Genomic DNA, 54,592 nt, shown 5'->3' with positions numbered 1-54,592 from the left:
GGTGGCGGGGCGCAGCGTCGCGGACCGGCCGGGCGCCATGTGGTCGACGACGGCGTCCAGCGCGCGGGCGCGCTCGGCGTCGTCCGTGACGAGGCGGGCCGTGCCGATCACGACCGCCGACCGGTAGTTCATCGAGTGGTGGAAGCCGGACCGCGCCAGCACCAGGCCGTCGAGCTCGGTGACCGTGACGCAGACGGTCGCGTCCGTGGCCCCGACCAGCCAGCGCGCCGCCACCGAGCCGTGCACGTACAGCGTGCCGCCGTCGTCGGGACCGTCGAGGTCGACGGCGTACGCACAGGGCAGCACGACCGGGTGCCGGTCGGCGCCCTCGCCGACGTCGACGCCGAGGTGGGCGACGAGCCCGTCGGCGAGCAGGGCGTGCAGCGCGTCCCGGTCGCCGACCGCGCGGTTCCGGCCGCGCCGCACGGTGGACCGAGAGGTGGGGGAGAGGGCGTCCATGCCACTACCGTGGACCCTGGTTGGCCTGTCGTCACGAGCCATTTCGCGGGAGGTCCGGCAGGCCACTCAGGTCGTGCCACCCCGACCGTCAAGGAGTCCCGATGCCCGCGCTCCCCGTCCGCCTCGACCGCGGCGCCCGCGACCCGCTCGGCGCGCAGCTGTCCGGCCAGGTCCGCGACCTGGTGTCCCGCGGCACGCTGCGCCGCGGCGACCGGCTCCCCAGCACGCGCGCGCTCGCCGCGGACCTCGGCGTCGCGCGCTCCGTGGCCGAGCAGGCGTACGACCAGCTCGTGGCCGAGGGGTGGCTGACCGCGCGTCGCGGGGCGGGCACGTACGTCGCGGCCGACGCCGTACCCCGCCCCGCGCCCGGGCCGCGCCGGGCCGCAGGCCCGGGCAGCGGCCTCGTACGGCTGAGCACCGGCGAGCCGTGGATCGACCCGCGCCACCGCGCGGGGTGGCGGCGGGCGTGGCGCGAGGTGTCGGCGACGACGCCCCCGCGGGGCTACGACGACCCGTGCGGCCTGCCCGCGCTGCGGGCGGCGCTCGCGGAGCGTCTCGCTCGCACGCGGGGCCTCGTCGTCGACGCCGACGAGGTGGTGGTCACCGCCGGGACGACCGCCGGGTTCCGTGACCTGCTCGTCGTGCTGCCCGCGGGGCCCGTGGGCATCGAGGACCCGGGCTACCGGGCCGCCGTCGCGACCGCGCACGCCGCGGGCCGCGCCGTCGTCGACCTGCCGGCGGAGGCACGTCACGACGAGGCGGCGCTGCGCGGGCTGGCCGCCGCGTACGTGACCCCCGCCCACCAGCACCCGCTCGGGCGGGTGATGCCGGCCGACGACCGGCGCGCGCTGCTCGCCGCGTCACGGGCCACGCGAGCCGTGGTGGTCGAGGACGACTACGACTCCGAGCTGCGCTACGACGTGGCGCCGGTGCCGGCCCTGGCGGCGCTCGGCCGGGACCGGGTGGCCTACCTCGGCTCGGCGTCGAAGTCCGCGCCGCCCGGGCTGCGGGTCGGGTGGCTGGTGCCGCCCCCGGAGCTGCTCGACGACGTGGTGCGGCAGCGCGCCGTCGTCCACGACGTCGCGGCGTGGCCCACGCAGCGGGCCCTGCTGACGCTGCTGCGGGACGGCTGGCTCGACGCCGTCCTGCGCACGGCGCGGCGCGTGTACGCCGAGCGGGCCGCCCGCGTCGCCGCGGTCCTGGCGCCGCACGCGGAGCCGGCCGCGACGTCCGCCGGCATGTACTCGACCTGGCTGCTGCCGCAGGAGGCCGCGCTGTCCGCGCGCGACGCCGCGCGGCGGGCGGGCTTCGACCTGCCGCTGCTGTCCGACCTGTGCCGCACCGCCGAGGACACGGGCGTCGTCGTCGGGTTCGGCGGCGTGGACGACGCCGAGCTCGACCGCGCGCTCGCCGCGATCCGGGCGGGGCTGGGCGGGTGACGTAGCCCTCGGTCGCTGTCGTTCGCGCGGACGACGACCGATCGCTCCGTGACGAGGGGACCGGCTACAGCAGACCGTCGACGACCTTCGCCGCGAGGCCCAGCGCCGTCGTCGTGCCCAGCCCGTCCGCGACGGTCACGGTGGTGACGCCGGGCGCCGGGTCGGCGACGACGAACGGCGTGCCCGCGAACGGCCCGCGGCGCGGGCGAGGCACCGCGACGTCGGGCACCGACCAGCGCCGCCGCACCTCGACCGGCCGCCCGAGCAGGGCCTCGGTCTCGCGCAGCAGCAGGGTGTCGGCGGCCTCGGAGCGCTCGGGGTCCCGGTCGAGTCCCCCGTCGTCGCGCCGGTCGGCGTCCGTGCGGCGGGCCTCGCCGAGGAGCAGCGTGTCGCCGTGCGGGGTGAACGCGAGGTGGACGCCGGCGTCGAGCAGTTCCGGGGCGCTGGTGCGGAGGCGCTCGCGCACGTCCGCCAGCGCGGGGGAGTGCGCCGTGGCGGCGTCGCGCAGCAGGCTCGTCCCGCCCAGCACGGCGGGGCCGGCGGCGTCGTGCCGGCGGCCCGGTGTCGCGACCCGCAGCACCTGCCGCACGTCGGGCCGCAGCCCGGCGCGCGCCGCCTCGTCGGGGAAGAACCGGTCCAGGTCGGGCCCGACGGCGACCAGCACGCGGCGCGCCACGACCTCGCCGCGCGACGTGCGCACCAGCGTGCGGCCCGTGCCGGCCTCGAAGGTGAGCGCCGTCGTCGACCAGGCGACGTCGGCCCGCGGCCGGGCGTCGAGCGCGGCCGCGAGCGCCCGGAGGGCGTCGCGCGGCTCGACGCGCAGGTCGAGCGGGAGGAACGCGCCGCCGACGACGTCCCCCGCGCTCGTCAGCCCGGCACGCTCGGCGGCCTGCGCGGCGTCGAGGAGCAGCGCGTCGCCGTCGCGGGCGGCCACGAGGTCGTCCAGCACGGCGAGCTCGTCGGCGGAGCGCGCCACGACGACCGCGCCCGTGTCCTTGACCCAGAAGCCCGCCTCCCGGCCGAGCTTCAGCCAGCGTTCGCGCGACGCCAGCGCGCAGGACAGGGTCGCGGCGTCCTGCGTGGTGACGGCGACGTGCCCGCTGCGCCGGGCGGACGCGCCGTCGGGCCGCGGGTCGCGCTCCACCACCAGCACCGAGTGCCCGCGGGCGTGCGCCTCCAGGGCGTGCGCGAGCCCGACGATGCCCGCCCCGACCACGACCAGGTCGGCGGTGGAGGGCAGCGGCGGCAGGTGGGCGGCGCGGGGGGACGACGGTCTCACGACCAGACCGTGCCCGATCGCGCGACGCCCGCTCAACCGCAGGGGACGCCGTCGCGAACAAGTTCAGCGAACGTTCATCCCGTGTTCCCCGGGCGCCCGTCTCCGCACGGGCTGTGGTAGACCGGGCGCGTGAGCCAGGACGACGACGCCCCCACGCCCTTCGACGACCTCGACCGCTACCTGGAGCTCCCGCGGCTGGGCGGGCTCGCGCTCAGCCCGGACGGTGCTCGCCTCGTCACGACCGTCCAGACCCTGGACGCGAAGCGCACCGGCTGGACGACCGCCGTCTGGGAGGTGGACCCCGCCGGCGTCGCCCCGGCGCGGCGGCTGACGCGCAGCCGCAAGGGCGAGTCGTCGGCGGTGTTCGCGGCGTCGGGCGACGTGCTCTTCACGTCGGCCCGCCCGGACCCGGACGCGGACAAGGACGACGAGGAGCCGAGGACGGCGCTGTGGCTGCTGCCCGCGGGCGGCGGGGAGGCACGCGTCGTCGCGACGGCGCCCGGCGGGGTCGACGGGGTGCTCGCGGCCCGGGACGCCGACGTCGTGTCCGTCTCCGCGCCGGTGCTCCCGGGCGCGGCGGGGCTCGTCGAGGACGAGGCGCTGCGCAAGGAGCGCACCGACCGCAAGCTCTCGGCGATCCTGCACGCCGGCTACCCGGTGCGGTACTGGGACCACGACCTCGGCCCCGACCAGGAGCGCCGGTTCGTCGGCTCCCTCGGCACGACCGACCCGGACGCGCGGCTCGAGCTGCGCCGGCTCACGGGGCCGGGGCGCCAGCTCGACGAGCACGAGGCGGACCTGGCGCCCGACGGCGCCACGCTCGTCACCACCTGGGCGGTTCCCGACCCGGGCGCGGCACGCCGGGTCGTGCTGGTGGCGGTCGACACCGCGACGGGGGAGCGCCGCACGCTGGTCGACGACCCGGACGCCGACGTCTTCGCCCCGGCGGTGTCGCCGGACGGGCGGTGGGTCGCGTTCGGCTCCGAGACGATCACGACGCCGGAGCAGGCGCCGGTCGTGCGGCTGGGCCTCGTCCCGCTCGGCGTGGACGACGCGGGACCGGAGATCCTCGCGGACGACTGGGACCGCTGGCCGTCGTCGGTCGCATGGCTGCCCGACGGCTCGGGGCTGGTCGTCACGGCCGACGAGGACGGCCGCGGCCCGGTGTTCCTGCTGACGTTCGGCGCCGGCGGGCCGGGTGCGGGCGAGCCGGTCACGGTGGAGCGCGTGACGAGCGACGACGCGACCTTCAGCGACGTCCGCGTGGCCCCCGACGGCTCGGCGCTGTACGCGCTGCGCAGCAGCTACGCCGCCCCGGCGGAGCCGGTGCGGATCGACCTCGCCGCCTTCGCCGCGACGGGCGCGGCGGGCGAGCGCGCGCCCGTCGCCGCCGACGCGCTGCGCGGGCCGGTGCCCGCCCCGGCGCTGCCCGGCACGCTCACCGAGGTGGAGACGACGGCGGCGGACGGCGCGCGCGTGCGCGCCTGGCTCGCGCTGCCCGAGGGGGCGTCGTCGGGCAGCCCGGCGCCGCTGCTGCTGTGGATCCACGGCGGCCCGCTGAGCACCTGGAGCGCGTGGAGCTGGCGCTGGAACCCGTGGCTGATGGTGGCGCGCGGCTACGCCGTCCTGCTGCCCGACCCGGCGCTGTCCACCGGGTACGGGCAGGACTTCGTGCAGCGCGGCTGGGGCGCGTGGGGCGGAGCGCCGTTCACCGACCTCATGGCGGTCACCGACGCCGTCGAGGCCCTGCCGGAGATCGACGCGACCCGCACCGCCGCGATGGGCGGGTCGTTCGGCGGGTACATGGCGAACTGGGTGGCCGGGCACACGGACCGGTTCCGCGCGATCGTCACGCACGCCAGCCTGTGGGCGCTCGACCAGTTCGGCCCCACCACCGACGCGGCCTACTACTGGCTGCGCGAGATGACGCCGGAGATGGCGGAGGCGAACAGCCCGCACCGCGCCGTCGCCGACATCCGCACCCCGATGCTCGTCGTGCACGGCGACAAGGACTACCGCGTGCCCATCGGGGAGGGCCTGCGGCTGTGGCGCGACCTGCTCACGGAGTCCGGCCTGCCCGCGGACGACGACGGCAGCACCGCGCACCGTTTCCTGTACTTCCCCGACGAGAACCACTGGGTGCTCGCGCCCCAGCACGCGAAGGTCTGGTACCAGACGGTGCTGGCCTTCCTCGGCGAGCACGTGCGGGGCGACGAGCCGGAACTGCCCGCGTACCTCTGAGCGTCGACCGCCTGTGCGGCAGGGGCGGAGGTCAGGCGGGCGCGACGATGAGGTCCACGAGGACCTCGAGCATGGCGCTGGCGTCCTTGCGGGAGGTCTCGGCGGGGAGCATCGCCGCGCGCTGGCCGGCCTCGTGCGCGCCCAGCAGCAGGTCGATGGCGACGTGCTCGTCGACGGCGAAGCGGAGGCCGAGGGCGGACATGACGCGGTTCAGCGCGGCGATCATCTCCCCGCGGAGCACCTGCTGCTGGTCCACGTAGCGCTGGGCGATCTGCGGGTCGCGCAGCGCGAGCAGCTCGAACTCGAGCTCCATGACGCACCAGGAGGCCTTCGCGGCCTGGTCGGGCAGCACCGACGCGATGACCTCGCGCACCGTGGCGCGGAACCCCTCCGGGGTCTGCAGCGCGGCGGGGTCCACCGTGGTGACCGCCTTCTCGAGGGCGCCGAGGTGGCCGCGCGCCTCGCGCTCCGTGAGCGCCAGGAAGAGCTCCTCCTTGCTCGCGAAGTTCGAGTAGAACGCGCCCCGGGTGAAACCGGCGGCCTCGCACACGGCCTCGATCGACGCGGCCTGGACGCCCACCTGCGCGAACACCTCGAAGGCGGCGTCGAGCAGGCGCTCGCGGGTGCGCTCGCGCCGGGGCGAGCGCTCGGGGGCGACCGTAGCCTCGTCGGGAGTCGCGCTCTCGGTGGTCAGGGGGTCCTCCTCGGGATGCTGCCGGTACGGGCCCGGTGCGGGCGCCGCGCCCGGCCGGGCCCACTCTAGCCAATACAGCGGCGTATCGGATACGTTCGTGCATCGGATACAGTGCCGTATCGAACCCCTGCTCCGTCGTCCCGGGAGAGCCTGTGTCCTCCGTCCTGTACTCCCTCGGCCGCTGGGCCGCCCGGGCCCGGCGGCTCGTCGTCATCGGCTGGGTGCTGGTGCTCGCCGTCGTCGGCGGCGCGGCCGGCCTGCTCTACCAGGGCTTCGACAACTCCGTGACCATCCCGGGCACCGAGTCGCAGGACGCGCTCGACAGCCTGTCCGCCACGTTCCCGCAGGTCAGCGGGTCGTCCGCGCAGATCATCGTCGTCGCGCCCGACGGCTCCACGATCGACGACGACGCGATGCGCGGGCCCATCGAGGACACGGTCGACGACCTCGGTGAGCTCGACCAGGTCGCCGCCGTCACCTCCCCGTACGACGACCAGATGGCCGCGTCGGTCAACGACGACGACACGGCCACGCTGCTGACGATCCAGCTCGACGGCGACCAGTCCGTCATCACCGAGGACACCAAGGACGCGCTGCGCACCGCGAGCGACGACCTCGCCGCCGCGCTCCCGGCCGGGTCCCAGGCCAGCCTGGGTGGCGAGCTGTTCAGCGTCGAGTTCCCGGCCCTGAGCATCATCGAGGCGATCGGCGTCGTCGTCGCGCTCGTGGTCCTCATCATCACGCTCGGCTCGTTCGTGGCGGCGGGCCTGCCGCTGGTCAACGCGCTCATGGGCGTGGGCGTGTCGATGCTCCTGCTGCTCACGGCCACCGTGTTCGGCCCGATCAACTCCACGACGCCGATGCTGGGGCTGATGCTCGGCCTCGCGGTGGGCATCGACTACGCGCTGTTCATCGTGTCCCGGCACCGCGAGCAGCTCGCGGCCGGGCTCGGGGTGGACGAGTCGATCGCGCGCGCCACCGCGACGGCGGGCTCCGCGGTGATCTTCGCCGGCCTCACGGTGATGATCGCCCTCGTGGGCCTCGGCGTCGCGGGCATCCCGTTCCTCACCGTGATGGGCATCGCCGCCGCCGTCGCGGTCGGCATCGCCGTCCTCGTCTCGCTCACGCTGCTGCCCGCGCTGCTGTCGTTCTCGGGGGAGCGGCTGCGGCCGCGCGCCCCGCGCGCCGCCCGCAAGGCGAAGGGCAAGGCGAAGGGCAAGGCCAAGCGGGCCGCCGCGCCCGCCGACGGCGTCCACCGCAACCGGTTCTTCGACGGCTGGGTGCGCGGCGCCACCCGCTTCCCGGTCCTCACGATCGTGCTCGTCGTGGGCGCCATCGCCGCCCTCGCCTGGCCGGCCACGAACCTCCGCCTCGCCCTGCCGGACGCCGGCACGCTGCCGGAGGAGAACAGCGCCCGCGTCACCTACGACCTGGTGGGCGAGGAGTTCGGCGAGGGCTTCAACGGCCCGCTGATCGTCACCGGCTCGATCGTCACCAGCAACGACCCCGTGACGCTCATGGACGACCTCGGCGACGAGATCGCGGACCTGCCCGGCGTCGCCGACGTCCCGCTGTCCACGCCGAACCCGTCCGCCGACACCGGCATCATCCAGGTGGTCCCCGAGGGCGGCCCGACGTCGCAGGAGACCAAGGACCTCGTCAACGAGATCCGCGACCAGCACGACCACTACCTGGAGAAGTACGGCGTCGACCTGTCCGTCACCGGCTTCGCCGCGGTCGGCATCGACGTCTCCGACAAGCTCGGGGCCGCGCTGCTGCCGTTCGGCCTCGTCGTCGTGGGCCTGTCGCTCGTGCTGCTGACGATGGTGTTCCGCTCGATCTGGGTGCCGATCAAGGCCTCGCTCGGCTACCTGCTGTCCGTCGGCGCGGCCTTCGGCGTGGTGACCCTCGTGTTCGAGAACGGCGTCCTCGCGGAGGCCCTCAACGTCACCAAGCTGGGCCCCGTGATCAGCTTCATGCCGATCATCCTCATGGGCGTGCTGTTCGGCCTGGCGATGGACTACGAGGTCTTCCTCGTCTCCCGCATCCGGGAGGACTACGTGCACGGCGGCGACGCGCGCCGCGCCGTGCGCACCGGCTTCCTCGGCTCGGCCAAGGTCGTCACCGCCGCCGCGGTCATCATGTTCGCCGTCTTCGTCGCGTTCGTGCCCGAGGGCGACATGACCCTCAAACCCATCGCTCTCGGCCTCGCGGTCGGCGTGCTCGTGGACGCGTTCGTCGTGCGCATGACGCTCGTGCCCGCCGTGCTCCATCTCCTGGGCGACCGGGCCTGGCACATGCCGCGCTGGCTCGACCGCGTCCTGCCCACGTTCGACGTCGAGGGCGAGGGCCTCACGAAGGAGCTGCGGCTCGCGTCGTGGCCCGAGCCGGACGCGACGGACGCCGTCGCCGCGCGCGACCTCGAGGTCGCGGGGCCCGACGGCTCGCCGGCTCCGGTGGTCGGTCCCGTCAGCGTGCGCGTGCCCGACGGTGGCGCCCTGTGCGTGCACGGCGACGCCGCGGCCCCCGTGTCCGCGCTGCTGCTCGCCCTCGCCGGGCGGATGGCGCCCGACGCGGGCGCCGTGAAGGTCACCGGCCTGGTGCTGCCCGAGCGCGCGATGACGGTGCGCGGCCGCGTCGCCGTCGTCGACGCCCTCGCGGAGCACGGCCGACCCGCCGCGACGGTGGACGCCGCGGTGCGCGACGGCGCCCGGGTCGTGGTCGTGGACCGCACCGACGCCGTCGCCGACCGTCCGGCCCGCGAGGCGCTCGCCGCCGCGCTCGCCCGGGCGCAGCGCGGTGGGACGGCGGTGCTGCTGGGCGCCAGCGGCGTCGCGGCGACCGACCTGCTCGACGACGGCACGGGCCGCGAGGTCGCCGTGCTCGACGTCGGCGCCGGCTGGGGCGCGCCGAGCGCGCTCACCGGGGCGGACGTGCCACCCCCCGCGCCTGGCGACGCGCACGCCCCCGTGCCCGCGGAACCCGACCGCGCGGCCACGGACGAGATCGACAACCCCATCGAGGGTGACACCCACGTGCAGGAGGTGCGGGCATGACCGCCCCGACCATCGCCACCCGGGCGCGCCGCGACCCCTGGCGCATCGCCGCCGTCGCGCTGCTGCCGATCATGGTGCTCGGGCTGCTGCTCGCCGCGCTGTGGAACCCGCAGGACCGGCTCGACCAGGTGCCGGCGGCCATCGTCAACCTCGACGAGCCGGTCGAGGTCCAGGGGCAGACCGTGCCGCTGGGCCGCCAGCTCGCGTCCGGCCTGGTCAGCGGCGGCGAGACCGCCGAGGGCGCGAAGGCCGCGCAGCCCGCCGAGGACGCGACGAACTTCGACTGGACGATCACCGACGAGGAGTCGGCGGCGGACGGCCTCGCGAACGGCACCTACGCCGCCGTCGTGACCATCCCGGAGGACTTCTCCGCGGCCGCCACGTCGTACGGGAACGACGACCCGTCCGAGGCACGCCAGGCCACCATCGACGTCAGCACCCCGCCCGGTGGCCGCGTGGCCGACGACGCGCTCGCCCGCGTCGTCGCCGCCACCGCGACGTCCGTCATGTCGAGCACGCTCACCGAGACCTACGTCGACAACGTGCTCGTCGGCTTCAACGACCTCTCCGACGGCATCGGCCAGGCGCAGGACGGCGCCGTGCAGCTCGCCGACGGCGCGGGCCAGACGGAGGACGGCGCCGACCAGCTGGCCGACGGCGCGGGACAGGTGGCCGACGGCGCGGGCGACCTCGCCTCGGGCGTGGGCGAGCTCGGGACCGGGGCGGACCAGCTCGCCTCGGGCGCGGACGACCTGGCCGGAGGCGCGAGCCAGCTCGCGGGCGGCGTCTCGCAGAGCGCCTCGGGCGCGGACGGCATCGCGAGCGGGGTCGAGGACCTCGCCGCGGGGACGAAGGGACTCGCCGCGGGCGCGAGGGACCTCTCCGACGGCCTGGCGCTGCTGTACGAGGGCACCCCCGAGCAGCCCGGCGTCTCCGCCTTGCCGAAGCAGGCGCAGCAGCTGGCCGACGGCTCGGCCGGCGTCGCGGACGGCGTCGACGAGCTGGTCGGCAGCCTCACGGGTGCGGCCGGCACGGCGGGTGACGCGCTGACAGACCTGGCCGACCGGCTCGGCTGCGCCGGCACACCGGGGGAGCTGCTGCCGCCGGAGCTCCAGGACCTGCTGACGCCCGAACAGCTCGAGGAGCTCGGCAAGGCGCTCGCGGGCCAGAGCGCCGACGCGTGCGCGCAGATCGAGGACGCCCAGGCGGGCCTCGCCGAGCAGACAGGCCAGCTCGGGCAGCTGCAGGATGGCGCCCGGCAGGTCGCGGACGGCAACCAGGCGATGGCGACCGGCCTCGGCATGCTCTCGGGCGGCGTCGGCGACCTGTCCGAGGGGGCCGACGGCCTGGCCGGCGGCATGGAGGAGACGGCGTCCGGCGCGGGCGACCTCGCGAAGGGCGCCCGCGGCCTCGCCGACGGCCTGGGCTCGCTGAGCACCGGGGCCTCCACCCTCGCGGGCGGGGCGGGCGAGCTCGCCACCGGCACGCAGGGGCTGGCCTCCGGCGTGGGCGAGCTCGGCGGCGGCGCGGACCAGCTCGCCACCGGCACCGAGGGCATCGCCTCCGGCGCCGGCGACCTGGCGGGCGGCGTGGGCCAGCTCGCGTCGGGCGCGGGCGACCTGGCCTCCGGCCTCGACGACGCGAAGAACCAGATCCCGACGTACACGGACGACGAGCGCAAGACGCTCGCGTCGGTGGTCGCGGAGCCGGTAGCGGCGCCGTCGGCCTCGGGCATCAGCACGGGGGCGTCGGGCCCGCTGTTCGCGGTGGTCGCGCTGTGGCTCGGAGCGCTGGCCCTCATGACGGTGTTCCCGCCGGTCGCGGCGCGGGCCCTGGGCTCCACGCGCGACTCGGTGCGCCTCGCGCTGTCGGCGTTCTGGCTGCCGGCCGCGGTCGGCGCGGGGACGGGCGCGCTGATCGGCGTGATCCTCGCGGCGGTCGAGAAGCTCGACGCGGGGGGATGGGTCGGGTCGATCCTCGTGGGGGCGGTCGCGTCGGTGGCGTTCGTCGCCGTGCACCAGGGCTTCCTCGGCTGGCTCGGCAACCTGGGGCGCGGCATCAGCCTGCTGATCGCCGTCCTGCTCATCGCGACGGGCGTCGTCGCGACCGTGCCCGCCGTGCTGCAGGGGCTGGTCGACGCGCTGCCGATCGGGGCCGCGCGCGACGCCCTGACGGCGGTGGTGGTGCCTGCGGCCGGCGGCCTCGGGATGGGGGTGACCCTGCTGGTGCTGTGGGGGCTGGGCGGTCTGGCGCTGGCGGCGCTCGTCACCGCCCGGGGTCGACGGCTCGGCGTCGGGCGCCTGCTGCGCGCCTGACCGGCCGCGCAGGACCGCCGGGCGACGGTCAGCCCAGCAGCCCCGGGCAGCGGGCGGCGGCGCGCTGCCAGCGCAGCACGAGGAGGGTGTCGGCGCGCCGCCGGGCGGCCTTGCCGAGGTGGGCGACCTGGCGGTGCTCGAGGAGCGCGTGCAGGTCGTGGTCGAGCGCCCAGGAGAGGGCGCGTCGGACGTCGTCGAAGTCGGGCGAGAGCAGGGTTGGTGCGGGTCTCACGTCAGGGAGAGATGTCCGACTCGCCGGTTTGTGACATCGGGTGTGTCACAGGTCTGCACCAGACTCGCCGCATGGACCTCACCCAGGCGCGCGAGACCAAGGCACAGCTCACCGACTTCGCCCGTGACCTGGCCGAACGGCACGGCGTGCCCGCCAGTCCGTACGCGGTCGGCGACGACGCGACCCCAGCGGACGTGGTGCGCGCGCCCACCCTGTCGCTGGGTCTCGCGCCCCAGGGCGACGGCGCGTACGGCATCGCGGTCCGCTACCGGCTCGGGGTCCCGACGGCGCGGTCGTTCGTGCGCAAGCTGGCCGCCGAGGCGGGCGACGCCGTCGACGTCCGGCGTACCGGACGCATCCGGACGCTCGGCGCGCAGGCCCGCCCGCCCGTCGCCACGGCGCGCGCCCTCGGGGAGACGGACAGGGTGCGGCCCCTGCGGCCCGGGGTCTCGGTCGCGCACGTCGACGTCACCGCGGGCACGCTCGGCGCGTTCGTGGTCAAGTCCGGCGAGGAGGGCGCGCGCTACGTGCTGTCCAACTTCCACGTGCTCGCGGGATCGCCGTCCGCGCAGGTCGGCGACGTCGTCGTGCAGCCCGGCCCGGCCGACGGCGGCCGCGCTCCCGGGGACCGGGTCGGCACCCTCGCGCAGGTGGTGCCGCTGACGCCCGGCGCGCCGGCCACCGTGGACGCGGCGCTCGCCCTCGTGGACGACGGGATCGAGATCGACCCGACGTACCCGGTGGGCGCGGTGACCACCACCGCCGTGGCGGCGGGCGACGAGGTGGTCGCGAAGATCGGGCGCACCACGGCGCACACGCAGGGCAGGGTCACGGCCATCGAGATGGACGACGTCGTCGTCGGGTACGGCGACGAGCTCGGCGCGCTGTCCTTCGACAACCAGATCGAGGTGGAGGGCACCGGTGGCACGTTCTCGCGCGGCGGCGACTCCGGCTCGCTCGTCTACCGCGAGGACGGCGTCGCGCTCGGCCTGCTGTTCGCCGGCTCCGAGACCGGCGGTGCCGACGGCTCGGGGCTGACCTACTGCAACCCGGTCGGCGCCGTCCTCGAGGCGCTGGGCGTCACCCTCGTGCCGAGGTAGCCCTGGATTCGTCGAGCTACCCCGGCCGGTGGCTCAGCCCCAGGTGAGCAGGTCCTCGCCGTGCTCGACCATCGTGCCGACCTGCGCGAGGTGGTCGACGGCGTCGGGCGTGGCCTCGAGCGCGACGACGGGGCAGACGGCGGACTTGCCGCCCGCGCGCACCGCCGCCGGGTCCCAGGTGACCAGCACCGTGCCGCGCTGCACGACGTCGCCCTCGGACGCGTGGGTGGTGAAGCCCTCGCCGCCGAGCTTGACGGTGTCGATGCCGAGGTGCACGAGCACGGCGCGGCCGTCGTCGTGCTGGACGACGAACGCGTGCGGGTGCAGCTTGACGATCGTCCCGGTGATGGGTGCGACCGCCTCGGCCCCGCGGACGCCGTCGGGCTCGATCGCGAGGCCGGGGCCGACGAGGCCGGCGGCGAACACCGGGTCGTCCACCTCGGACACGTCGACGACGGTGCCGGTGACGGGCGCGAGGACGGTCAGCGCCGTCATCAGCGCAGGTCCTCGATGTCGGAGGCGAGGGTGTCGGCCTCGGGGCCGACGATGACCTGGATGGCGACTCCTGAGCGCACGACCGCGATGGCGCCCGCCTTCGTGAGGTCGGCGTCGATCACCTTGGCGGGGTCCTCGACCTCGACACGGAGCCGGGTGATGCACGGCTCGAGGTCGATGATGTTGTCGTCGCCGCCGAGCGCGTCGAGGATCTGCTGTGCCTTGCTCATGATGCTCCTTGGTGGGTCCGGGTGGAGATTCCGGGGGTCGGTGGGTACGGGGCCTGGCTCACATGAGCTCGGCGAGGTCGGACGCGATCGTGTCGACGCGGGGGCCGACGACCACCTGCACGACCCGCCCGTTGATCATCACGCCGAAGGCCCCGGCGCGCTTGAGCAGCGCGGCGTCGACGAGCGCCGGGTCCTTGACGAGGGACCGCAGCCGGGTCGTGCACGGGTCGATCTCCTCGATGTTCTCCACCCCGCCGAGACCGGCGAGGATCGAGGCGGCGAGCTGCGCGTCGGGGTCGGGCGTGCTCATCGGGGGCTCCCTTCGGGGATGCGTCCGGGGGGTGCGGAAGGCTGGACGGCGCGGCCGGCGTCGGTGCCGGGGTCGGTGGACCGGGTGCGGGGGACGAGCGTGGGCCGCGCCTCGCGCAGGGGCACGAACACGCTGTACCGGTCGCCGCGGTAGCAGGCGCGGGAGTACATGACGGCGGCGTCCCCGCCGAAGGTGCGGCGGGCGGTGCGCATGACGGCGCGGGAGCCCTGCATCTGCAGGGCCTCCAGCTCCTCGGGGGTGGCGTCGGCGGCGGTGATGACCTCCTCGCCCCAGGTCGGGTCGAGGCCGCGCTCGCGCAGGGCGGCGTAGATGCTCTCGGGCACGCCGTCGTCGAGCAGGTCGGGGGCGAGGTCGACGGGGATCCAGGACTCCTCGACGCTCATCGGGTTGCCGTCGGCGGTGCGCAGCCGCACCACGTGGTGCACCGGGGTGCCGACCTCGCGGTCCAGCGCCTCGGCGACAGCGGCGGGTGAGGGGCGCTGCTCGCACCGCAGCACCGTGGCGCCGGGCGTGAGGCCGCGGCGTCGCGCCTCCTCGCCGAACGTCGTCAGGCGCATCTCGAAGTCGGCGCGGGGCGGCGCGACGAACGTGCCGCGGCCCTGGGCGCGCTCGAGCACGCCCTCCGTGACGAGCGCGTCGATCGCCTGGCGCACCGTCATCCGCGAGACGCCGAACTTCTCGGTGAGGCTGCGCTCGGACGGGATCGCGTCGCCGACGGAGAGCTCGGTCGTGACCAGGTCGGCGAGGTACGCGCGCACCGCGACGTACTTGTGCTCGCCGGGGCGAGCGCCGTCCCTGACCATCCTCGTGTCCTGTCCTGCCCTGTGATCGGCATCGATCTGCGTGCTGTGCGACATCGGGACCAGTATCGGGGTTCGGCCGTCACCGGTGCGCTGTCTCCCCGGCGGGAGCGCGGGGTTGACACATCATGAGGTCTAGACCACTCTTCCTGCAAGTGGTCCAGACAACCTGCCGGTGGCAGCGTGTGGATCACCGGCAATGACGCCCCGACGTCGCGACACTGCCGCCGGACGACGCAGGCACGGCCTGCAGGACATGCCCGCCCCCCGGGCCATCCATCGGAGGAGAACCATGACCACGGTCGCAGAGACCAAGCAGAAGCGGGGATTCCCCGGCCTGGCGCAGCTACAGCGCGTCGGTCGTTCGCTGATGCTGCCCATCGCCTCGCTGCCCGCCGCCGCGCTGCTGCTGCGTCTGGGGCAGCCCGACATGCTGGGTGCCGGCGGCGTGGCCGGCACGCTCCCGTGGATGCAGCCCGTCGCCGACGTCCTCGGAGCCGCCGGCAACGCGCTCTTCGCGAACCTGGCGATGATCTTTGCCCTCGGCGTGGCCATCGGGTATGCCCGCAAGGCGGACGGCTCCACCGGTCTCGCCGCGCTCATCGGCTACCTGGTCTTCAAGGGCGTCACGGACGCGTTGTCGCCCACCATCCTGGGCCTCCCGGCCGAGGGTGAGGAGCAGGAGCTCATCAACTACGGCGTGCTCGGCGGCATCGTCATCGGCCTCACGGCCGCGCTGCTGTACCAGAAGTACTACCGGATCAAGCTGCCCGCCTACCTCGCGTTCTTCGGCGGCCGTCGCTTCGTCCCGATCGTCACCGCCGGCGTCTCCGTGATCATCGGCGTGGTCTTCTCGCTCATCTACCCCGCCTTCGACTGGCTGTTCAACGACCAGATCGGCGGCTTCGTCACCGGCTCCACCGTGATCGGCGCGTTCGTGTACGGCACGCTCAACCGCCTGCTCGTGCCGATCGGCCTCCACCATCTGCTCAACTCGCTGCCCTGGTACCAGTTCGGCTCCTACACCGACAGCGCGGGGAACGTCGCGCACGGCGACATCTTCCGCTTCCTCGCCGGCGACCCCACGGCCGGGACGTTCATGACCGGCTTCTTCCCGATCATGATGTTCGCGCTGCCCGCCGCCGCCCTCGCCATCGTGCACACCGCGAAGCCGAAGAACCGCAAGGTCATCGCGGGCGTCATGGGCTCCGCGGCGCTGGTCGCGTTCGTCACCGGCGTCACCGAGCCGCTCGAGTTCGCGTTCGTCTATGTCGCCTACCCGCTGTACGCGATCCACGCCGTGCTCACCGGCACCTCGATGGCGCTGGTCAACGCGATCGGCATCCGCGACGGGTTCGGCTTCTCCGCGGGCGTGATCGACTACCTGCTGAACTTCCGCATCGCCGAGATGCCGCTGCTGCTCATCCCGATCGGGCTCGGCTACGCGGTCATCTACTACTTCCTGTTCCGGTTCGTCATCACGAGGTGGAACCTCAAGACCCCGGGCCGCGAGGACGACCCCGAGGCGGCTGCCGCCGTCGTCGGCGACCAGGCCGTGAGCGACCAGAAGGAGGCCGTCGCGATCGGCACGGACGCTTCTCCGGCCGGGGACGGTTCCGCGAAGGGCAAGGACGCGGTCTGATGAGCACCACCCTCACCGGTGCCCCGGTGAGCCCCGGGCGGGCGGCCGGCGTCGTCGTGACGATGCCGGCCCCCGTCCCGGAGCCCTCGGAGGCGACCCTCGACACGTCCGACGCCTCCGGCGCCGACGACGCGGTGTCCCGCCTGGGCGCCGCGACGTCGGCCGTCCGGGACCGCCTCGCCGCCCAGGCGGCGCAGGCCACGGGGACCGCGGCGGACGTGCTCGCCGTGACGGCCGCGATGGCGGCCGACCCCACGCTCGCGTCCGACGCCGAGCGGCGCGTGCGCGAGTCCGCCGCGACCCCCGAGCGGGCCGTGTGGGACGCCGCGAACGCCCTCGCCGCCCAGCTCGAGCCGCTCGGCCCGCCGCTGAGCGAGCGGGCCCGCGACGTCCGCGACGTGCGGGACCGCATCGTCGCCGAGCTCAGCGGGGTGCGGCCTCCGGGCGTCCCCTCGCCGGGGCACCCGTTCGTGCTGGTCGCCGAGGACCTGGCCCCCGCCGACACGGCGACCCTCGACCCGGAGGCGGTCGTCGCGATCGTCACCAGCGGCGGCGGCCCCACCTCGCACACGGCGATCCTGGCGCGCGCGCTCGGCATCCCCGCCGTCGTGGCCGCCCGCGGGGCCGACGACCTCGCCGACGGCGAGACCGTCGTCGTCGACGGCGGCGCCGGCACCGTGCTGCGTGACCCGTCGGACGCCGAGGTCGAGGCCGCGCGGGACGCCGTGCGCGTGGAGCGCGAGTTCGACGGCCACGGCCGCACGGCCGACGGGCACCGGGTCGAGCTGCTCGCCAACGTGGCCGACCCGCAGGCGGCGCAGGCCGCCGTCGCCGCGCACGCCGAGGGCGTGGGGCTGTTCCGCACCGAGTTCTGCTTCCTCGGGCGCGACGTCGAGCCGACGGTCGAGGAGCAGGTCGCCGCCTATCGCGGCGTGCTGTCCGCGTTCGCCGGCCGCAAGGTCGTGGTGCGCACCCTCGACGCGGGGGCGGACAAGCCGCTGCCCTTCGTCACGGCCGACGACGAGCCCAACCCGGCGCTCGGCGTCCGGGGCCTGCGCACCGCCGTCGCGCACCCGGAGGTGCTGGACCGGCAGCTGCAGGCGATCGCCGCCGCCGCGGAGGCGGAGTCCGCCGACGTCTGGGTCATGGCGCCGATGGTCGCCACGACCGACGAGGCGCGGTCGTTCGTCGCAGCGTGCGAGCGGCACGGGCTGCGGCGGGCCGGCGCGATGATCGAGGTCCCCGCCGCCGCGCTGCGGTCGCGGTGGGTCTTCGAGCACGCCACCTTCGGCAGCATCGGCACCAACGACCTCACGCAGTACGCGATGGCCGCCGACCGGATGCTCGGCGACCTGGCCGCGCTGTCCACGTCGTGGCAGCCCGCGGTGCTCGAGCTGGTGCGCGCCACCTGCGAGGGCGCGCACGCCCACGGCAGGCCGGTCGGGGTGTGCGGGGAGGCGGCGGCCGACGCCGTCCTGGCCCCCGTGCTCGTGGGCCTGGGCGTGACGTCGCTCTCCATGACGCCGCGAGCGCTCGCGGACGTCGCGGCGGTGCTGGCCGAGGTGTCGTTCGCCCGGTGCCGCGACCTCGCCCGGGTGGCCCTGGAGCAGCCGGACGCCGACGCCGCCCGCGCCGCCGTCCGGCGTGAGCTGGCCGACGTCCTGGAGCCCCTCGGCCTCTGAGCGCGCCGGCCACCCACGACACGGGCGTGGGTCACGCGAAGAGGGCGTCCCCGTACTTCAGCAGGACGGCGGCCACGAGCAGCGCGAACCACGCGGCGGTGAGGATGCCGAACGCGCCGGAGCGCACCAGCGACATCGCCCACGACTGCAGCCGGGCGGGCCAGTAGAGGGCGTCCTCGAGGATGTTCCAGTGCAGCATCGACGCGAACACCAGCGTCGTGGAGACGGTGATCGTCAGGCACCACGGGCACAGCGCGCCGATGACGAACATCGACTGCCAGAGCAGCCAGTACGCGAAGAGGAAGCCGAGCAGGTAGACGGTCTGGGCGGCCGTCATGAACCAGCGCGGGAACCGCACCCCGGCCAGGCCGGCCACGGCCACGGTGATGACCACGGACTCGGCGATGAGTCCGAGGAACGCGTTGGGGAAGCCGAACAGGCTGGCCTGCCACGACGTGCCGACCGTGCCGCACGAGATGACCGCGTTGATGTCGCACGCCAGCGCGGCGTCCGGGTCGGCCGCCAGCTCGACGGCGTCGACCGAGAGCACGAAGGCGGCGACCAGCCCGACGAGCGCCCCGACGAGCATCTCGCCGAACAGCCAGCCGGCCGAGTGGAAGAACCCGCTCGGCCGGGCGGGCCGGTCCGTCAGGCCACCGCTTCCTGCGACAGGAACTCGACGAGGGCGTCGAGCGCGGTGGTGGCGTCGTCGCCGTCGGTCTCGGTGCGCAGCACCACCTCGTCGCCCACCGAGGCGCCGAGGGTCATGATCCCGAGGATGCTCGCGGCGTCCACGGCGTCGCCGCCGGCGGTCTTGGCGATCTTCACCGGCACCGGCTGCTGGCCGGCCTTCTGCGCGAAGAGCGCGGCCGGGCGGGCGTGCAGGCCCTCGGTGATGGCGACGACGACGGTGCGTTCCACGGTGTCCTCCGAGACGAGAGGTGGTCTGGACCAGTTCATCGTAGGGACGAGTCGCCGGGTTGGGAAGTCGCGCGCGCCCGGTCGATCGCCATCCCCACGGAGTCGAGCAGCCGCTCCAGCGACGCCTCGAACGGCGTGGCCTCGGCGTCGAAGCCGCCCGCGTCCCAGATCCGCAGCATGGTGGGGTAGCGCTGCGGGTCGAAGTGGTCCACCCAGAAGCTGCTCATCGACGTCCAGTACTCGTCGTTGCTCTGGCCCGAGGCGTCCTTCTCTGCGGACTCCGCGACGGTGGAGCGTGCCAGCCCGCGCACGAACGCGTCGAGGAGCCCGACGATCTCCACCACCTGGCGCTCCGGCAGCCCGGTGTCCACGAGGGTGCGCAGCCCGCACTCCTGCGCGTCGAGGACGGACGGGGTGAGCGGCAGGCGCCACATGTTGGTCTGCAGGATCCACGGGTGGCGCTGGAACAGCTCCCAGTGCGCCCGGGCGTACGCCGCCAGGCCGTCGCGCCACGTCGCCCTGGCGGGCGGCAGCGCGAGCTCGGCGAACGCGCGGTCGATCATGAGGTCCAGCAGCTCGGTGCGCCCCGGCACGTACGTGTAGAGCGACATCGCGCCGACGCCGAGCCGCCCCGCGACCTTCCGCATCGACAGCCCCTCGAGCCCCTCGGCGTCGGCGATCGCGGTGCCCGCGCCGATCACGTCGTCGAGGGTCAGCCGGGCCCGGCGGCCGCGGCCCGACGGCTGCGGCGGGTCCCACAGGAGGGCCAGCCGCCGCACGACCTCGGGCGGGCGGGGGACGCCGTCGTCCGGCGGTTGCGGCGAGGTGCTCGACGGCGAAGTGCTCGACATGGCTCGTCATCCTCCCATCCCTGTCGTCCGGTCTGCCCCTGGGTCTTGTCGGACCCCATGGCTAGAGTCGAGACTAGTTCCAGTACAGCGTACGAGAGAGGGAATCGCCATGATCCGAGCACGAGGGCTGACCAAGACGTTCAGCCGTCGCAAGGAGACCGTCGAGGCGGTCAAGGGGATCGACGTCGACGTCGCGGAGGGCGAGCTCGTCGCCTTCCTCGGGCCCAACGGGGCCGGCAAGTCCACGACGTTGCGGATGCTGACGTCGCTGCTGGAGCCGACGGCGGGGGAGGCGACCGTCGCCGGCTACGACGTCGTCAAGAGCCCGGCGCAGGTCCGCGCCCGGCTGGGCTTCATCGGGCAGGGCAACGGCGGCGGCTTCAGCTACAAGGTCGTCGACGAGCTCCACAACCAGGGCCGCTTCTACGGGCTGCCGCCCGAGGTGTACCGGGAGCGGGCCGCCGACCTCATGGCGGCGCTCGAGCTGGGCGGCCTCGAGAAGCGGTCCGTGCAGTCGCTGTCGGGCGGCCAGCGCCGCCGGCTCGACGTCGCGCTCGGGCTGATGAACCACCCGCCGCTGCTTTTCCTCGACGAGCCCACCACCGGTCTCGACCCGCACTCGCGGGCCAACCTCTGGGGGCACATCACCGCGATGCGCGAGCGGTACGGGATGACGGTCGTGCTCACCACGCACTACCTCGACGAGGCGGACAGCATGGCCGAGCGCGTCGTCGTCATCGACCACGGCGAGATCATCGCGGACGCCGCGCCCGACGCCCTCAAGCGCCGGTATGCGGACGACACCCTCACCGCCGTCGTCGCGACCGACGACGGCGCGGCGGTCCGGTCCGCGCTCCCCGACGGCCTGGGCGACGTCGAGGTCACGGCGCACGGCGCCGGGATGCAGGTGCGGGTCGGCACGGCGCAGGGGGCCGAGACGCTGCCCGTCGTCATCGAGGCGCTGCGGGTGGCCGGCATCGCCACGACGTCGGCGAGCGCCCGCCAGGCCAGCCTCGACGACGTGTTCCTCAACCTCACCGGCCGGAGCCTGCGCGAGGAGGCGGCAGCATGACCGAGCAGACCACCACCACCGCGACGACGGCGCAGCACGAGGCGCCGCGGATCGTCACGCGCACCGGGCCGGGCAAGTTCGTCACGGACACCGGGGCGGTGTTCACCCGCGAGATCCTGCTGGTGCTGCGCGACCCGTTCACGCTGATCTTCTCGCTGCTGCAGCCGCTGATCTTCCTCGGCCTGTTCGGGCCGCTGCTCACCGGCACGTTCGGCGGCGGGTTCGGGGGCGGGGGAGCGAGCACCGCGGACACGCTGCAGTGGTTCGTGCCCGGCGTGATCGTCATGATCTCGCTGTTCGGCACCTCGATGACCGGCTCGAACCTGCTGTACGAGATCATGACCGGCTCCTACGAGCGGGTGCTCGCGACGCCGCTCGACCGCTCGGCGATCCTCGTGGGCCGCGCGCTCAAGGAGTTCGCGCCGCTGCTGGTGCAGGGGCTCATCATCGCCGCGGTCTGCATCCCGTTCGGGTTCACGTTCCACGTGCTGCCCGCCCTCGCGGGCCTGGTGCTGCTCGGTGTCTTCGGCGTCGGGATCGGGGCGCTGTCGCACGCGCTGGCCCTCGCGTCGAAGAACCGCGAGTGGCTGTTCTGGGGCGTGCAGCAGTCGCTGCTGTTCCCGCTGCTCATCCTGTCCGGGATGATGCTGCCGCTCGAGGCCGGCCCGTCGTGGATGCAGACGGCGGCGAAGTTCAACCCGCTCACCTACATGGTCGACGCCGAGCGCGTGCTGTTCGGCGGCACGTTCGTCGACCCCGCCGTCCTGTGGGGCGCGGTCGCCGCGGCCGCCACGTGCGCCGTCGGCCTCGTCGTCGGCATCCGGGCGACCCGCAAGGCCGTCTGATCGAGGAGGGCGTCGTGGGTGTGATCGTGGCCCTGTCTCCCGCCGGAACAGGGCCAGGATCACACCCACGACGCTCTCGTCAGCGGCCGGTGTTGTTCATCTCGTCCGGGTGCGAGCCGATGCGCTCGCCGCGGTCGAGGCCGGTGATGGCGGCCATGTCGTCGCCGGAGAGCTCGAAGTCGAAGATCTCCAGGTTCTCGCGGATGCGCGACGGCGTCGCGGACTTGGGGAAGACGACGTCGCCGCGCTGCACGTGCCAGCGCAGCACCACCTGGGCGGGGGTGCGGCCGTGCTCGGCGGCGATGCGGGCGAGCGTCGGGTCCTCCAGCACGCGGCCGCGCCCGAGCGGGGACCAGGCCTCGGTGACGATGCCGTGCTCGGCGTCGAACGCGCGGACCTCCTCGTTGCCGAACCACGGGTGGATCTCCACCTGGTTGACGGCGGGCACCACGGTGCCCTCGGCCAGCACGCGACGCAGGTGGTGCGGCTGGAAGTTCGAGGTGCCGATCGCGCGGGCCCGGCCGGAGCGGTACAGCTCCTCCAGGGCGCCCCACGCCTCGACGAACCGGCCGACGGCGGGCAGCGGCCAGTGGATGAGGAACAGGTCGACGTGGTCGAGGCCGAGCTCCTCGAGGGAGCGGTCGAAGGCCTCCAGGGCGGCGTCGTGCTCGTGGAACGCGTTGTTCAGCTTGGTCGTGACGAAGAGCTCGTCGCGCGGCAGCCCGGCCGCGGCGATGGCCTCGCCGACCCCCCGTTCGTTGCGGTACATCTGCGCGGTGTCGATGTGCCGGTAGCCCGCCTCGAGGGCGGTCAGCACCAGCTCGCGCGTCTCCTCCGGCGGGACCTTGAAGACGCCGTAGCCGAGCTGCGGGATCGACGTGCCGTTGTTCAGGGGCAGGGACGGGATCTCGGTGCTCATGTCACCCATCTTGTCCCGGACGGCGTGGCGTCGCGCGGCCGTCCCGTCCGCCGGGGCAGTCCCCACCGTGCCGAGGTAGTACGGGTCGTGCCGAGGTGGTACGACATCCCGCGAGGTAGTCCCGCGGCGACTACCTCGCGGTTCCCCGTACCACCTCGCGGGTGCTGACGGCGCTGCGTGATCGATCCCATGGCGCCCGGGGTCGCCGTCGACGCGGTGTCGGGAGCAGGCTGGAGGCGTCGTCGCGGCGCTGCACGACCCGGCGGGGTGGCCGGCGGCGACGGCGCCGCCGCGTGGTCAGCGCGGACCGGCCGCCCCGCCGTCGTCCGGTGCGCAGCAGCCGTCGCCGCACCCGTCGCCGCAGGTGTCGCACCCGTCCTCGTCCGACGCGAGGAGCGCGCCGACGGGGGTGCAGCAGGCGTCGCCGCGCCAGGCCTCGACGCCCTCGCGCACCGCGAACCCGGCGATGACGAGCGCCGCGAGCGGGTCGGCCCACGACCAGCCGAGCGTCGCGTTGAGGACGAGCCCGACCAGCAGCACCGCCGACAGGTAGGTGCAGATCAGCGTCTGCTTCGAGTCGGCGACGGCGGACGCCGAGCCGAGCTCGCGGCCGGTGCGCCGTTCGGCCCACGACAGGAACGGCATGATCGCGAGGCTGACGGCGGCGAGCGCGATGCCGACGGGGGAGTGGTCCGGCTCGGCCGCGCCGAGCAGCGTGCGGGCGGCGTCGACGGTGACGAACAGGGCGAGGCCGAAGAACGACACCGCGATGAGGCGCAGCGCCGTGCGCTCGCGGCGGTGCGGGTCCGGCGCCGCGAACTGCCACGCGACCGCGGCCGCCGACAGCACCTCGACCACCGAGTCCAGACCGAAGCCGACCAGCGCCGCCGACGACGCCGCTCGCCCCGCTGCGATGGCCACGACCGCCTCGACGACGTTGTACGCGATCGTCGCGGCGACGGTCCAGCGCACCCGGCGCTCGAGCAGCGCGCGCCGGGCGGGCGGGACGGGGCGGAGCGGGAGGGCGGTCACGGTCCCGACCGTACACGGATGCCTGTACCGTCGGCCAGAGGTCTGGGGCGTCCCGGCGTCGCGCGGCAGGCATGCTGTACCCATGTCGAAGAGCCTTCCCCTGCCCCCCACGGTGATCGACGACGACCGCGAGGTGCGGTTCGTCGCGGGGACGAACCAGTTCGCGATGCGTCTCAAGGACGGTCACCTGCACGTGCGCGCAATCGTCGACGGCGAGGACGAGGCGCAGATCTCGGTCGCTCCGACGTCGAGGAGCACCCTCGACCTGCGCATCCAGCGCCGGTCGCCGCAGGGTCCCGTGGAGGTCGAGGGGCCGACCGTGCGGTAGGGGCTCCTCCGGGCGCAGGTCACGCCGCCCGGGCTGTGGTCCTGTCGGCGGGTGGCGCACAATGGAGGGGTCGGAGGTGTTCCATGGTCACGATCGACGAGGCGCGCGCCGCCAAGCCCGCCCTGCGTGAGGCGCTCCAGAGCGTCGAGGGGGTGCGCGGCGTCGGGCTCGCCCAGCGCGGAGACGAGACGGACTGGGTGCTGCAGGTGAACGTCGTCTCCCTCAGCGCGCGCAAGGACGTGCCGCCCCAGGTGGACGGCGTCCCCGTGCAGGTGACGGTGGTCGGCGCGGTCACCGCGTTCTGACGCGCTGAGGTCCTGACGTCAGGCGGCCAGCGCCGCCAGCGCGGCCACCTGCTCCAGCAGCTCGTCCGCCCCGACGGTGTCGTTCGGGTCGAGGAGCACCCGCGACACCGCTCCCAGCAGCAGCATCTGCACGAGCGCGCCCTGCGCGTCGGGGACGCCGAAGAGCTCGGCCAGCGCGGTGCGGGCGTGCGCGTTGTCGGCGGAGACGGCGGCGGCCCGCTCCGGGTCGCGCGCGGCGGCCGCGACGAGCTCGAGCTGCACGGCCCAGAGGGCACGGTCGTCGGCGACCGATGCCATGACGCGCTCCCACACCGCGCGGAACCGCTCGCCCGGCGACGCGCCCAGGTCCTCGGCGCCGATGGACTCCAGCACGTCGCCCCAGTCGCGCAGCGCGTCGACGAGGGCCGCGTCGAGCAGCGCCTCCTTGCTCCTGAAGTGGTACCCGATCGCCGCGAGGCTCACGCCTGCCGTGGTGGCGATGTCGCGTGCCGACGTGCGGGCGTACCCCTTGTCGCGGAGGCAGGTCCGGGCGGCGGCGAGGAGGGCGGCCCTGTTGTCGGTGGAGCGCATGGCCCCATGCTAGCTCGAACGTCTGATACGAACGTCTTGCACGATCGTCTCAATGAGGTCTAGCGTGGTGCGCGCCACCTTCCCCAGGGTCAGGAGAATTCCCATGAACCGCTCCGTCCTCGTCTCCGGCGGCGGCGTCGCCGGCCTCGCCCTCGCGCACCGGCTCGCCGCCCGTGGCGACGTCGTGACCGTCGTCGAGCACGCGTCCGCGCCCCGCGTCGGCGGCTACAAGGTCGACGTGCGGGGCGCCGCACTCCAGGTGCTGGACCGCATGGGCCTGCTCGTGGAGGCGCGGGGCCTGCGCACGGAGGTCCGCGCGGGCACGGTCGTCGACGCCCGCGGGCGCCGGGCCGCCAGCATGGACGGCGACACCTTCGGCGGGCGCGTGCACGACGACGTCGAGCTGCTGCGCGGCGACCTCCACCGCCTCCTGCGCGAGGGTGCTGCCGACGCCGAGCGCGTCTACGGCGACTCGATCCGGTCCCTGGTGGACACCGGCGACGGCGTGGAGGTCGAGCTCGCCTCGGGTCGCACCGGGCGCTACGACGTCGTCGTCGGGGCCGACGGACTCCGCTCCCGGACGCGGGACCTGGTACTCGGGCCGGACGAGCGGCACGTCGTCGACCTGGGGTACTACGTGGCCGTGGCGACCGTCCCCAACCGGCTGGGTCTCGACCGCGAGGAGGTCACGTACGTGGGGCCCGGCCGCACCGCGCTGGTCTACGCCACGGCGCGGGAGGAGGGCGCGCGGGCGATGTTCCTGTGGTCGTCGGCGCCGCTCGGCCACCGCGACCTCGGGCGCGAGGAGCGCGAGCGGCTGCTCGCCGACGCGTACGCCGGCGAGGGCTGGGAGGTGCCCGGCCTGCTGGCCGACGTGCCCGCCTCGCCCGACCTGCTGTTCGACTCCCTCAGCCAGGTGCGCGCCGAGCGGTGGTCGGCCGGTCGCACGGTGCTGCTCGGCGACGCCGCGTACTGCGCGTCGGCGGCGTCCGGCCAGGGCACGAGCCTCGCGCTCGTCGGCGCGTACGTGCTGGCCGCCGCCCTCGACGCGCACGACGAGCCGGCGGCGGCGTTCGCCGACTACGAGCGCCGGATGCGCCCGTTCGTGGCGGCGAACCAGGCGCTCGGACCCGCGAACGTCAAGCGGATGGTGGTGGGCACCCGCGGGCAGGTGCGCGCCTCGCTCGCGATGCTGCGGGTCATGGACAGGCTGCCCGGCAAGGACCGCATGATGGCCGCGATGACGGCGCCCATCCACCGCGCGGCGAACGGGATCGAGCTGCCCCCGCTGGTCAGCTGACCGGGCTCGTCGGGCGCGGCGCTCTCGCTCGTCGCGGGCCGCGCCCGCGAGACGCCAGGTGCCGCAGCAGCCGCTCGGCCGGGCCCTGGACGCCCCGGCGGTCCAGCGCGGCCGAGACGACGACCGTGGCCGCCCAGACCACGACGGCCAGCGCCGTCGCCGCCGCCGTGCCCAGGGAAGCGCCCAGTCCGGCGAAGGGCAGGGTCAGGAGGAGCACGAACACCACGGACTGGCTGAGGTACGCGCTCAGGGAGCGTCGGCCGGTGGCGGCGACCGCGCTGACGACGGTCCCGGGACGGGCGGGGGCGCGGTCCGCCAGCAGGGCGAACGCCGCCGCGAGCCCCAGGCCGCCCGCCACTCCGGTCAGCGCATGGACGACGGCGAGGGTCACGGAGCCGGTGGTGCCCGGCACGGGGAGGTAGCCGCCCACGACGAGCCCGCTGGGGGCACCGCCGACCACGGCCAGCACCAACCCGACCAGCGCCGTCCGGCGCAGCAGCCGTCGGTGGAGGAACGGCTGCTCGAGGACGCGGTGCCGGGCGGCGACGACGCCGACGAGGGCCGCGGCGACCACCGGGAGCAGCGCGAACGGCGCCATGACCCACTCCATCGGGCGGGAGGCGAGCGCGGCGAGCGGGTCGGCCATCTCGAACGACCAGAGGAAGCCGCGTTCCGGCCCCGTCGCCAGGCCGTAGACCAGGCCGGTGACGACGGCGGCGGGCACCATCCACAGCCCGGCGACCCACAGCAGCGCGCGGTCCGAGCGTCGCAGCAGCACCGCGAGCAGCAGGCCGACGACCCCGTACCAACCGAGGATGTCGCCCGGGAAGAGGAGCACCCCGTGGACCGCGCCGAACGCGATGAGGACGAGGCTGCGCCGCCGCTGGAGCCGCCGGACCTCCGCGTCGCCGGCGCCGTCGCTCCGCCGCCGCTCGGACAGCTGGACCATCCCGTACCCGAAGAGGAACGCGAACAGCGGGTAGGCGCGCCCGTCGACCAGCGTCACCACGGCGGCGGACACGGCGTGGTCCGCCGCGCCGTCCTCGACGACGTGCTGGCGAAAGCCGTACGGGCGACCGACCAGGTAGATCATCACGTTCGCCACGGCGATCAGCGCCAGCATCCAGCCGCGGGCCAGGTCCGGGGCCAGCGACCGTCCGAGGAGCGACGGCGCCGAGGGCGGTCTTTCGGGCGCGGTCGCGGGGCGAGGGCTCATGCCGTCACGCTAGGGAGCGGCAGGTCGGGCGCGGGTCCCCCGGTCGGCTGCCGTTCCCGCCTGCGCGGACGGACACCGCCGTCCACCGGACGGACGACGCGCCACCCGGCTGCGAGGTCACCCTCCGTGCGGAGGAGCCCCGATCGCCCGGTCGTAGACGACGTCGAGCTGCGTGGCGAGGCGCCAGCCCTCGGCGAGGACGACCAGCAGGCCGACCACGGCGGTGAGCAGGCCGAGGAAGTACGGCACGTCGTCGCTCGGCGGCATCTCGTCGTCCACGAGGAGCATCGCGTCGACGTTCATCTGCGTCGCACCGCCGTGACGCGGGTGAACCCGGGGGATCCCGCAGAATGGACCGGTGAGCACCTCCCGCCTGCCCCGTGTCCGCGCGTCCGAGCTGGTCGGCCGCGGCTGGCTCAACACCGGCGGCCGCGACGTCGCCCTATCCGACCTGCGCGGCAAGGTCGTTGTGCTCGATTTTTGGACCTTCTGCTGCATCAACTGCCTGCACGTGCTGGACGAGCTGCGCGAGCTGGAGGAGCGGCACCGCGACGAGCTGGTGATCGTGGGCGTGCACTCGCCCAAGTTCGCGCACGAGGCCGACCCGGACGCGCTGGCCGCCGCCGTCGAGCGGTACGAGGTGCGACACCCGGTGCTCGACGACCCGGAGCTGGTGACCTGGGGCGCGTACACCGCCCGCGCCTGGCCGACGCTCGTCGTCGTCGACCCGGAGGGGTACGTCGTGGCGCAGATGGCCGGGGAGGGGCACGCGTCGGCGATCGAGGCGATCGTCGACGAGCTGGTCGCCGAGCACGACGCGAAGGGCACCCTGCACCGCGGCGGCGGGCCGTACGTGCCGCCCGAGCCCACGTCGGGCACGCTGCGCTTCCCGGCCAAGGCGGTCGCGCTGCCGGGCGGGAACCTGCTCGTGGCCGACGCCGGGCACCACTCGCTGGCCGAGCTCGGGCCCGACGGCGAGACCCTTCTGCGGCGCATCGGCTCCGGCGAGCGCGGGCTCGCCGACTCCCGCGGCGACGCGGCCCCCGACGAGGCGCGGTTCAGCGAGCCGAACGGCCTGTGCCGGGTGCCGGACGAGCTGCGCCCCGCGCTCGGCTACGACGTGCTCGTCGCGGACACGGTGAACCACGCGCTCCGCGGCGTCGACCTCGCCACCGGGCGGGTGCGGACGGTGGCGGGCACGGGCGAGCAGTTCATGGTGGGCGGGCAGGAGAACGTCGTCGGGTCGACCGACGCGTTCGACCCCGCCACGGCCTACCCCGCCGCCTCCGTGCGCCTCAGCTCGCCGTGGGACGTCGCGTGGTCGCCGCGCCTGGGTGCGTTCGTCGTCGCGATGGCCGGGAACCACACGCTGTGGGCGTTCGAGCCGCTGGCGGGGACGGTCGCGCTGCTCGCCGGCACGATGAACGAGGGCCTGGAGGACGGCCCCGGCGCCGACGCCTGGTTCGCGCAGCCCTCCGGCCTGGCGCCGGCGACCGGTCCCGGCGCCGCCGACGCGATCTGGCTCGCCGACGCCGAGACGTCGGCCCTGCGCCGGGTGACGCCGGCCGACGACGGGTCGGTCGCCGTGACGACCGCCGTCGGGCAGGGGCTGTTCGACTTCGGCCACCGCGACGGCGCGGCGGGCGAGGCGCTGCTGCAGCACCCGCTGGGCGTGGCGACGCTGCCCGACGGGAGCGTCGTCGTCGCCGACACGTACAACGGCGCGCTGCGGCGGTACGACCCGGCCGCGGACGTCGTGACGACGCTCGCCACCGGCCTCGCCGAGCCGAGCGACGTGCTCGTCGAGGCCTCCGACGACGCGGTCCACCTGCTCGTCGTGGAGTCCGCGGCGCACCGGCTGACGCGGGTCGCGCTGCCGGCGGACGTCGCGGGCGAGGTGCTCGACGCCGGCGCGCACCGCGTGGCGCGCCCGGCGACGGAGGTCGCGCCCGGCGAGCTGCGCCTGGACGTGCCGTTCGTGCCCGCGCCGGGCCAGAAGCTCGACGACCGCTGGGGCCCCTCCACCGAGCTGCGCGTGAGTGCCACCCCGCCCGAGCTGCTGCTCGACGGCGCGGGCGACGGCGTCGACCTGGACCGCGTGCTGGTGCTCAACCCGGACGTCGCCGAGGGCGTGCTGCACGTGACGGCCAAGGCCGCGTCGTGCGACGTCGTCCCGCTCGGCCCGGACGGCGAGCCCGACCCGGACGTCTTCCCCGCCTGCCACCTGGCGCAGCAGGACTGGGGCGTGCCGGTGCGCGTCACGCCCGACGGCGACGCCTCGCTCAGCCTGCCGCTGCGCGGCTGACGCGCGGAGCCGAACTCGGGGCCTAGGGTTCCCGGGGTGACCACTCCGAGCACGGGCGACGTCCTCGTCGCCGGCCCCGCGTCCTGGAACCGCATCGTGCACCTGGACGCGCTGCCCGAGCCGACGCCCCACACCGTGTTCGCGCGCGGCGCGTACGACACGGTCGGCGGCACGTCCGCCGGCAAGGCGCTCAATCTCGCGAGCCTGGGCCGCGGCGTCGTGCTGCGCACCGTGCTCGGGGACGACGACGAGGGCGCGCGCGTGCGCGGCGTGCTCGACGACGCGGGCGTGCGGATCCTCGCCGAGCCGTCCCCGGACGGTCGCACGGAGAGCCACCTCAACCTCATGGACGCCGGCGGCGGTCGGCTGTCGGTCTACCTGCGCGCGCCCGGCGAGGTCCCCGCCGAGGGGCCCGCCTGGGACGCGACGCGCGCCGCGATCGCCGCCGCCGCGGCCGTCGTCGTCGACCTCGCGGCGCACTCCGTCCCCGTCCTGGTCGCGGCTGCCGAGCAGGGCCGCGACGTGTGGGTGGACCTGCACGACTACGACGGCACCACGGCGTTCCACCGCCCGTGGGCCGACGCGGGCACGCACGTGTTCCTCAGCTCCGACCGCCTGCCCGACCACCGGTCGTTCATGGCCGGGCGGCTCGACGCCGGGGCGCGGCTGGTCGTGTGCACGCACGGCGCCCGCGGCGCCACCGCCCTCACCGCCGAGGGCTTCGTGGACGTCCCCGCCGAGCCGGTGGACGACGTCCTGGACACCAACGGCGCGGGCGACGGGTTCTTCGCCGGCTTCCTCGACGCCCACCTTCGTGGGGCGGACCTCGCCGAGGCGCTCGCGGCGGCCGCGGCGCACGCCGCCCGCGTGGTGCGCAGCCAGGGCCTGGCGCCGGAGGACTAGGCCAGGCCCGTGTCCCGCGCGACGATCGCCGCCTGCATTCGGGAGACCACGCCCAGCTTGGCCAGCACCCGGGAGACGTGGGTCTTCGCGGTGGCCTCGGTGATCACCAGCTCGTCCGCGATCCCCTGGTTGGACAGGCCGCGCCCCAGCGCGCCGAGCACGTCGACCTCGCGCGGGGTGAGGTCGGCGAGGCGCGGGTCGGCGAGGCGGGGGTCGGCGCGGTGCGGCGGCGCACCGGGCGCGGGGCCGGGGGCGACGGCGGGCGCCGAGGCCCCCGAGAGCTGGGCGAGCACGCGGCGGGTCACCTCGGGCGCGAGGACGCCGTCCCCCGCCGCGACGCGGCGCACGGCGTCGAGCAGCGCGGCGGGCTCCGCCGTCTTGAGCAGGAACCCGGCGGCGCCCGCACGCAGCGCTCCGTCCACGTACTCGTCCAGGTCGAACGTGGTGAGCACGAGGACGTCCGCCAGGCCCTGGGCGGCGATGGCGCGGGTGGCGGCGATGCCGTCCGTGCCCGGCATGCGCAGGTCCATGAGCACGACGTCGGGCCGCAGCGCGCGGGCGTTCGTCACCGCCGCGTCGCCGTCGGCCGCCTCGCCCACCACCTCGACGTCGTCCGCCGCGTCCAGGAGCATCCGCAGGCCGGCGCGGATCGCGGCGTGGTCGTCCGCGATCAGCACGCGGACCTGGCCGGGGGAGGGGGCCGTCGTCATGGGGTCGGGCTCCGGTCGTCGGTGTCGGTGTCGGTGGGGGCGTCGGTGGGGGCGTCGTGCGCGCCCGCGGGGACGCGCGCCCGCACGACCCAGCCGCCGTCGTCGGTCGCCGCCGCGTCGAACGCGCCGCCGAGCGCCTCGGCGCGCTCTCGCATGGTCAGCATCCCCATGCCCGCGCTGACGGGGTGGGTCGCCGCGCGGGGGTCGCCGGTGAGCACCGCCCGTGGGGCCGAGTTCCGCACCTCCAGGGTGACCGGGCTGCCCGGCCCTGGCTCGCACGCCAGGCGCACGACGACGGCCGCCCCGGACGCGTGCTTGCGCGCGTTGGTCAGCGCCTCCTGCGCGATCCGGTAGAGCGCGTGCCCGACGGCGGCCGGCCTGTCTGCCGTCGCGACGCCGTCCGGGTCCTCGAACGTCACGACGGTGCCGTCCGCGCGGGCCGCGGCGAGCAGGTCGCCGAGGCGGTCGAGCCGCCCGGGCGCCGCGAGCGGGTCGCGCGGCGCGTCGGCGCGCAGCAGCTCGATCATGGACCGCATCTCCGTGAGGGACGCGACCGCGCTCGTGCGGACCTGCTCCAGCGCGCCGCGGTCGCGCGCGGCGTCCGGCGCGGTGCTGAGCGCCGCACCGGAGTGGATCGCGATGGTGGACAGGTGGGAGGCGATGACGTCGTGCAGGTCGCGCGCCATCGCCGCCCGCTCGGCGCGGACGGCCTCGTGCCGGTCGAGCTCGGCGATCCGTTCGAGGTCGGTGGCGCGCCTGCGCTCCAGCTCCGCGGTCCGCCGCGCCTCGTCCGCGCGGGACCGCTCCACGGCGGCCAGCTCGGACTTCTGCCGCACGTTGTCCGCCCACCACATCGGGACCAGCAGGATCGCGCCCAGGTTCAGGCCCGTCGTGATGAAGGCGCGCGCGTCGCGGGTCGCCTCGCCGGCGGCGACCGCGCCCGCGACGGTCAGCACGACGGCCGTGCCCCACAGCCACCGGCGCGCCGTCGGGCCCGACCACATCGCTGCCGCGAACAGCAGGTCCCACAGCACGAGCAGGATCGCGAGGCTGCCGCCCCACGTCAGGTCCACCAGGGTGACGGCGACGCCGCCGGCGAGCGCCAGCATCGGGTGAGAGCGCTTGACGAGCGTGAGGGCGCACCCGACGGCGAGGAGCGCGACCCGCCACCACGGCTCCGGCACCACCGCGCCGAGAGGGCCGCCCCGGAAGAGGTCGACGAGCCCGACCTCCAGCAGGAGCCAGCCCAGCGCGAACAGGGTCAGCGCGGTCGTGACGTCGCCGCGCCGGTCGTCGCCGCCCCACGCCCGCACGAGCCTCCCGAGGAGGGTGGGGGCGGGGCGGTCGGTCGTCACCGCACCATCCCAGCACAGGGCGCGCCGCGGGGGATCGGTCGAAGGGTGTACCCCCGGTCAGCGGTGCAGGATCAGTCGTTCGGGCGACGACGACGGCCGGGCCCGCCGCGAGGATCGTCGGCATGGACCTCATCGACCTCGGCGGGCTGGAAGGCGCGGGCCTCGGCGTGCTCGCGGGAGCGCTGGTCGTGCTGGCGCTGATCGACTCGACCAGCTTCGGCACCCTGCTCATCCCCGTGTGGCTGCTCATGGCGCCCGGCCGGCCGCGCCCGGCGCGGCTGCTCGCGTACCTCGGCACGGTCGCGGGCTTCTACCTCGCGGTGGGGATCGCGGTGATGCTCGGGGCGGGCGCGCTGCTGGACCGGTACGGCGACGCGCTGGACTCGCGGCCGGTGATGCTGCTGCAGCTCGCCCTCGGCGTCTTCCTGTTCGCGATCAGCTGGCGCTTCGACGGCAAGAAGGCCGAGGCGCGGGCCGCGCGCCAGGGCGCGAAGCCCGGGCGCCTGGTGCGCTGGCGGGCACGGGCCATGGGGATCGAGTCGGCCGCGGGAGCCGAGAGCGCCGCGAGCACGACGACGCCGGACGGCGCCGTGCCGGGCCTGCTGCCGGGGACCGTCCCGACGTCGACGGTCGCGGCGCCGAACGCGTCGCTGCTGCCGCTGTCGGGGCTGGCGCTCGGCGCGGTGGCGCTCGAGGTCGGGACGATGCTGCCGTACCTGGCGGCGATCGGCCTCATCACGACGTCGGACCTCGGCACGGGCACGAGCCTCGGCGTCCTCGCCGCGTACTGCGTGGTCATGGTGCTGCCGGCGCTGCTGCTGCTCGGCGGGCGGCTCGCCGCCGCCCGGTTCGTCGAGCCGCTGCTGGCCCGGCTGGAGAGGTGGCTGTCCAGGAACGCCGCCGACCTCACGGGCTGGGCGCTCGGCATCCTCGGCGTGCTGCTGACGCTCAACGCCCTCGGCCGGCTCGGCTGGACGGGCTGATCAGGCCTCCAGCTCGTCCAGCACCCGCTGCAGGTTGGCGCGCGCGGTGCGCTCGTACCCGGCCACCCAGTCCCCGGAGTACCCGCGGGGCACGATCTCCACGACCAGGAGGCAGGCGAAGTACGCCCGGTAGAGGCGCAGGCGCTGCCAGGCGTCCGGGTCGCCCGAATCCGGCGTGCCGTCGCCGACGCCGAGGTCCCCGCCGGCGTCCCGGTAGCCGGCCAGCAGGTCCGCGTCCACGGCGCCGGCGCCCAGCTGGTCCGCGCCGACGAGCTCGAACACCGGGTCGCCCCACAGCGCCCGCTCGGCGTCGAACGCCCCGACCACCGTGCGGTCGGCGGGGTCGAGCAGCAGATTGCCGGGCCACAGGTCGGCGTGCACGAGGCGCGGCGTCGTGACGGCGGCGAGCAGGTCGTGGTGCCGCTCGACGGCGGCCATGAGCCGGTCGGCGGGCAGGTCGACGTCCCAGCGTCCGGCGTCGTCGAGGGCGGCGCGCACCATGCGCGCGAACGCCTCCGGCCAGGTGGCGGCGGCGAGGCCGGCCTCGGGCGCCGGGTAGCCGAACGGCTCGGGGGCGTCGTCGGCGCGGTCGAGGCGGTGCAGACGGGCCATGAGGCCGCCCAGCGAGCGGCGGGCCCGGGCGGCGGTCGCCTGGTCCAGCTCGAGGGTGCTCCACAGGTCGCCGTCGAGGAAGGTCGTGACGAGCGCGTCGCCGTCCACGGAGGTGCGGGTCGTGTCGTGGTGCAGCACCCGCGGCAGGGGCAGGCCGGCGGCGTGGGCGACCCGGTCGACGGCCGCCTCCGTGCCGAGCACGCCGCGCTCGTAGCGCAGCAGGCGGGACGTGTCCGCGCCGGTCACCTTCACGACCACCGTCCGCCCGTCGGCGAGGTCGGCGCGCAGCACGCTCGCGAACAGGCCGCCGCTCAGCGGAGCCACGCGGCGCACGACGCCGAGCGGCGCGAGCAGCGCGAGGACCTGCTCGTCGGTGACCGCCGTCTTGGTGAGCACGCGCGTGAGCGTAGCGGCCGCACGCGAGGAGAGTCAGCCCGCGAGGAGCGCGGGCAGCTCGAGCAGCGAGTCGACGACGGTGGTGCGCGCCGCCTCGGGCCGCTCGGCGTGCAGGTATCCCCACGGGCCGCGGCGGACGAGGATCGGCATCATGCCGGCGTCGGCGGCAGGCAGGACGTCGTTGTCGAGCCGGTCGCCGACGTACGCGATCTCGGCGGCGGGCACGCCGGAGAGCTCGGCGACCTTCGCGAAGAACCCCGGGTCGGGCTTCTGCACGCCCCACTCGTCGGAGGTGCGGATGGCGTCGACGGGCAGGTCCATCGCCTCGAGCGCGGCGCGCGCCTGCGGCGGCTGGTTCCCGGCGACGACGACGGCGAGCCCCGCGGCGCGCAGCGCGGCCAGCGCCTCGCGCACGTCGGGGTAGAGGTCGTCGGCGTCGAAGTTCTCGCGCAAGCCGGCCGGGTCGTCCGCCGCCCACCGCTCGATCTCCGCGGGGACGTCGAGGTCCGGGCGCACCATCTCGAACGCGTGCCGGTGCGACAGGTCGAGGGCCGCGCACCCGCCGAGGACGCCCAGGAACGTCAGGGCCGGCACGCCCAGGCGGTCGGCCCAGCGGGTCCAGATCCGGGTCTCGTCGATGAGGGTCTCGCCGACGTCGAACACCACCGCACGCACCATGCCCGTGACCCTATCGGGCACGCGCCCTGGCATCCTGCGCGCTGCCGGAGGACAGCCCGTTGTCAGCGTCCGTTCAGATCCTGCCGCTATCGTGCGAAGCATGGCCGAACCGCGCGAAGCCCAGGCAGTCCCCGTGACGCTGTCGACCGCCTCGGTGTACCCGCGCCGCGCGGCGTTCGCGTTCGAGGTGGCGGCCGAGCTGGGGTACGACGGCGTCGAGGTCATGGTGTGGTCCGACCCCGCCACGCAGGACCCGGCCCAGCTGCAGCGGCTGTCCGACGAGCACGGGATGCCGATCCGGTCCGTGCACGCCCCGACGCTGCTGGTCAGCCAGCGGGTGTGGGGCCGGTCGCCGGCCGACAAGCTGCGCAGGGCCGTCGACATGGCGGGCGAGCTGGGCGCCCCGACCGTGGTGGTCCACCCGCCGTTCCGCTGGCAGTACAAGTACGCCCGGCAGTTCCAGGACCTGGTGCACGAGCTCAACGAGGCCAGCCTCCACCAGGACGGCGGCGTCACCGTCGCCGTGGAGAACATGTATCCCTGGAAGCCGCGCTCCCGCGGCGACCGCGAGCTCAAGGCCTACCTTCCCGGCTGGGACCCCGCCGACCACGACTACGACGCCGTGACTCTCGACCTCTCCCACGCGGCGATCGCCCACCAGGACGGGCTCGCGCTGGTGCACGGCTTCGGCGACAAGCTGCGGCACGTGCACCTCGCCGACGGGACGGCGTCCGGCCGCGACGAGCACATGGTGCCCGGCCGCGGGGACATGGCCTGCGACAAGGTGCTCGAGGAGCTGGCGCGGCGCGACTACGCGGGCGACGTCGTCGTCGAGATCTCCACGCGCAAGGCGCGCACCGCGAGCGAGCGGCACGCCGACCTGCAGGCGGCGCTGAAGTTCGCGCGGGCGCACCTCGCCCCGGTGCCGGAGCCGTACCAGCCGCCCCCGCCGGAGCACCACCACCTGCCCGCCGACGCCTGGTAGGCGCCGCCGGCCGTGGCGTCGCGGTGTCGTGGCGTCGCGGTCAGGCCACGGCGACGCGGGCGCCGACGGCGCGCAGCACGAAGGCCTCGGTGGCGCGGATCGCGCGCTCCCGCGCGGCGGGGTCGTCCGGGATGAGCCGTCCCGACAGGCACGCGTTGACGAGCTGCACGGTCGGCTCGATGTCCTGCTCGGGGAACTCGCCCTCCGCGATCCCCGCACGCAGGATGCGCTTGAGGATGGACTCGACGATCTCGGCGTGCTCACGCAGCCGCGCCTGCGTGGTGCGCGAGAGCACGGTGCGCAGGTCCGGGCCGGGCGCGAGGTGGAAGACGCGGGTGAGCTGGGCCTGCTGGCGGATGTAGGTCCGGAGCTGCTCGACGGGGTCGTCCACCTCGGCGAGGGCCCGCTCCAGGGTCTGCGCGTACTGCTCGGTCTCGTGGGTGATGAACCCCAGCAGCAGCGCTTCCTTGTCGGGGAAGTGGTTGTAGACCGCGGTGCGACCGACGCCGGCCGCCGTCGCGATGTCGGCCAGCGTCACGGAGTCGAACCCTCGCTCGGACATCAGCGTCGAGAGGGCGGTGAACAGCTTGTGCCGGGTCATCTGGCGGTGCTCGTGCAGGCTCTTCCCGATGATCTTGGGCATGCTGACATCATAGGCACCCGTTGTCAGCACCTCCGGACGCTAGGGTGCGGTTGTGACCGACCCCACCGCTCAGCCAGACGGCATCGTCCCCGACACCAAGGACTGGACCTGGGTGCTGGAGCGCCCCTGTCCGGAGTGCGGCTTCGCGGCCGCCGAGATCGCGCCGTCCGACGTCGGGCCGGCCGTCCGCGAGACGCTGCCGCGCTGGCGTGCGGCCCTCGCCCGCCCCGACGTGGCCGCGCGGCCCAGCCCCGAGGTCTGGTCGACGCTCGAGTACGCCGCCCACGTGCGCGACGTCTTCCGCATCTTCGACCAGCGCCTCGCGCTGATGCTCGCCGAGGACGACCCGGCGTTCGCGAACTGGGACCAGGACGTCGCCGCCCTCGAGGGCGACTACGCCCACCAGGACGTCGCGACCCTGGTCGCCGAGCTCGACGCCGACGGTGCCGCCGTCGCCGCGGCGTTCGACGCCGTCGCGCCGGGCGAGGCGGAGCGCACCGGGCGCCGGTCCAACGGCTCGGTCTTCACCGTCCGCACGCTGGGGCAGTACTTCCTGCACGACGTCGTGCACCACCTGCACGACGTGCGCGCCTGACGGCCTCGCCACGCGTCTGCGCAGGTCACACGTTCGCAACACGGTCGTGACACACAGGTGACGGCGGGGCCGGTACGGTCCGCGCCATGGCCAGGGTCCCGGCGCTCGTCCCCGCGGAGCACACCTCCGACCACGTCGTCGTCGTGCCGCGCACGGCCGGCGACGGCGGCGGGCCGGGCCACGACCTGCCCGGGCTGGCCGCGGCCTGGTTCGCCGACGTCGGCTGGCTGACCCCGCCGTCCGCGGCCGGACCGTCGCGGACCGGCGGCGGGGCGCGGTTCCACGGGGTGCGCGCCGCGGCCCGCCCGTCCGCGGGGGTGCTGCGGCTCGGCGAGGAGCACCGGGCCACGGGGCCTTTCCCGCTCGACGCCGACGCGGCCGCGGCGCTGGGGTGCGCGCACCCGGCCGAGGCCTGGGCGCTGGGCCGCTCGGACGGCGCGCTCGACGTCCGGGGCGGTCGGCCCACCGTGCACGACGACCGCGACGGGATCGTGCGGGCGTTCGCCGCGGCGCTGCCCGTGGGGGAGGAGCTGCGCGTCGTCGGCTGGGCGGTCGCGGTCGCCCGACGCACGTCGGGGCTGCTGCTCGCCGACGGCAGGCAGGTGCTGCGCCCCGACCCCGGCGCCGCCGTCGACCTGTCGGTCTGGCCGGCACGCCCGGTGCCCGCCGGGGAGCTGCTCGAGGTGGTGCGGGCCGTGGTCGCCACCTCGACTCTCGAGGCGGTGCCGGGCGGCCCCGGTCACCGGGTGCTCGCCCGCACGCCGTACGACGGCGACCTCCTGGTCACCCAGGAGACGGGCCGGCTGCCGCGCGCGCTCGCGGCCCGGTCGTGGCCCGACGGGGCCCCCGCCACGGTCGTCCGCCTGGCGTGGCGGCCCCAGGACCCGTACGAGCTGCGGGTCTCCGACCCGTCGGGGCTGCACGTGATCGCCCGGGACCGGGCGCGGGCCCTGCTGGCGCGGGCCGCGACGCTGCTGCACGGCCGGGCGGCGGGCGCCGTCGTCGACGACGCGGGTTTCGAGATCACGACGCAGGAGCTGGAGCTGCGGCGCGCGGCCCCGACGCCGGGCTCACGCGCCTGGGTGTGAGGCCGCGGTCGTCCACAGCCCCTGTCCACAGCCCTTGTCCACAGGGCGTGGGTGGACGGTGACGCGTTCTCCCGTGGTGCCTCACCTGCGACGTTCCAGGGTGGAACGGTGTGCGGGCGCTCGCCGGGCGGCGTGCGGAGGCGCGGGCCGGCGGGACCCGATGCCCGCGGAAACCGCGAGATCCTGCGGATCGCGCGGCGGCCCGGGTGGTGTGGGGCCGGGCTCGTGAGGGGCGGTGCGCGGTCCTCGCGGGCGGGCGGGGCGTGTCGCGCCCGGCGCGTCGTCCACAAATTTCTTCCACAGGCCTGTGGGTGACGTGGGGATTCCGCGGGTCGCCCTGTGGACGAGCCTGTGGCCGGAGGATCCACCCGGAAAACCTGCTCCACACCCCTTGCACCGCACCCGCAGCAGGTCTAGAAACGTGCGTACCGGTCTTGCGGAGATCGGGTCGGAGATCACCTGAGAAGGCGGTCGCCTGCCCGCTCCACGGGACACGGTCGACCGGAGAACGACGGGCCGTCCCGTACCGCGGTGCGGGTTGTGGGTGACGACACAGGTGCCTGTACGGGGCCGGAAGACCACCCGCGTCCGGCTGTTCGTGGAGAACGGGTTCTGCAGAGGCGACGACGCACCAGGCCTCGACGGGACACGGCGAGCGGTCGGGGTCGTGACGTCGCCACGGCACCCCTGGTCCCCGGGACCGTCGATCAGGGGTACGCGGTTCTCTCCGAGGCCCCCCGGCCGCCCCGGGGGGCCTCGGCACGTCCGGACCGCGTGCTCTCGCCGTCGCGCCGCGCGGCCTACGCTCGGGCCATGAGCAACCTCGAGACCCGCCCCGCCGAGCGCACCTGCACCGCCGGCGACCGCCCGGCCGGAGTCGAGCTGCTGACCGCCCGCGAGGTCCCGCTCGGCGGCCCTCGCGCGATGAACGTGCGCCGCACCATCCCGCAGCGGCAGCGCTCGCTGGTCGGCGCCTGGTGCTTCTGCGACCACTACGGGCCGGACGACGTCTCGGCGTCCGCGGGCATGCAGGTGCCGCCGCACCCGCACATCGGGCTGCAGACCGTCTCGTGGCTGTTCGCGGGCGAGATCCTGCACCGCGACTCGGTGGGCTCCCTGCAGACGGTGCGGCCCGGGGAGCTCAACCTCATGACCGCGGGCGTCGGCATCTCGCACTCGGAGGAGTCGCCCGCCGAGGGCCGCCCGCCCCTGCTGCACGGCGTGCAGCTGTGGACCGTGCTGCCCGAGGCCGACCGCACGTCCGCGCCGCACTTCGAGCACCACGGCGACCTCCCCGTCGCGACGACGGGCGGCGCACGCGTGCAGGTGTTCATGGGCGGGCTCGAGGTCGCGGGGGAGCGGCTCGTGTCCCCGGCCCGCACGTACACGCCGATCGTCGGCGCCCAGCTGGACCTGCCCGCGGGCGGGAGCGTCACGCTGGGGACGGACGCGGGCTTCGAGCACGCCCTGCTCGTCGACGCCGGCGACGCCACGCTCGAGGGCGAGACCGTGCCGCCCGCCGAGCTGGGCTACGTGGCCCCCGGCCGCGAGCGGCTGGTCGTGACGGCGGGCGCCACGCCCGTGCGCGCCGTCCTCATCGGCGGCGAGCCGTTCACCGAGGACGTCGTCATGTGGTGGAACTTCGTGGGGCGCACGCACGACGACGTCGCGCGGGCGCGCGCCGACTGGATGGCGCAGGTCGCCGACGACGGCGAGGGCACCCCCACCCGCTACGCCGACGGCGCCGCGGGCCGCCGGTTCGGCGAGGTGCACGGGTACGCGAGCGGTCCGCTGCGCGCGCCGGTGCTGCCCGACGTGCGGCTGCGGCCGCGCACCCGCCGCTGACGGGCCGACGGGCCGCGGTCAGGTCCGGGGGAACGTCACGCGCACCTTCGCGACACCGTCGGACGTGGAGCGCACGGTGAGCCGCATCGCGCCCGAGCGGGTGGTGAACGACGACCCCTCGCCCAGGTTCGAGCGCCGGGCGGACTCCTTGCCCATCGGCACGATCAGGTGCTCGCCGGGATAGGCCCAGGTCGATCCCCGCCACCCGAGACGGCTCACGGTGACGCCGTACGAGACCGTGTAGTCGCTCGCCACCCGCCACGGCATGCCGCCGAGGTATCGGTACGTGGCCCCGGACGGGCGGCGGAACTCCACGTAGTAGTACTGCCCGGTCTTCGGGTCGACGGCGCGCAGCAGCGTGGGCCGGCTGGTGCTGCGGTGCCGGGCGTCGAGCGTGACGGTGCGGGCGCCGCCCTCCTTCGTGACGGTCACGACGTCGGACGACGGGAGCACGCCCAGGCGCTTCCTCTGAGCGCCCGACAGCGGGGCGGTGCCGACGGCGGCGAAGTCGGCACCCATGAGGTCCATCGGGTCGAGGCCCTCGACCGCACCGCAGCGGGAGGACGTGAAGGTGCGGTCCGGGACGCTCCCCGTGCACCAGCCGACGCCCGAGTGCTCCAGGCCCATGTTGTGGCCGAGCTCGTGCGCCAGGGTGGACACCGCCGTCCGGTACTGCGGGTGCGTGAAGCGCGAGCTGCGGGCCGCGCCGCCCGGGCCGCCGAACAGCGAGAACGACCAGCCTCCGGGGTTGTCGCGGCTCGCCTTGCTCGGCAGCGAGCCGAGCCCGAGCGTGCCGCCGCACGTCTCCGCCTCGCGCGGACCGCCGGGGTAGTCGCCCCGCAGGTACGGGAAGAGGACCACGAGGTGCTCACGGGTGCCCGGGCCGCGGGTGCTGGAGTCCCACCAGCCGGCGCCGTAGTGCGCGCGCCCGCCCCGCTTCACCTCCGTGAGGATGCGGCCGGTCGTGGTGCACCGGCCGTCGCCCGTGTCGACGCGCTCGACCGCCGAGGAGCGCACGAACCTGACCCGGCCGCCCGACTGCTCCGACCAGTACGCCGACACCTTCGCGAGCAGCGCGTCGACGTCGGCGTCCCGCACCAGCCGCGCCGCCCGCGTCGTCGACATCCAGCGCGGTGTCGCGACCGCGACGTCCACCCGGTGCGCCGTGCGGTCCGTCCGGGCGCGGAGGGCGGTGCCCGCGAGGTCCGGCCGGGTGACGGCCGACTGCCAGCGCACCGTGTCGTCGACGACGTCGTCCGGCGCGGCGTCGTCGACGCCGGGGGCGTGCGCCACGGCGCTCGGGACCGCGGCGCCCGGGACGGCGGCCGCCGACGGTGGGGCGCCGACGGCCGCGAGCGGCTCCGCCAGCAGCGCGGCGGTGACGAGGGCGACGACGGTGATCGCGCGTGCCTGCATGGTTCCCCCCGGGGCTCCGGATGCGCGCCGGGCGGGCGCGATCGGCCCGAGCAGCGTAGGCACCGGCCCCGTGGTGCCGCCCGTGGGACCGGGGGTGAGGTGCGTCGTTCAGCGGGTGAAATCGTCGCCCCGGGCGCTCACCCGAGGCGCAGCTCGACCACCGGCACGACCCGCAGCCAGTCCGCCTCGCCCTGCTCGCGGGCGAGGGGCTCGGCCCACTCGGCGAGGACCGGGCCGAGCTGCGCCCACGGCCCGGGGTGCGCGTCGGTGTACGCGCGGAGGACGGCGGCGCCGTCGTCCGGGTCCAGCACGACGGCGCGGGACCGGACGTCGCGCCGCGTCCCGATCGACACGAGCACGCGCGGGTCGGCCTGCACGTTGCGGAACCACTGCGACCGCGGGCCGAGCCCGGCGACGACGACGGCGCGGTCCGGCGCCGGCCGCGCGACCACCTCGAGCACGACGTAGCGCCGCTCCCCGCTGCTGCGCCCACGGTGCTGGACCATCAGCAGCCGTCCGCCGGCGAGGAAGCCCAGTCCCGCCCGGAACAGGCCGATCGGCGCGCGCACGAACCAGCGGGTGTGCAGCATGCGGGACGCGAGGCTCATGCCCGCGAACGTATCGTCGCCGTCCGTCGTCGTCCCGTCGGCGCGGCAGTTCGTGCTCACGGCGGCAGCTCGAACTGCCGCCGTGAGCACGGAGTGCCGCGCCGAGCGTCCGGTCGGGGAACGACGAAGGCCCGGACCGAACGGTCCGGGCCTCGCGGTGGAGCGGGTGACGGGAATCGAACCCGCGCTGTCAGCTTGGGAAGCTGAAGTTCTACCATTGAACTACACCCGCGCAGCAGCACCCTGACGGTGTGCGCGCCCCGATCATACCCAACCGGGGGTGATGCTCCGAACCGGTGGCCGGCACGCCGCGGACGGCGTGCCGGCGGCGGCGTCAGAGCGGGCGGATGTTCGACGCCTGCATGCCCTTGGGGCCCTGCGTGACGTCGAACTCGACCTGCTGGCCCTCGTTGAGGGAGCGGAAGCCGTCCGCGACGATGGCGCTGTAGTGCGCGAACACGTCGGCGGTGCCGTCGGAGGGGGCGATGAAGCCGAAGCCCTTCTCCTCGTTGAACCACTTCACAGTTCCGGTGGTCATGGTGTCTTCTCTCGTTGATGCGACGGACCCGCGAACCGGGGTCCGGTCGTCGCACCCGGGCGGGTGCGGACGGTGTGGGCGCGGGCTCGGCGAGCACGCGGGGCGCCGCGGCGGGACGGGGCGCGGAGCCCCGTCGCCTCGGCGAGGGTGGGGACGACGGCGACGGGCCGCGAGAAGCGGTCGTGCAGGTGATAGCCGTCCGGGAGTCGGGTGATCATGCCCCCGTACTCGCCGTCGACCGTCGCGACCCACAGGTCGTCGTCGGCCCGGCGCCACACGGGGGTAGGTCGGGTGCTGCCCTCCGCCGCGGACGCGGACGTGGGCCTTGCGATGGTGGAAGAAGTGATGCTCTCTGCTCTGCTCTCGTTCCGCGCGACTCGGTGTTCGGTTCGTCGGGCGGAGATCGTCGTGGACGGCGGGTCGCCGTCTGCGCGCGGACCTGGCTTCGATGCGAGGTACCGAAGAGTGCCGGGGTCGGATCCCGCGGCGTGCGCGGCCTCCAGGGTACACGAGGCGCGGCCGGGCTCCGGCACCGGGACGACGGGGCGCCCGCCCGCCGACGCGACTACCGTGTCCCCGTGCTGCTCTCCGACCGCGACATCCGGGCCGAGCTCGACGCCGGGCGGGTCGTCCTCGACCCCTACGACCCGGCGATGCTCCAGCCCTCCAGCATCGACGTCCGCCTCGACCGGTACTTCCGGCTGTTCGACAACCACAAGTACCCGTTCATCGACCCGTCGCAGGAGCAGCCCGAGCTCACGCGCCTCGTCGAGGTGTCGCCGGACGAGCCGTTCGTGCTGCACCCCGGCGAGTTCGTGCTGGGCTCCACGTTCGAGTCGGTGACGCTGCCGGACGACGTCGCGGCGCGCCTCGAGGGCAAGTCGTCGCTCGGCCGGCTGGGACTGCTCACGCACAGCACGGCCGGGTTCATCGACCCCGGTTTCTCGGGGCACGTCACGCTCGAGCTGAGCAACGTCGCGACGCTGCCGATCACGCTGTGGCCGGGCATGAAGATCGGCCAGATGTGCTTCTTCCGCCTGTCGTCGCCGGCGGAGCACCCGTACGGCTCGGACGCGTACGGCTCGCGGTACCAGGGGCAGCGCGGCCCGACGGCGAGCCGGTCCTGGCAGTCGTTCCACCGGAGCGAGGTCTGAGCGCCGCGCGCGGCCGCGGCACCGGGGCGCCTGACGGGCCGTTCCGCGACGGGGCGGGACGTCGCTACGCTCGGTCCCGCCGCGCCGGCACCGGCGCGCCCCGGTCCCGGAAGGAGATCCGCCAAGTGGCCCAGAACCAGCCCGCACTGCCGCCGCTGCCCCAGGTGGCGGCGCAGGGTCATCAGGCGCGTCACCTGCTGGGGGTGCCGTCGGACGTCGTCGTCGACGAGATCGAGGTCCTCGCGATGTCGCGGTTCGTCGGCACGCGCTGGGACGTGGTCCCGGCGGACCTGCCCGGCGCGGACGTCCCCGTGGGTCGCATGGCGAACCCGGGGGAGCCCGGGGTGCTTCGGCTGTCGCGGCACAGCGTGGTCTCCGGCCCGTACGCGCCGTCGGGCAAGGGCGTGGACGCGGGCCTGCCCGGCGGCACCGCGATGGTGTTCGACGTCGTGTGCCCGCGCGAGCGCTGGGACGACGCGGCCCGCTTCGGCGGCGACCGCGACGGCCTCGGGCGGGCGTTCCCCGGGGCGCTGCCGAACCGCGAGGAGGAGCGGGTCGTCTCCTGGCTGCTCCAGGCGGCGCGCCGGCTGGGCGGCTCGGTGCGGCTCGACGTCGCGGGCCAGTGGGACGACGCGGACGGCGGCCGGCGCGCGGCCGGCCCGGGCGTCGTGCTGACCCCCGACCCCGATCGTGCGGTGGACCTCACGGTGTACTCGGACATCTGGCTGGACCCGCAGGCCGCGCACCGCGTGCTGCAGGCCACGCACCCGCGGGTGCGGCTCGCGACCGAGGGCAGGCCGTACGAGGGCCCGCCCGCGGGGATCGCGGACCGTCCCCTGTACCCGGGGGAGCCGCTCGACCCGGAGGTGCGCAAGGCGATCCACGAGCGCGCCGACGACGTCGACATCGAGGCCCTGCAGGCGCCGATGGTGCTCGACGCGTACGGCCTGACGACCGACCTCGGCCTCGACGGCTCCGTCACCGTCGAGGTGATCGGCGACGAGACACTGCCCCTCCTGGTGCGCGAGCTGCCGTGGGCTGCCGCGGGCGCCGTCTGCTACCACGTGCGCTGGGACCCGCCGGACCTGTACGAGGCGAACCAGGAGTTCCCGCAGGCGGCGCACGTCGTCGCCCGGCGGCGCGCCGCCGACCTCGTCGGGAAGATGGCGGTGGCGATCCACGCCGCCGTGGGCGGCGAGATCGCGGACGAGGCCGACTTCCTGCTGGCCGCTGAGGACCTGTAGGAACGGCGTCGAGCGACCCAGGTCACACCGACGTGTCATCTCGTCAGCGTCGGACCATCGCTCGATGCCGGTAAAGTAAAGCCGACGCCCCGCCCCTCGACCGGACGGAGTGCTGTGCTCTCAGTGCTGCTCTTCACCTTCCTGCTGGCCCTCGCGGCGCCGGCTCTGGTGGCGTGGGTGGGCAGGAGAGCCTTCTGGGTGCTGGCCCTCGGGCCCGCGTCGGCCGCCGCGTACGCGCTGGCGATGACCCCCCGGGTGACGGCGGGAGACTTCCCGACCACCGAGGTGCCCTGGGTGCCCGGCCTGCACCTGTCGATCACGCTGCAGCTCGACACGCTCGCGTGGTTCATGCTGCTCGTGGTGGGCGGCGTGGGTGCCCTGGTGCTGCTCTACTGCTCCGCCTACTTCGCCCGCGACGCCCTCGGCCTCGGCCGGTTCGCCGCCGTGCTCACGGCCTTCGCCGCCGCCATGGTCGGCCTCGTCGTCGCCGACGACCTGCTGCTCCTGTTCGTGTTCTGGGAGCTCACCACCGTCTTCTCCTACCTGCTGATCGGCCACTACGCCGACCGCAAGGCGTCGCGTCGCGCGGCCATGCAGGCGATCGTCGTCACGACGGCGGGCGGCCTCGCGATGCTGGTCGGGCTCATCATCCTCGGCGTCGTGGGCGACACCTGGCGCGTCTCGGAGCTGGTCGCGAACCCGCCGTCGGGCACCGCGGTCACGTGGGCGGCGGTCTGCCTGCTCGCGGGTGCCGCGACGAAGTCCGCGCTCATCCCGTTCCACTTCTGGCTCCCCGCGGCGATGGCGGCCCCGACGCCGGTGTCCGCGTACCTGCACGCGGCGGCCATGGTCAAGGCGGGCGTCTACCTCGTGGCCCGCTTCGCGCCGGCGTTCGCCGACCTGCCCGTCTGGCGCTGGCTGGTGCTGGTCCTGGGCGGCGGCACCCTGCTGCTGGGCGGCTACCAGGCGCTGCGCCAGCACGACCTCAAGCTCGTGCTCGCGTTCGGCACCGTCTCCCAGCTCGGCCTGATCGTGCTGCTCCTGGGGCTCGGGAGCAAGGCGCTGGCGCTGGCCGGCCTCGCGATGCTCGGGGCGCACGCCATGTTCAAGGCGGCGCTGTTCCTCGTCGTCGGCGCGGTCGACGTCGCCACCGGCACCCGCGACCTGCGCAAGCTGTCCGGGCTCTGGCGCACGATGCCGTTCACCGCCGTCGCAGGCGTGCTCGCCACGGCGTCGATGATCGGCTTCCCGCCGTTCGCCGGGTACGTCGCCAAGGAGGCCGCGCTCGAGGGCCTGTGGCACGACGTCATCCACGGCGCCGGGGCGGTCGAGTGGATCGCGCTCCTCGCGGTGGTCGTCGGCTCGGCGCTGACCGTGGCGTACGGCCTGCGGTTCGCGTGGGGCGCGTTCGGCACCAAGCGGCGCCCGGGCGCCACCGCGGCCGCCGCGCTGGGCGACACCCCCACGACGCGCGACGCCGCGGCGGAGCCGGCGCCCGCGACGCCGGTGCGCCGCCAGCCGTGGCTGCTCGTCACCCCGCCGCTCGTGCTCGCCGTCCTCGGCCTGGCGGTCGGGCTCGTCCCCTCGACGGGGGAGCGCCTGCTCGCCCCGTACGCGGACCGCTACCCGGGCGGCGAGCCGGGCCACCTCGTGCTGTGGGGCGGGTTCACGCCGGTCCTCGCGATCACCGTGCTGGTGCTGCTCGCCGGCTTCGTCCTCTTCTGGCAGCGCGCCCGCGTGGAGAAGGCCCAGGACTTCCTGTGGTCCCCGCGCTCCGCCGAGGTCACCTACCGGCGCACGATGCGCCGGCTGGACGACCTGGCGGCCGACGTCACCGCCGCCACCCAGCGCGGCTCGCTGCCCGTCTACCTCGGCATCATCCTGGTCGTCCTGGCCGTCGCGCCCGGCGCGGTCCTCGCGTCCGGGCTGGTCAGCGGCCACCCGCAGGTCGAGCTCGTCCTGTGGGACCGCCCCGCCGACGCCGCGGTCGTCGCCGTCGTCGTCGTCTCCTGCGTGCTCGCCGCCCGCGCCCGCCGACGCCTCAAGGCCGTCCTCCTGGTGGGCGTCGCCGGGTATGCCAACGCGACCCTGTTCATGCTGCACGGCGCCCCCGACCTCGCCCTCACCCAGGTGCTGACCGAGACGATCACGCTGGTCGTCATGGTGCTGGTGCTGCGCCGCATGCCCCCCTACTTCACCGACCGGCCGCTCGCCGCGAGCCGCTGGCTGCGGCTCGCGCTGGCCGTGGTGACCGGCGCCGTCATGATGGCGTTCACCGTCGCCGCGCCGCTGGTGCGCGTCTCCGAGCCGATCAGCACGCACTTCCCCGACGAGGCCTACACGTGGGGCGGCGGCAAGAACATCGTCAACGTGACCCTGGTCGACATCCGCGCCTGGGACACCGTCGGCGAGATCTCCGTGCTGCTCGTCGCGGCGACCGGCGTCGCGTCGCTCATCTTCCTGCGGCAGCGCAGCGGCGAGGTGCTGCGGCTGTCCCGCGTGGACGAGGTCAGCCGGTCCGACCCGCACACGCGCCGCGTGTGGCTCGCCGCGGGCAGCACGCTGGAGCCCGAGCGCCGGTCCGTGCTGTTCGAGGTCGTCACCCGCGTGATCTTCCACGCCATGATCGTCTTCGCGCTGTTCCTGCTGTTCAGCGGGCACAACGCGCCCGGCGGCGGCTTCGCGGCGGGGCTCGTGGTCGGCATCGCGTTCGCCGTGCGGTACCTCGCGGGCGGGCGGTACGAGCTGGGCGAGGCCGCGCCGGTCAACCCCGGCGTGCTGCTCGGCACCGGCCTGTTCCTCTCCGCCGGCGTGGGTCTCGCGACCCTCGTCGCCGGGCAGGAGGTGCTGCAGAGCACGATCGTCGACCTGCACTTCCCGGTCCTCGGCGAGGTGCACCTCGTGACCTCGCTGTTCTTCGACATCGGCGTGATGCTCGTCGTCGTCGGCCTGGTGCTCGACCTGCTGCGCACGCTCGGCGCCGAGATCGACCGCCAGGACCCGCGGCCCGCCCGCGAGGAGGTGTCCGCGTGATCGTCCTCGAGAACACGCCGCCGGCCATCCTCGTGCTGGCCATCGGCGTCCTGTTCGCCACCGGCGTCTACCTGCTGCTGGAGCGCCCGCTCACCCGGGTGCTGCTCGGCTTCGTCCTCATCGGCAACGGCGTCAACCTCATGCTGCTGGTCATGGGCGGGCGCTCCGGCGCGTCGCCGATCATCGGCAACGCGCCGGACGGCGTGCGGATGAGCGACCCGCTCGCCCAGGCGATGGTGCTCACCTCGATCGTCATCACGCTCGCGCTCACCGCGTTCGTGCTCGCCATGGCCTACCGGTCGTGGCAGCTGCACGGCCACGACGAGGTCGCGGACGACGTCGAGGACCGGCGCGTCGCCCGGCACGCGGCGCTCAACGCCCCCGCGTTCGAGGACGCGGACGACACCGAGCCGGACCGGACGCTCGACGAGGAGGCCGCCGACGTGTACGACGACGTCGACGACAGCGACGACGGGCCCGCCGAGGGCCACGCCGACCGTCACGCGGACCGTCACGCCGACCGTCACAAGGAGCGCCCGTGATGCCCTGGGACTCCGCCACGCTGGTGCCGCTGCCCGTCATGGTGCCGCTCTTCGCAGCCGGGCTGACGCTCGCCCTGCACCGGTACGCCCGCGTGCAGCGCATCATCAGCGTCACCGCGCTCGCCGCCGCGCTCGCGGCGTCCGTCGGCCTGCTGGTCGCCGCGGACGGCGGGCCGATCGTCGTCGAGGTCGGCAGCTGGGCCGTCCCCGTCGGCATCGACCTCGTGGCCGACCGCATCTCCGCGGTGATGCTCACCGTCTCGTTCGTGATGCTGCTCTGCGTGCTCCTGTACTCGCTGGGCCAGGGCGTGCCCGAGGGGGAGGACGACCCGGGCACGACGCGCGGCGACATGATCCCCGTCGCGATCTTCCACCCGACGTTCCTCATCCTGGCCGCGGGCGTGGCGAACGCGTTCCTCACCGGCGACCTGTTCAACCTCTACGTCGGGTTCGAGATCCTGCTCGCGTCGTCCGCGGTGCTGCTCACCCTGGGAGGCACGGCCGAGCGCATCCGCGCGGGGTCGGTGTACATCATCGTCACGCTGGTCTCGTCGACGCTGTTCCTCAGCGCCATCGCGCTCATCTACGGCGCCACGGGCACCGTGAACATGGCGCAGCTCGCGGAGCGGCTGCCGGAGATCGACCCGACCGTCCGCACGGCGCTGCAGCTCCTGCTGCTGCTCGCGTTCGGCATCAAGGCCGCCATCTTCCCGCTGTCCGCCTGGCTGCCGGACTCGTACCCGACGGCGCCCGCGCCGGTCACCGCCGTGTTCGCGGGCCTGCTCACCAAGGTGGGCGTGTACTCCATCCTGCGCACGCAGACGGTGCTGTTCCCGGACAACCCCACCGTGGACCAGGTGCTCATGGTGCTCGCGCTGCTCACCATGGTCATCGGGATCCTGGGCGCCGTGGCGCAGAACGACGTGAAACGTCTGCTGTCGTTCACCCTGGTCAGCCACATCGGCTACATGATCTTCGGCATCGCGCTCGCCACCGAGGCGGGCACGGCCGCGGCCATCTACTACGTGGTGCACCACATCTCCGTCCAGACGGCCCTGTTCCTCGTGGTGGGCCTCGTGGAGTGGCGGGGCGGGTCGACGTCGCTCGACCGGCTCGGCGGCCTCGCCAAGCTCGCCCCGGGGCTCGCGGTGCTGTTCTTCGTGCCCGCGCTCAACCTCGCCGGAATCCCGCCGCTGTCCGGGTTCCTCGGCAAGGTCGGGCTGCTCACGGAGGGCGCGACCGTGGGGACCGGGCTGGCGTGGGTGCTCGTCGTCGGGTCGGTCGTGACGTCGCTGCTCACCCTCTACGCGGTGGTCAAGGCGTGGAACAAGGCGTTCTGGCAGGCGCCGTCGGAGGAGATCGAGTCCGACGTGCCGCTGCCGCGCGGCATGGTCCTGCCTACCGGCGCGCTCGTCGCGTTCGGCCTGCTGCTCACCGTCGCCGCCGGCCCGCTCTACGGGTACGCCGAGCGCGCCGCCACCGCGTCGATGGACGGCCACACCTACGTGGACGCCGTCTTCCCCGACGGGGCGGACCGCGGCCGGGGCGAGTCCGTCGTCGTGGGCGGCGACGCCGACGACGCGCAGGGATCGGCGCAGGGAGGTGGGCACGGATGAGCCCGCAGTCGCGCCGACCCGCCTACCTGCTGCGGCGGCTGGGCTCGCAGTGGCACGCGCTCCTGCTGCTCACCGTCGTGTGGGTGCTGCTGTGGGGCGACCTGTCGTGGGCCAACGTCATCGCGGGCGCCGTCATCGCCGGGACGGTGGTCACGCTGTTCCCGCTGCCGAACGTCGACATGCACGGCACGGTGCGGCCGTGGCGTGCCGTCGTGCTCGTGGCGCGGTTCGTCTCCGACCTGTTCGTCGCGTCGTTCGAGGTGGCGTGGAAGGCGGTCCGGCCGGGCCAGACGCCGCACGGCGCCATCGTCGCCGTCCGGCTGCGCAACCCCGAGGACGCGTACCTCACCATCACGGCCGTGATGTCGTCGCTGGTGCCGGGGTCGCTGGTCGTCGAGGCACGCCGCAGCACCGGCGTCGTCTATCTGCACGTGCTCGACATCGACGCGTCCGGCGGTGCGGAGGCCGTGCGCCGCGACACGCTGGCGCTCGAGGAGCGGGTGCTGCGCGCGTTCGCGAGCGACGCCGTGCTGGCCCGGTGCGGGCTGGCGCCCGCGCGAGGGGAGGACGCATGATGCTCGCCGCCGTGATCGCGGCCGCCGTGCTGGTGGCGGTCGCCGCGCTGCTCGCGCTCGTGCGGGTGGAGCGGGGACCGTCGATGCTCGACCGGGCGGTCGCGCTGGACACCCTGACCGTCACCCTGGTGTGCGCCATCGCGATCGAGGCCATCTGGTCGCGACGCACGGAGACCATCCCGATCCTCGTCGCGCTGTCGATGGTGGGCTTCGTGGGCTCGGTGACGATGGCCCGCTTCGCCGCGAAGGAGCCCGTGGACGAGGGGCGCGTGCGCACGCCCGAGGAGGTCGCCGCGCAGGCGCGCGCCGCCGACGTGTCGCGCGGAGAGCAGCGGGACGGCGTGCGCGCCATCGATGCCGAGGACGACGCCGAGAGCGCGGGGGGTGCCCAGCGATGACCCACGTCGACCCGGGGGTGTGGACGACGGTCGCCGACGCCGTCGCGGCGGTCTGCCTGCTCGCCGGCGCGTTCCTGACGCTCGGCGCCGGGCTGGGCCTGGTGCGCTTCCCGTCCCTGCTGGCCCGCATGCACACCGTCACGAAGCCGCAGGTGCTGGGCCTCATCCTCCTGCTCACGGCGCTCGCGCTGCGGGTGCGCAGCTGGTCCGCCGTCGCGATGCTCGTGCTGGTCGTCGCGTTCCAGCTCGTCACGTCGCCCGTCGCCGCGCACATGGTGGGCCGCGCGGGGTTCCGCACGGGCAAGGTCGACCCCGACGACCTGCGCCCCAACGAGTTCGGCGAGCCCGACTGACCCGCGGCTGATAGACCGGGCGCATGGCACCAGCCGAGCCCGACCACGCCGCCGCGCCCGACCCGTTCGCCGCTCTCGCGCACCCCGCGGAGACCGATCCCGCCGCCGCGCCGCCGGAACCCCTCGCCAGCCCGCGCGTCGTGCAGGACGCGCACTCCGGCGGCGAGAGCACCCTCACCGTGATCGTCGCGTTCGCCGCGAACGCGTTCGTGGCCGTCGCGAAGTCGGTGGCGGCCGTCGTCACCGGGTCGGCGTCCATGCTCGCGGAGGCCGTGCACTCCTGGGCGGACACCGGGAACGAGGTGTTCCTCTTCGTCGCCGACCGCCGCTCACGCCGCCCCGCCGACCGCGAGCACCCGCTCGGCTTCGGCCGCGAGGCCTACGTGTGGTCGATGTTCGCCGCCATCGGGCTGTTCGCCGTCGGCGCCGGCGTGTCCATCACGCACGGCATCCAGGAGCTGGTGCACCCCGAGCCCGCGAGCGACTTCGGCGTCGCATACGCCGTGCTCGGCATCGCGTTCGTGCTCGAGGGGATCTCGTTCCTGCAGGCCAGCCGGCAGGCGCGGGCCGAGGCGAAGAAGGCCGAGCATGACGTCCTGCACCACGTGCTCGTCACGTCCGACCCCACGTTGCGCGCGGTCTACGCCGAGGACGCCGCCGCGCTCGTCGGCCTCGTCGTCGCGTTCGGGGGCGTGCTCGCGCACCAGCTCACCGGCTCGCCCGTGCCCGACGCCGTCGGCTCGATCGTCGTCGGCGTCGTGCTCGCCGTCGTCTCCCTGGTCCTCGTGGACCGCAACCGTCGCTTCCTCGTCGGCGAGGCCGCCCGGCCCGAGACCCGGGCCGCCGTGCTCGCGCACCTCGTCACGATGCCGCAGGTGGAGCGGGTCACCTACCTGCGGCTCGAGTACGTGGGGCCGCGGTCGCTGTACCTGGTGGCGAGCGTCGACCTCAGCGGCAACGAGCCGGAGGAGACCGTCGCGCGGCGTCTGGACGACCTCGAGCGGGCGGCGACGCGGGTGCCCGTCATCGCCGGCGCGGTGTTCACGGTGTCCACGCCGGAGGAGCCTTCGCTGTGAGGCCGCCGGCCGCCGGCCGCCGGCCGCCGGGATCAGCCGGCGTGGCGGGCCTCGTGGGCGAGCAGGCTGCGCTTGACGTCGAGGCCGTAGCGGAAGCCGCCGAGGCTGCCGTCGGTCCGCAGCACCCGGTGGCACGGGACGAACAGGGCGGCGGCGTTCATCGCGCACGCGCCGGCCGCCGCGCGGACGGCGGCGGGACGGCCGGACAGCTCCGCGTAGCGGGTGTACGTCACGGGGTCTCCGGCGTCGACGGTGCGCAGCACGTCCCACGCGTGCGCGCGGTACGGGCCGGAGACCTGGCGGACGGGGACGGCGTCGATCGCGCGCACGTCGCCCGCGTAGTAGGCGCGGACCGCGGCGACGGCGGAGGCGACCGCAGGGTCGTCGTCAGGCACGGGCGTCGTGGCCGTGGGCCGGACGTCGGGGTGGACGAGGCCGACCAGGGCGTCGGCGTCCGTCGTCCAGCCGGACGCGAGGACCGTGCCGTCCGGGTCGACGACGACGGTGAACGGACCGTCGGGGGTGCTGAGGGTGGTGGTGCGGGCGGACATGGTTCCTCCGTGAGGTCGGACATGAGGTCGGACATGAGGTCGGGCGCCGAGCAGCACGGGTGCTCGGGATGCCGGTTGAGGACGGCGTCACTGCCTGGTCGGCGGGAGGGCGGCGCGCCACAGGTGCAGGGCGGCGTACGAGCGCCACGGCGCCCAGCGCCCGGCGCGGGCGGCGAGCGCGCGCGACCGGGCCGAGCGCGGGGCGTCGTCCGGCAGGCCCAGGTCGACGCCGGCCGCGGCCGCGCCCGCGAGGAGCGCGACGTCGCCGTCGAGCCAGGCGTCCGGGTCGCGCAGCACGCGCATCGCCACGTAGGCGGCGGTCCACGGCCCGATGCCACGCCGCGCGACGAGCGCGGCGCGCAGCGCGTCGCCGTCGTCGCCCACCCCGACGGCGAGGGTGCCGTCGTCGAGCGCGCCGGCGGTGTCGACGACCGTCGCGACGGAGCGCGCCGGCAGGCGCAGGTGGTCCGCCGCCGCGGCCGCGACCTGTGCCGCCGTCGGGAACAGGTGCGTGAGCCCCGGGACCGCGGAGACGTACGGGGTGCCCGCGCCGGCGGCGAGCCGACCGAGGTGCGTGCGCGCGGCGGCCACGCTGATCTGCTGCCCGACGATGGCGCGCACCACGATCTCGTGCGGGTCCACCGTGCCGGGCAGGCGTAGGCCGGGCCTGCGGGCGACGAGCGGCGCCAGCGCCGGGTCGTCGGCGAGGGCCGTGTCGACGGCGGCCGGGTCGGCGTCCAGGTCGAGGAGCCGGCGCAGGCGGGTCACCGCGACCGAGACGTCGGCGGCGGACGCGAGCTCCAGGCGCACGGCGACCCGGCCGGGCCCCACGCCCGGCCCGGCCATGACCTCCGCCGCGCCGGGCCCGTGGGGGAGCAGCAGCGTCCGGGCGTACCGCACGTCGTCGCCGTCGAGGTCCGCGACCTCCACACCGTCGACGGCGCGCGCCGCGAGGAACGCGACGACGCCGCGGGCGTCGAACGGCTCGCGCACCGGCAGCTCCAGGTCGAGCCGGACGCGCGCGGCGTCGGCGCCG

Annotated in this window: 54 protein-coding genes and 1 tRNA gene (1 of these 55 only partly in view); 28 read left to right on the top strand and 27 right to left on the bottom strand. The window is 75.1% G+C overall.

The window, feature by feature from the left end; all coding sequences use genetic code 11:
- Positions 1-459, bottom strand: partial view of a pyridoxamine 5'-phosphate oxidase family protein gene (locus ACFQ8T_RS10350; protein WP_430546452.1) — the 5' portion only. It extends 243 nt beyond the left edge of the window; only the first 459 of its 702 coding nucleotides appear in the window; the start codon lies at positions 457-459; its stop codon lies beyond the left edge, outside the window.
- A gap of 101 nt (positions 460-560) precedes the next feature.
- Here ACFQ8T_RS10350 and ACFQ8T_RS10345 point away from each other — a divergent pair, with 101 nt between their 5' ends.
- Positions 561-1,898, top strand: coding sequence for a PLP-dependent aminotransferase family protein (locus ACFQ8T_RS10345; protein WP_430546451.1), 1,338 nt, complete (start codon positions 561-563; stop codon positions 1,896-1,898).
- A 64-nt stretch (positions 1,899-1,962) separates the two neighbouring features.
- Here the strand turns inward: ACFQ8T_RS10345 and ACFQ8T_RS10340 are convergent, their stop codons facing one another.
- Positions 1,963-3,177, bottom strand: coding sequence for an FAD-dependent oxidoreductase (locus ACFQ8T_RS10340; protein ID WP_430546450.1), 1,215 nt, complete (start codon positions 3,175-3,177; stop codon positions 1,963-1,965).
- A gap of 129 nt (positions 3,178-3,306) precedes the next feature.
- Between ACFQ8T_RS10340 and ACFQ8T_RS10335 the strand changes: the two genes are divergently transcribed.
- On the top strand, positions 3,307-5,418 hold the full coding sequence (locus ACFQ8T_RS10335; protein ID WP_430546449.1) for a prolyl oligopeptidase family serine peptidase: 2,112 nt from the start codon (positions 3,307-3,309) through the stop codon (positions 5,416-5,418).
- Between the two features lie 31 nt (positions 5,419-5,449).
- Here the strand turns inward: ACFQ8T_RS10335 and ACFQ8T_RS10330 are convergent, their stop codons facing one another.
- Positions 5,450-5,998 (bottom strand): TetR/AcrR family transcriptional regulator, encoded by a 549-nt coding sequence (locus ACFQ8T_RS10330; RefSeq protein ID WP_430546448.1) that lies wholly within the window; start codon positions 5,996-5,998, stop codon positions 5,450-5,452.
- Between the two features lie 266 nt (positions 5,999-6,264).
- Here ACFQ8T_RS10330 and ACFQ8T_RS10325 point away from each other — a divergent pair, with 266 nt between their 5' ends.
- Both ACFQ8T_RS10325 and ACFQ8T_RS10320 read left to right on the top strand, forming a co-directional pair.
- Positions 6,265-9,168, top strand: a complete 2,904-nt coding sequence (locus tag ACFQ8T_RS10325) for an MMPL family transporter (protein WP_430546447.1) — start codon at positions 6,265-6,267, stop codon at positions 9,166-9,168.
- Positions 9,165-11,483, top strand: a complete 2,319-nt coding sequence (locus ACFQ8T_RS10320; protein ID WP_430546446.1) for a YhgE/Pip family protein — start codon at positions 9,165-9,167, stop codon at positions 11,481-11,483. Before ACFQ8T_RS10325 ends, ACFQ8T_RS10320 begins: the two co-directional genes overlap by 4 nt.
- 28 nt (positions 11,484-11,511) lie before the next feature.
- Here the strand turns inward: ACFQ8T_RS10320 and ACFQ8T_RS10315 are convergent, their stop codons facing one another.
- Positions 11,512-11,715, bottom strand: a complete 204-nt coding sequence (locus ACFQ8T_RS10315) for a hypothetical protein (protein WP_430546445.1) — start codon at positions 11,713-11,715, stop codon at positions 11,512-11,514.
- Between the two features lie 71 nt (positions 11,716-11,786).
- On the opposite strand from ACFQ8T_RS10315, the gene ACFQ8T_RS10310 reads away from it, so the two are divergent.
- The gene (locus ACFQ8T_RS10310) at positions 11,787-12,815 is read left to right on the top strand and encodes a hypothetical protein (RefSeq protein WP_430546444.1); all 1,029 of its coding nucleotides are present in this window, start codon (positions 11,787-11,789) and stop codon (positions 12,813-12,815) included.
- A gap of 33 nt (positions 12,816-12,848) precedes the next feature.
- Here the strand turns inward: ACFQ8T_RS10310 and ACFQ8T_RS10305 are convergent, their stop codons facing one another.
- The 4 genes from ACFQ8T_RS10305 to ACFQ8T_RS10290 are packed head-to-tail and all read right to left on the bottom strand — an operon-like array spanning position 12,849 to position 14,674.
- Positions 12,849-13,310, bottom strand: coding sequence for a PTS glucose transporter subunit IIA (locus ACFQ8T_RS10305; protein ID WP_430546443.1), 462 nt, complete (start codon positions 13,308-13,310; stop codon positions 12,849-12,851).
- Positions 13,310-13,540, bottom strand: coding sequence for a PTS transporter subunit EIIB (locus ACFQ8T_RS10300; protein WP_429735428.1), 231 nt, complete (start codon positions 13,538-13,540; stop codon positions 13,310-13,312). The genes ACFQ8T_RS10305 and ACFQ8T_RS10300 overlap by 1 nt, the downstream gene beginning before the upstream one ends.
- Before the next feature lie 58 nt (positions 13,541-13,598).
- The gene (locus ACFQ8T_RS10295; RefSeq protein WP_429765703.1) at positions 13,599-13,850 is read right to left on the bottom strand and encodes a PTS transporter subunit EIIB; all 252 of its coding nucleotides are present in this window, start codon (positions 13,848-13,850) and stop codon (positions 13,599-13,601) included.
- Entirely contained in the window at positions 13,847-14,674 is an 828-nt protein-coding gene (locus ACFQ8T_RS10290; protein WP_430546442.1) for a GntR family transcriptional regulator, read from the bottom strand. The genes ACFQ8T_RS10295 and ACFQ8T_RS10290 overlap by 4 nt, the downstream gene beginning before the upstream one ends.
- A gap of 289 nt (positions 14,675-14,963) precedes the next feature.
- Here ACFQ8T_RS10290 and ACFQ8T_RS10285 point away from each other — a divergent pair, with 289 nt between their 5' ends.
- Entirely contained in the window at positions 14,964-16,313 is a 1,350-nt protein-coding gene (locus ACFQ8T_RS10285) for a PTS transporter subunit EIIC (protein WP_430546441.1), read from the top strand.
- A complete protein-coding gene (gene ptsP / locus ACFQ8T_RS10280) occupies positions 16,313-17,995 on the top strand; it encodes a phosphoenolpyruvate--protein phosphotransferase (protein ID WP_430546440.1) in 1,683 nt (560 codons plus the stop codon). The genes ACFQ8T_RS10285 and ptsP overlap by 1 nt, the downstream gene beginning before the upstream one ends.
- Before the next feature lie 31 nt (positions 17,996-18,026).
- Here ptsP and ACFQ8T_RS10275 read toward each other — a convergent pair whose 3' ends face one another.
- From ACFQ8T_RS10275 to ACFQ8T_RS10265, 3 genes are read right to left on the bottom strand one after another with little or no spacing between them, the layout of a single operon-like run.
- Complete coding sequence (locus tag ACFQ8T_RS10275) at positions 18,027-18,584, bottom strand: vitamin K epoxide reductase family protein (RefSeq protein WP_430546439.1); 558 nt, start codon at positions 18,582-18,584, stop codon at positions 18,027-18,029.
- Positions 18,585-18,643: 59 nt separating this feature from the next.
- A complete protein-coding gene (locus ACFQ8T_RS10270; RefSeq protein ID WP_430546438.1) occupies positions 18,644-18,955 on the bottom strand; it encodes an HPr family phosphocarrier protein in 312 nt (103 codons plus the stop codon).
- Complete coding sequence (locus ACFQ8T_RS10265; protein ID WP_430546437.1) at positions 18,952-19,767, bottom strand: TetR/AcrR family transcriptional regulator; 816 nt, start codon at positions 19,765-19,767, stop codon at positions 18,952-18,954. Before ACFQ8T_RS10265 ends, ACFQ8T_RS10270 begins: the two co-directional genes overlap by 4 nt.
- A gap of 109 nt (positions 19,768-19,876) precedes the next feature.
- Between ACFQ8T_RS10265 and ACFQ8T_RS10260 the strand changes: the two genes are divergently transcribed.
- Both ACFQ8T_RS10260 and ACFQ8T_RS10255 read left to right on the top strand, forming a co-directional pair.
- Positions 19,877-20,839, top strand: a complete 963-nt coding sequence (locus ACFQ8T_RS10260) for an ATP-binding cassette domain-containing protein (RefSeq protein WP_430546436.1) — start codon at positions 19,877-19,879, stop codon at positions 20,837-20,839.
- Positions 20,836-21,684, top strand: a complete 849-nt coding sequence (locus ACFQ8T_RS10255; protein WP_430546435.1) for an ABC transporter permease — start codon at positions 20,836-20,838, stop codon at positions 21,682-21,684. Before ACFQ8T_RS10260 ends, ACFQ8T_RS10255 begins: the two co-directional genes overlap by 4 nt.
- Before the next feature lie 79 nt (positions 21,685-21,763).
- Here ACFQ8T_RS10255 and ACFQ8T_RS10250 read toward each other — a convergent pair whose 3' ends face one another.
- Entirely contained in the window at positions 21,764-22,603 is an 840-nt protein-coding gene (locus ACFQ8T_RS10250) for an aldo/keto reductase (protein ID WP_430546434.1), read from the bottom strand.
- Positions 22,604-22,900: 297 nt separating this feature from the next.
- Entirely contained in the window at positions 22,901-23,635 is a 735-nt protein-coding gene (locus tag ACFQ8T_RS10245) for a cation diffusion facilitator family transporter (RefSeq protein ID WP_430546433.1), read from the bottom strand.
- A gap of 82 nt (positions 23,636-23,717) precedes the next feature.
- Between ACFQ8T_RS10245 and ACFQ8T_RS10240 the strand changes: the two genes are divergently transcribed.
- Positions 23,718-23,963, top strand: a complete 246-nt coding sequence (locus tag ACFQ8T_RS10240; protein WP_430546432.1) for a hypothetical protein — start codon at positions 23,718-23,720, stop codon at positions 23,961-23,963.
- Positions 23,964-24,046: 83 nt separating this feature from the next.
- Positions 24,047-24,268, top strand: coding sequence for a hypothetical protein (locus ACFQ8T_RS10235; protein ID WP_430546431.1), 222 nt, complete (start codon positions 24,047-24,049; stop codon positions 24,266-24,268).
- Between the two features lie 18 nt (positions 24,269-24,286).
- Here the strand turns inward: ACFQ8T_RS10235 and ACFQ8T_RS10230 are convergent, their stop codons facing one another.
- A complete protein-coding gene (locus tag ACFQ8T_RS10230) occupies positions 24,287-24,838 on the bottom strand; it encodes a TetR/AcrR family transcriptional regulator (protein ID WP_430546430.1) in 552 nt (183 codons plus the stop codon).
- Positions 24,839-24,941: 103 nt separating this feature from the next.
- On the opposite strand from ACFQ8T_RS10230, the gene ACFQ8T_RS10225 reads away from it, so the two are divergent.
- Positions 24,942-26,138: an FAD-dependent monooxygenase gene (locus ACFQ8T_RS10225; protein ID WP_430546429.1), complete on the top strand. Its 1,197-nt coding sequence runs from the start codon at positions 24,942-24,944 to the stop codon at positions 26,136-26,138.
- Here the strand turns inward: ACFQ8T_RS10225 and ACFQ8T_RS10220 are convergent.
- Positions 26,131-27,354 carry a DUF418 domain-containing protein gene (locus tag ACFQ8T_RS10220; RefSeq protein WP_430546428.1) on the bottom strand — a complete coding sequence of 408 codons (1,224 nt, stop codon included), beginning with the start codon at positions 27,352-27,354 and terminating at the stop codon, positions 26,131-26,133. The two genes, ACFQ8T_RS10225 and ACFQ8T_RS10220, sit on opposite strands and share 8 nt — an antisense overlap.
- A 117-nt stretch (positions 27,355-27,471) precedes the next feature.
- Complete coding sequence (locus tag ACFQ8T_RS10215) at positions 27,472-27,657, bottom strand: hypothetical protein (RefSeq protein WP_430546427.1); 186 nt, start codon at positions 27,655-27,657, stop codon at positions 27,472-27,474.
- Between the two features lie 55 nt (positions 27,658-27,712).
- Between ACFQ8T_RS10215 and ACFQ8T_RS10210 the strand changes: the two genes are divergently transcribed.
- The gene (locus ACFQ8T_RS10210; RefSeq protein ID WP_430546426.1) at positions 27,713-29,659 is read left to right on the top strand and encodes an NHL domain-containing thioredoxin family protein; all 1,947 of its coding nucleotides are present in this window, start codon (positions 27,713-27,715) and stop codon (positions 29,657-29,659) included.
- Positions 29,660-29,695: 36 nt separating this feature from the next.
- Positions 29,696-30,562, top strand: a complete 867-nt coding sequence (locus ACFQ8T_RS10205) for a carbohydrate kinase family protein (protein WP_430546425.1) — start codon at positions 29,696-29,698, stop codon at positions 30,560-30,562.
- Here the strand turns inward: ACFQ8T_RS10205 and ACFQ8T_RS10200 are convergent.
- Positions 30,559-31,272, bottom strand: coding sequence for a response regulator (locus ACFQ8T_RS10200; protein WP_430546424.1), 714 nt, complete (start codon positions 31,270-31,272; stop codon positions 30,559-30,561). The two genes, ACFQ8T_RS10205 and ACFQ8T_RS10200, sit on opposite strands and share 4 nt — an antisense overlap.
- Entirely contained in the window at positions 31,269-32,627 is a 1,359-nt protein-coding gene (locus tag ACFQ8T_RS10195) for a sensor histidine kinase (protein ID WP_430546423.1), read from the bottom strand. The genes ACFQ8T_RS10200 and ACFQ8T_RS10195 overlap by 4 nt, the downstream gene beginning before the upstream one ends.
- A gap of 122 nt (positions 32,628-32,749) precedes the next feature.
- Here ACFQ8T_RS10195 and ACFQ8T_RS10190 point away from each other — a divergent pair, with 122 nt between their 5' ends.
- Positions 32,750-33,610: a GAP family protein gene (locus tag ACFQ8T_RS10190; RefSeq protein ID WP_430546422.1), complete on the top strand. Its 861-nt coding sequence runs from the start codon at positions 32,750-32,752 to the stop codon at positions 33,608-33,610.
- Here ACFQ8T_RS10190 and ACFQ8T_RS10185 read toward each other — a convergent pair whose 3' ends face one another.
- On the bottom strand, positions 33,611-34,618 hold the full coding sequence (locus ACFQ8T_RS10185) for a phosphotransferase family protein (protein WP_430546421.1): 1,008 nt from the start codon (positions 34,616-34,618) through the stop codon (positions 33,611-33,613).
- A gap of 33 nt (positions 34,619-34,651) precedes the next feature.
- Positions 34,652-35,296 carry an HAD family hydrolase gene (locus ACFQ8T_RS10180; RefSeq protein ID WP_429765739.1) on the bottom strand — a complete coding sequence of 215 codons (645 nt, stop codon included), beginning with the start codon at positions 35,294-35,296 and terminating at the stop codon, positions 34,652-34,654.
- A 100-nt stretch (positions 35,297-35,396) separates the two neighbouring features.
- Between ACFQ8T_RS10180 and ACFQ8T_RS10175 the strand changes: the two genes are divergently transcribed.
- Positions 35,397-36,281 (top strand): sugar phosphate isomerase/epimerase family protein, encoded by an 885-nt coding sequence (locus ACFQ8T_RS10175; RefSeq protein WP_430546420.1) that lies wholly within the window; start codon positions 35,397-35,399, stop codon positions 36,279-36,281.
- Positions 36,282-36,321: 40 nt separating this feature from the next.
- On the opposite strand, the gene ACFQ8T_RS10170 is transcribed toward ACFQ8T_RS10175, so the two are convergent.
- Positions 36,322-36,924, bottom strand: coding sequence for a TetR/AcrR family transcriptional regulator (locus tag ACFQ8T_RS10170; RefSeq protein WP_430546419.1), 603 nt, complete (start codon positions 36,922-36,924; stop codon positions 36,322-36,324).
- Between the two features lie 52 nt (positions 36,925-36,976).
- Here ACFQ8T_RS10170 and ACFQ8T_RS10165 point away from each other — a divergent pair, with 52 nt between their 5' ends.
- From ACFQ8T_RS10165 to ACFQ8T_RS10155, 3 genes are all read left to right on the top strand, one after another.
- Positions 36,977-37,519 carry a DinB family protein gene (locus tag ACFQ8T_RS10165; RefSeq protein WP_430546418.1) on the top strand — a complete coding sequence of 181 codons (543 nt, stop codon included), beginning with the start codon at positions 36,977-36,979 and terminating at the stop codon, positions 37,517-37,519.
- An 86-nt stretch (positions 37,520-37,605) separates the two neighbouring features.
- The gene (locus ACFQ8T_RS10160) at positions 37,606-38,607 is read left to right on the top strand and encodes a hypothetical protein (protein WP_430546417.1); all 1,002 of its coding nucleotides are present in this window, start codon (positions 37,606-37,608) and stop codon (positions 38,605-38,607) included.
- 813 nt (positions 38,608-39,420) lie between these two features.
- A complete protein-coding gene (locus tag ACFQ8T_RS10155; protein ID WP_430546416.1) occupies positions 39,421-40,452 on the top strand; it encodes a pirin family protein in 1,032 nt (343 codons plus the stop codon).
- An 18-nt stretch (positions 40,453-40,470) separates the two neighbouring features.
- Here the strand turns inward: ACFQ8T_RS10155 and ACFQ8T_RS10150 are convergent, their stop codons facing one another.
- From ACFQ8T_RS10150 to ACFQ8T_RS10135, 4 genes are all read right to left on the bottom strand, one after another.
- A complete protein-coding gene (locus tag ACFQ8T_RS10150; RefSeq protein WP_430546415.1) occupies positions 40,471-41,868 on the bottom strand; it encodes a hypothetical protein in 1,398 nt (465 codons plus the stop codon).
- A gap of 137 nt (positions 41,869-42,005) precedes the next feature.
- Entirely contained in the window at positions 42,006-42,476 is a 471-nt protein-coding gene (locus ACFQ8T_RS10145; RefSeq protein WP_430546414.1) for a nitroreductase family deazaflavin-dependent oxidoreductase, read from the bottom strand.
- Positions 42,477-42,634: 158 nt separating this feature from the next.
- Positions 42,635-42,708 (bottom strand) — tRNA-Gly (locus ACFQ8T_RS10140).
- Positions 42,709-42,810: 102 nt separating this feature from the next.
- The gene (locus tag ACFQ8T_RS10135; protein WP_429765752.1) at positions 42,811-43,014 is read right to left on the bottom strand and encodes a cold-shock protein; all 204 of its coding nucleotides are present in this window, start codon (positions 43,012-43,014) and stop codon (positions 42,811-42,813) included.
- 578 nt (positions 43,015-43,592) lie between these two features.
- Here ACFQ8T_RS10135 and dcd point away from each other — a divergent pair.
- The 9 genes from dcd (at position 43,593) to ACFQ8T_RS10090 (ending at position 53,005) form a co-directional block, all read left to right on the top strand.
- Positions 43,593-44,168, top strand: a complete 576-nt coding sequence (gene dcd, locus ACFQ8T_RS10130) for a dCTP deaminase (protein ID WP_430546413.1) — start codon at positions 43,593-43,595, stop codon at positions 44,166-44,168.
- Positions 44,169-44,293: 125 nt separating this feature from the next.
- Positions 44,294-45,412 (top strand): hypothetical protein, encoded by a 1,119-nt coding sequence (locus ACFQ8T_RS10125; RefSeq protein WP_430546412.1) that lies wholly within the window; start codon positions 44,294-44,296, stop codon positions 45,410-45,412.
- A gap of 114 nt (positions 45,413-45,526) precedes the next feature.
- Positions 45,527-48,445 carry a Na+/H+ antiporter subunit A gene (locus ACFQ8T_RS10120; protein ID WP_430546411.1) on the top strand — a complete coding sequence of 973 codons (2,919 nt, stop codon included), beginning with the start codon at positions 45,527-45,529 and terminating at the stop codon, positions 48,443-48,445.
- Positions 48,442-48,987 (top strand): Na(+)/H(+) antiporter subunit C, encoded by a 546-nt coding sequence (locus tag ACFQ8T_RS10115; protein ID WP_430546410.1) that lies wholly within the window; start codon positions 48,442-48,444, stop codon positions 48,985-48,987. Before ACFQ8T_RS10120 ends, ACFQ8T_RS10115 begins: the two co-directional genes overlap by 4 nt.
- The gene (locus ACFQ8T_RS10110) at positions 48,987-50,603 is read left to right on the top strand and encodes a Na+/H+ antiporter subunit D (protein WP_430546409.1); all 1,617 of its coding nucleotides are present in this window, start codon (positions 48,987-48,989) and stop codon (positions 50,601-50,603) included. The genes ACFQ8T_RS10115 and ACFQ8T_RS10110 overlap by 1 nt, the downstream gene beginning before the upstream one ends.
- Positions 50,600-51,178, top strand: coding sequence for a Na+/H+ antiporter subunit E (locus ACFQ8T_RS10105; RefSeq protein ID WP_430546408.1), 579 nt, complete (start codon positions 50,600-50,602; stop codon positions 51,176-51,178). Before ACFQ8T_RS10110 ends, ACFQ8T_RS10105 begins: the two co-directional genes overlap by 4 nt.
- Positions 51,175-51,576 (top strand): monovalent cation/H+ antiporter complex subunit F, encoded by a 402-nt coding sequence (locus ACFQ8T_RS10100; protein WP_430546407.1) that lies wholly within the window; start codon positions 51,175-51,177, stop codon positions 51,574-51,576. The genes ACFQ8T_RS10105 and ACFQ8T_RS10100 overlap by 4 nt, the downstream gene beginning before the upstream one ends.
- Positions 51,573-51,929, top strand: coding sequence for a monovalent cation/H(+) antiporter subunit G (gene mnhG / locus ACFQ8T_RS10095; protein ID WP_430546406.1), 357 nt, complete (start codon positions 51,573-51,575; stop codon positions 51,927-51,929). Before ACFQ8T_RS10100 ends, mnhG begins: the two co-directional genes overlap by 4 nt.
- Before the next feature lie 23 nt (positions 51,930-51,952).
- A complete protein-coding gene (locus ACFQ8T_RS10090; protein ID WP_430546405.1) occupies positions 51,953-53,005 on the top strand; it encodes a cation diffusion facilitator family transporter in 1,053 nt (350 codons plus the stop codon).
- A 32-nt stretch (positions 53,006-53,037) separates the two neighbouring features.
- Here the strand turns inward: ACFQ8T_RS10090 and ACFQ8T_RS10085 are convergent, their stop codons facing one another.
- Together ACFQ8T_RS10085 and ACFQ8T_RS10080 are read right to left on the bottom strand one after the other, a co-directional pair.
- Entirely contained in the window at positions 53,038-53,556 is a 519-nt protein-coding gene (locus tag ACFQ8T_RS10085; RefSeq protein WP_429765768.1) for a methylated-DNA--[protein]-cysteine S-methyltransferase, read from the bottom strand.
- Between the two features lie 87 nt (positions 53,557-53,643).
- A partial coding sequence (locus ACFQ8T_RS10080) for a DNA-3-methyladenine glycosylase family protein (RefSeq protein ID WP_430546404.1) occupies positions 53,644-54,592 on the bottom strand: 949 nt, incomplete at its 5' end.

Origin of the sequence: Isoptericola sp. NPDC056618 (assembly GCF_042792715.1) — a bacterium.
In the GTDB taxonomy this organism is placed as follows: Bacteria; Actinomycetota; Actinomycetes; order Actinomycetales; family Cellulomonadaceae; genus Isoptericola; species Isoptericola nanjingensis.
Note: the sequence above shows the minus strand (reverse complement) of the source record. Positions and strands in the feature narration are given on the sequence as shown.

What these genes read in the sequence shown, in the direction of transcription:
- ACFQ8T_RS10345 (WP_430546451.1), top strand. Translation starts at nt 561, where the DNA reads ATGCCCGCGCTCCCCGTCCGCCTCGACCGCGGCGCCCGCGACCCGCTC.
- ACFQ8T_RS10320 (WP_430546446.1), top strand. Translation starts at nt 9,165, where the DNA reads ATGACCGCCCCGACCATCGCCACCCGGGCGCGCCGCGACCCCTGGCGC.
- ACFQ8T_RS10310 (WP_430546444.1), top strand. Translation starts at nt 11,787, where the DNA reads ATGGACCTCACCCAGGCGCGCGAGACCAAGGCACAGCTCACCGACTTC.
- ACFQ8T_RS10305 (WP_430546443.1), bottom strand. Translation starts at nt 13,310, where the DNA reads ATGACGGCGCTGACCGTCCTCGCGCCCGTCACCGGCACCGTCGTCGAC.
- ACFQ8T_RS10300 (WP_429735428.1), bottom strand. Translation starts at nt 13,540, where the DNA reads ATGAGCAAGGCACAGCAGATCCTCGACGCGCTCGGCGGCGACGACAAC.
- ACFQ8T_RS10295 (WP_429765703.1), bottom strand. Translation starts at nt 13,850, where the DNA reads ATGAGCACGCCCGACCCCGACGCGCAGCTCGCCGCCTCGATCCTCGCC.
- ACFQ8T_RS10290 (WP_430546442.1), bottom strand. Translation starts at nt 14,674, where the DNA reads ATGGTCAGGGACGGCGCTCGCCCCGGCGAGCACAAGTACGTCGCGGTG.
- ACFQ8T_RS10285 (WP_430546441.1), top strand. Translation starts at nt 14,964, where the DNA reads ATGACCACGGTCGCAGAGACCAAGCAGAAGCGGGGATTCCCCGGCCTG.
- ptsP (WP_430546440.1), top strand. Translation starts at nt 16,313, where the DNA reads ATGAGCACCACCCTCACCGGTGCCCCGGTGAGCCCCGGGCGGGCGGCC.
- ACFQ8T_RS10275 (WP_430546439.1), bottom strand. Translation starts at nt 18,584, where the DNA reads ATGCTCGTCGGGGCGCTCGTCGGGCTGGTCGCCGCCTTCGTGCTCTCG.
- ACFQ8T_RS10270 (WP_430546438.1), bottom strand. Translation starts at nt 18,955, where the DNA reads ATGAACTGGTCCAGACCACCTCTCGTCTCGGAGGACACCGTGGAACGC.
- ACFQ8T_RS10265 (WP_430546437.1), bottom strand. Translation starts at nt 19,767, where the DNA reads ATGTCGAGCACTTCGCCGTCGAGCACCTCGCCGCAACCGCCGGACGAC.
- ACFQ8T_RS10260 (WP_430546436.1), top strand. Translation starts at nt 19,877, where the DNA reads ATGATCCGAGCACGAGGGCTGACCAAGACGTTCAGCCGTCGCAAGGAG.
- ACFQ8T_RS10255 (WP_430546435.1), top strand. Translation starts at nt 20,836, where the DNA reads ATGACCGAGCAGACCACCACCACCGCGACGACGGCGCAGCACGAGGCG.
- ACFQ8T_RS10250 (WP_430546434.1), bottom strand. Translation starts at nt 22,603, where the DNA reads ATGAGCACCGAGATCCCGTCCCTGCCCCTGAACAACGGCACGTCGATC.
- ACFQ8T_RS10240 (WP_430546432.1), top strand. Translation starts at nt 23,718, where the DNA reads ATGTCGAAGAGCCTTCCCCTGCCCCCCACGGTGATCGACGACGACCGC.
- ACFQ8T_RS10235 (WP_430546431.1), top strand. Translation starts at nt 24,047, where the DNA reads ATGGTCACGATCGACGAGGCGCGCGCCGCCAAGCCCGCCCTGCGTGAG.
- ACFQ8T_RS10230 (WP_430546430.1), bottom strand. Translation starts at nt 24,838, where the DNA reads ATGCGCTCCACCGACAACAGGGCCGCCCTCCTCGCCGCCGCCCGGACC.
- ACFQ8T_RS10225 (WP_430546429.1), top strand. Translation starts at nt 24,942, where the DNA reads ATGAACCGCTCCGTCCTCGTCTCCGGCGGCGGCGTCGCCGGCCTCGCC.
- ACFQ8T_RS10220 (WP_430546428.1), bottom strand. Translation starts at nt 27,354, where the DNA reads ATGAGCCCTCGCCCCGCGACCGCGCCCGAAAGACCGCCCTCGGCGCCG.
- ACFQ8T_RS10215 (WP_430546427.1), bottom strand. Translation starts at nt 27,657, where the DNA reads ATGAACGTCGACGCGATGCTCCTCGTGGACGACGAGATGCCGCCGAGC.
- ACFQ8T_RS10200 (WP_430546424.1), bottom strand. Translation starts at nt 31,272, where the DNA reads ATGACGACGGCCCCCTCCCCCGGCCAGGTCCGCGTGCTGATCGCGGAC.
- ACFQ8T_RS10190 (WP_430546422.1), top strand. Translation starts at nt 32,750, where the DNA reads ATGGACCTCATCGACCTCGGCGGGCTGGAAGGCGCGGGCCTCGGCGTG.
- ACFQ8T_RS10180 (WP_429765739.1), bottom strand. Translation starts at nt 35,296, where the DNA reads ATGGTGCGTGCGGTGGTGTTCGACGTCGGCGAGACCCTCATCGACGAG.
- ACFQ8T_RS10175 (WP_430546420.1), top strand. Translation starts at nt 35,397, where the DNA reads ATGGCCGAACCGCGCGAAGCCCAGGCAGTCCCCGTGACGCTGTCGACC.
- ACFQ8T_RS10170 (WP_430546419.1), bottom strand. Translation starts at nt 36,924, where the DNA reads ATGCCCAAGATCATCGGGAAGAGCCTGCACGAGCACCGCCAGATGACC.
- ACFQ8T_RS10160 (WP_430546417.1), top strand. Translation starts at nt 37,606, where the DNA reads ATGGCCAGGGTCCCGGCGCTCGTCCCCGCGGAGCACACCTCCGACCAC.
- ACFQ8T_RS10155 (WP_430546416.1), top strand. Translation starts at nt 39,421, where the DNA reads ATGAGCAACCTCGAGACCCGCCCCGCCGAGCGCACCTGCACCGCCGGC.
- ACFQ8T_RS10150 (WP_430546415.1), bottom strand. Translation starts at nt 41,868, where the DNA reads ATGCAGGCACGCGCGATCACCGTCGTCGCCCTCGTCACCGCCGCGCTG.
- ACFQ8T_RS10145 (WP_430546414.1), bottom strand. Translation starts at nt 42,476, where the DNA reads ATGAGCCTCGCGTCCCGCATGCTGCACACCCGCTGGTTCGTGCGCGCG.
- ACFQ8T_RS10135 (WP_429765752.1), bottom strand. Translation starts at nt 43,014, where the DNA reads ATGACCACCGGAACTGTGAAGTGGTTCAACGAGGAGAAGGGCTTCGGC.
- ACFQ8T_RS10110 (WP_430546409.1), top strand. Translation starts at nt 48,987, where the DNA reads ATGCCCTGGGACTCCGCCACGCTGGTGCCGCTGCCCGTCATGGTGCCG.
- ACFQ8T_RS10105 (WP_430546408.1), top strand. Translation starts at nt 50,600, where the DNA reads ATGAGCCCGCAGTCGCGCCGACCCGCCTACCTGCTGCGGCGGCTGGGC.
- ACFQ8T_RS10100 (WP_430546407.1), top strand. Translation starts at nt 51,175, where the DNA reads ATGATGCTCGCCGCCGTGATCGCGGCCGCCGTGCTGGTGGCGGTCGCC.
- mnhG (WP_430546406.1), top strand. Translation starts at nt 51,573, where the DNA reads ATGACCCACGTCGACCCGGGGGTGTGGACGACGGTCGCCGACGCCGTC.
- ACFQ8T_RS10090 (WP_430546405.1), top strand. Translation starts at nt 51,953, where the DNA reads ATGGCACCAGCCGAGCCCGACCACGCCGCCGCGCCCGACCCGTTCGCC.
- ACFQ8T_RS10085 (WP_429765768.1), bottom strand. Translation starts at nt 53,556, where the DNA reads ATGTCCGCCCGCACCACCACCCTCAGCACCCCCGACGGTCCGTTCACC.